The 57,671-nt window shown below is 37.4% G+C and carries 52 protein-coding genes (1 of these 52 cut by a window edge); 30 read left to right on the top strand and 22 right to left on the bottom strand.

All coding sequences use genetic code 11. The features are described from left to right. Nucleotides 1-146: 146 nt before the first annotated feature. A complete protein-coding gene (locus H7A25_19560) occupies nt 147-746 on the bottom strand; it encodes a TetR/AcrR family transcriptional regulator (protein ID MCP5502104.1) in 600 nt (199 codons plus the stop codon). A gap of 208 nt (nt 747-954) precedes the next feature. Between H7A25_19560 and H7A25_19565 the strand changes: the two genes are divergently transcribed. The 4 genes from H7A25_19565 (at nt 955) to H7A25_19580 (ending at nt 3,898) form a co-directional block, all read left to right on the top strand. Then, a complete protein-coding gene (locus tag H7A25_19565) occupies nt 955-1,353 on the top strand; it encodes an Rpn family recombination-promoting nuclease/putative transposase (protein MCP5502105.1) in 399 nt (132 codons plus the stop codon). Between the two features lie 49 nt (nt 1,354-1,402). After that, entirely contained in the window at nt 1,403-1,699 is a 297-nt protein-coding gene (locus tag H7A25_19570) for a hypothetical protein (protein ID MCP5502106.1), read from the top strand. 444 nt (nt 1,700-2,143) lie between these two features. Further along, nucleotides 2,144-2,539, top strand: coding sequence for a PilZ domain-containing protein (locus tag H7A25_19575; protein ID MCP5502107.1), 396 nt, complete (start codon nt 2,144-2,146; stop codon nt 2,537-2,539). Nucleotides 2,540-2,737: 198 nt separating this feature from the next. Continuing rightward, the gene (locus H7A25_19580; protein ID MCP5502108.1) at nt 2,738-3,898 is read left to right on the top strand and encodes an acyl-CoA dehydrogenase family protein; all 1,161 of its coding nucleotides are present in this window, start codon (nt 2,738-2,740) and stop codon (nt 3,896-3,898) included. 47 nt (nt 3,899-3,945) lie between these two features. Here H7A25_19580 and H7A25_19585 read toward each other — a convergent pair whose 3' ends face one another. The 3 genes from H7A25_19585 to H7A25_19595 are packed head-to-tail and all read right to left on the bottom strand — an operon-like array spanning nt 3,946 to nt 6,827. Further along, complete coding sequence (locus tag H7A25_19585; GenBank protein MCP5502109.1) at nt 3,946-4,593, bottom strand: NAD(P)-binding domain-containing protein; 648 nt, start codon at nt 4,591-4,593, stop codon at nt 3,946-3,948. A 26-nt stretch (nt 4,594-4,619) separates the two neighbouring features. After that, nucleotides 4,620-5,132, bottom strand: a complete 513-nt coding sequence (locus H7A25_19590; GenBank protein ID MCP5502110.1) for a hypothetical protein — start codon at nt 5,130-5,132, stop codon at nt 4,620-4,622. After that, a complete protein-coding gene (locus H7A25_19595) occupies nt 5,133-6,827 on the bottom strand; it encodes an ankyrin repeat domain-containing protein (protein MCP5502111.1) in 1,695 nt (564 codons plus the stop codon). It abuts the gene before it with no gap. A 175-nt stretch (nt 6,828-7,002) separates the two neighbouring features. Between H7A25_19595 and H7A25_19600 the strand changes: the two genes are divergently transcribed. After that, nucleotides 7,003-8,166 carry a FecR domain-containing protein gene (locus tag H7A25_19600; GenBank protein MCP5502112.1) on the top strand — a complete coding sequence of 388 codons (1,164 nt, stop codon included), beginning with the start codon at nt 7,003-7,005 and terminating at the stop codon, nt 8,164-8,166. 45 nt (nt 8,167-8,211) lie between these two features. Here the strand turns inward: H7A25_19600 and tmk are convergent, their stop codons facing one another. Genes tmk through H7A25_19625 form a run of 5 tightly spaced genes read right to left on the bottom strand, consistent with a single transcriptional unit; the run spans nt 8,212 to nt 16,962 of the window. Next, the gene (gene tmk / locus H7A25_19605) at nt 8,212-8,802 is read right to left on the bottom strand and encodes a dTMP kinase (protein ID MCP5502113.1); all 591 of its coding nucleotides are present in this window, start codon (nt 8,800-8,802) and stop codon (nt 8,212-8,214) included. Further along, nucleotides 8,799-9,911 carry a dehypoxanthine futalosine cyclase gene (gene mqnC / locus H7A25_19610; GenBank protein ID MCP5502114.1) on the bottom strand — a complete coding sequence of 371 codons (1,113 nt, stop codon included), beginning with the start codon at nt 9,909-9,911 and terminating at the stop codon, nt 8,799-8,801. Before mqnC ends, tmk begins: the two co-directional genes overlap by 4 nt. A gap of 24 nt (nt 9,912-9,935) precedes the next feature. Further along, nucleotides 9,936-10,979 carry an AAA family ATPase gene (locus H7A25_19615; protein ID MCP5502115.1) on the bottom strand — a complete coding sequence of 348 codons (1,044 nt, stop codon included), beginning with the start codon at nt 10,977-10,979 and terminating at the stop codon, nt 9,936-9,938. A gap of 4 nt (nt 10,980-10,983) precedes the next feature. Continuing rightward, entirely contained in the window at nt 10,984-16,428 is a 5,445-nt protein-coding gene (locus H7A25_19620; GenBank protein MCP5502116.1) for a carboxypeptidase regulatory-like domain-containing protein, read from the bottom strand. 30 nt (nt 16,429-16,458) lie between these two features. Beyond that, nucleotides 16,459-16,962 carry an AMMECR1 domain-containing protein gene (locus tag H7A25_19625; protein MCP5502117.1) on the bottom strand — a complete coding sequence of 168 codons (504 nt, stop codon included), beginning with the start codon at nt 16,960-16,962 and terminating at the stop codon, nt 16,459-16,461. A gap of 204 nt (nt 16,963-17,166) precedes the next feature. On the opposite strand from H7A25_19625, the gene H7A25_19630 reads away from it, so the two are divergent. Then, nucleotides 17,167-17,574 carry a nucleotidyltransferase substrate binding protein gene (locus H7A25_19630; protein MCP5502118.1) on the top strand — a complete coding sequence of 136 codons (408 nt, stop codon included), beginning with the start codon at nt 17,167-17,169 and terminating at the stop codon, nt 17,572-17,574. Further along, on the top strand, nt 17,571-17,900 hold the full coding sequence (locus H7A25_19635) for a nucleotidyltransferase domain-containing protein (protein ID MCP5502119.1): 330 nt from the start codon (nt 17,571-17,573) through the stop codon (nt 17,898-17,900). Before H7A25_19630 ends, H7A25_19635 begins: the two co-directional genes overlap by 4 nt. On the opposite strand, the gene H7A25_19640 is transcribed toward H7A25_19635, so the two are convergent. Both H7A25_19640 and H7A25_19645 read right to left on the bottom strand, forming a co-directional pair. Further along, complete coding sequence (locus H7A25_19640; GenBank protein ID MCP5502120.1) at nt 17,897-18,304, bottom strand: hypothetical protein; 408 nt, start codon at nt 18,302-18,304, stop codon at nt 17,897-17,899. The genes H7A25_19635 and H7A25_19640 overlap by 4 nt on opposite strands. A 63-nt stretch (nt 18,305-18,367) precedes the next feature. After that, nucleotides 18,368-18,619, bottom strand: a complete 252-nt coding sequence (locus tag H7A25_19645) for a hypothetical protein (GenBank protein ID MCP5502121.1) — start codon at nt 18,617-18,619, stop codon at nt 18,368-18,370. Between the two features lie 751 nt (nt 18,620-19,370). On the opposite strand from H7A25_19645, the gene H7A25_19650 reads away from it, so the two are divergent. Both H7A25_19650 and H7A25_19655 read left to right on the top strand, forming a co-directional pair. Continuing rightward, complete coding sequence (locus H7A25_19650; GenBank protein MCP5502122.1) at nt 19,371-19,763, top strand: SET domain-containing protein; 393 nt, start codon at nt 19,371-19,373, stop codon at nt 19,761-19,763. Nucleotides 19,764-19,782: 19 nt separating this feature from the next. Continuing rightward, nucleotides 19,783-20,331 carry an SET domain-containing protein-lysine N-methyltransferase gene (locus H7A25_19655; protein MCP5502123.1) on the top strand — a complete coding sequence of 183 codons (549 nt, stop codon included), beginning with the start codon at nt 19,783-19,785 and terminating at the stop codon, nt 20,329-20,331. Nucleotides 20,332-20,498: 167 nt separating this feature from the next. On the opposite strand, the gene H7A25_19660 is transcribed toward H7A25_19655, so the two are convergent. Both H7A25_19660 and H7A25_19665 read right to left on the bottom strand, forming a co-directional pair. After that, nucleotides 20,499-21,419, bottom strand: a complete 921-nt coding sequence (locus H7A25_19660) for a hypothetical protein (GenBank protein ID MCP5502124.1) — start codon at nt 21,417-21,419, stop codon at nt 20,499-20,501. Between the two features lie 142 nt (nt 21,420-21,561). Continuing rightward, nucleotides 21,562-24,372 carry a hypothetical protein gene (locus tag H7A25_19665; GenBank protein ID MCP5502125.1) on the bottom strand — a complete coding sequence of 937 codons (2,811 nt, stop codon included), beginning with the start codon at nt 24,370-24,372 and terminating at the stop codon, nt 21,562-21,564. A gap of 260 nt (nt 24,373-24,632) precedes the next feature. Between H7A25_19665 and H7A25_19670 the strand changes: the two genes are divergently transcribed. From H7A25_19670 to H7A25_19690, 5 genes are all read left to right on the top strand, one after another. Further along, nucleotides 24,633-25,241: an inorganic pyrophosphatase gene (locus H7A25_19670; protein MCP5502126.1), complete on the top strand. Its 609-nt coding sequence runs from the start codon at nt 24,633-24,635 to the stop codon at nt 25,239-25,241. Between the two features lie 33 nt (nt 25,242-25,274). Further along, nucleotides 25,275-26,615, top strand: a complete 1,341-nt coding sequence (locus tag H7A25_19675) for a TolC family protein (protein ID MCP5502127.1) — start codon at nt 25,275-25,277, stop codon at nt 26,613-26,615. Between the two features lie 45 nt (nt 26,616-26,660). Then, nucleotides 26,661-27,857, top strand: a complete 1,197-nt coding sequence (locus tag H7A25_19680) for an efflux RND transporter periplasmic adaptor subunit (protein ID MCP5502128.1) — start codon at nt 26,661-26,663, stop codon at nt 27,855-27,857. Then, on the top strand, nt 27,857-31,087 hold the full coding sequence (locus H7A25_19685) for an efflux RND transporter permease subunit (GenBank protein MCP5502129.1): 3,231 nt from the start codon (nt 27,857-27,859) through the stop codon (nt 31,085-31,087). The genes H7A25_19680 and H7A25_19685 overlap by 1 nt, the downstream gene beginning before the upstream one ends. Before the next feature lie 120 nt (nt 31,088-31,207). Continuing rightward, a complete protein-coding gene (locus tag H7A25_19690; protein MCP5502130.1) occupies nt 31,208-32,785 on the top strand; it encodes an OmpA family protein in 1,578 nt (525 codons plus the stop codon). Between the two features lie 154 nt (nt 32,786-32,939). Here H7A25_19690 and H7A25_19695 read toward each other — a convergent pair whose 3' ends face one another. Further along, nucleotides 32,940-33,974 (bottom strand): Rpn family recombination-promoting nuclease/putative transposase, encoded by a 1,035-nt coding sequence (locus tag H7A25_19695; GenBank protein ID MCP5502131.1) that lies wholly within the window; start codon nt 33,972-33,974, stop codon nt 32,940-32,942. 266 nt (nt 33,975-34,240) lie between these two features. Next, nucleotides 34,241-35,302, bottom strand: a complete 1,062-nt coding sequence (locus H7A25_19700; GenBank protein MCP5502132.1) for an alpha/beta fold hydrolase — start codon at nt 35,300-35,302, stop codon at nt 34,241-34,243. 177 nt (nt 35,303-35,479) lie between these two features. Here H7A25_19700 and H7A25_19705 point away from each other — a divergent pair, with 177 nt between their 5' ends. Genes H7A25_19705 through H7A25_19725 form a run of 5 tightly spaced genes read left to right on the top strand, consistent with a single transcriptional unit; the run spans nt 35,480 to nt 43,138 of the window. Next, nucleotides 35,480-37,204, top strand: coding sequence for a HAMP domain-containing protein (locus tag H7A25_19705; protein ID MCP5502133.1), 1,725 nt, complete (start codon nt 35,480-35,482; stop codon nt 37,202-37,204). Between the two features lie 4 nt (nt 37,205-37,208). Further along, the gene (locus H7A25_19710; GenBank protein MCP5502134.1) at nt 37,209-37,916 is read left to right on the top strand and encodes a chemotaxis protein CheW; all 708 of its coding nucleotides are present in this window, start codon (nt 37,209-37,211) and stop codon (nt 37,914-37,916) included. A gap of 1 nt (nt 37,917) precedes the next feature. Then, nucleotides 37,918-38,160 (top strand): chemotaxis protein CheW, encoded by a 243-nt coding sequence (locus H7A25_19715; protein ID MCP5502135.1) that lies wholly within the window; start codon nt 37,918-37,920, stop codon nt 38,158-38,160. 2 nt (nt 38,161-38,162) lie between these two features. Beyond that, on the top strand, nt 38,163-41,138 hold the full coding sequence (locus tag H7A25_19720; protein MCP5502136.1) for a hybrid sensor histidine kinase/response regulator: 2,976 nt from the start codon (nt 38,163-38,165) through the stop codon (nt 41,136-41,138). Then, on the top strand, nt 41,135-43,138 hold the full coding sequence (locus tag H7A25_19725; GenBank protein MCP5502137.1) for a response regulator: 2,004 nt from the start codon (nt 41,135-41,137) through the stop codon (nt 43,136-43,138). The genes H7A25_19720 and H7A25_19725 overlap by 4 nt, the downstream gene beginning before the upstream one ends. Before the next feature lie 311 nt (nt 43,139-43,449). Here the strand turns inward: H7A25_19725 and H7A25_19730 are convergent, their stop codons facing one another. Then, entirely contained in the window at nt 43,450-44,004 is a 555-nt protein-coding gene (locus tag H7A25_19730) for a hypothetical protein (GenBank protein MCP5502138.1), read from the bottom strand. A gap of 246 nt (nt 44,005-44,250) precedes the next feature. Here H7A25_19730 and bioB point away from each other — a divergent pair, with 246 nt between their 5' ends. The 10 genes from bioB (at nt 44,251) to H7A25_19780 (ending at nt 52,599) form a co-directional block, all read left to right on the top strand. Further along, entirely contained in the window at nt 44,251-45,306 is a 1,056-nt protein-coding gene (gene bioB / locus H7A25_19735) for a biotin synthase BioB (protein MCP5502139.1), read from the top strand. A gap of 55 nt (nt 45,307-45,361) precedes the next feature. Beyond that, nucleotides 45,362-46,714: an MFS transporter gene (locus H7A25_19740; protein MCP5502140.1), complete on the top strand. Its 1,353-nt coding sequence runs from the start codon at nt 45,362-45,364 to the stop codon at nt 46,712-46,714. A 61-nt stretch (nt 46,715-46,775) separates the two neighbouring features. Next, nucleotides 46,776-46,967, top strand: coding sequence for a hypothetical protein (locus H7A25_19745; protein MCP5502141.1), 192 nt, complete (start codon nt 46,776-46,778; stop codon nt 46,965-46,967). Next, nucleotides 46,954-47,709, top strand: coding sequence for a lipase (locus H7A25_19750; GenBank protein MCP5502142.1), 756 nt, complete (start codon nt 46,954-46,956; stop codon nt 47,707-47,709). The genes H7A25_19745 and H7A25_19750 overlap by 14 nt, the downstream gene beginning before the upstream one ends. A 15-nt stretch (nt 47,710-47,724) precedes the next feature. Then, nucleotides 47,725-47,943 carry a hypothetical protein gene (locus H7A25_19755; protein MCP5502143.1) on the top strand — a complete coding sequence of 73 codons (219 nt, stop codon included), beginning with the start codon at nt 47,725-47,727 and terminating at the stop codon, nt 47,941-47,943. Nucleotides 47,944-48,052: 109 nt separating this feature from the next. Beyond that, a complete protein-coding gene (gene serB, locus H7A25_19760) occupies nt 48,053-48,916 on the top strand; it encodes a phosphoserine phosphatase SerB (GenBank protein ID MCP5502144.1) in 864 nt (287 codons plus the stop codon). After that, complete coding sequence (locus tag H7A25_19765) at nt 48,913-49,500, top strand: SCO family protein (protein MCP5502145.1); 588 nt, start codon at nt 48,913-48,915, stop codon at nt 49,498-49,500. Before serB ends, H7A25_19765 begins: the two co-directional genes overlap by 4 nt. A gap of 11 nt (nt 49,501-49,511) precedes the next feature. Further along, entirely contained in the window at nt 49,512-51,017 is a 1,506-nt protein-coding gene (locus tag H7A25_19770) for a hypothetical protein (GenBank protein ID MCP5502146.1), read from the top strand. Further along, a complete protein-coding gene (gene waaF / locus H7A25_19775; GenBank protein ID MCP5502147.1) occupies nt 51,018-52,034 on the top strand; it encodes a lipopolysaccharide heptosyltransferase II in 1,017 nt (338 codons plus the stop codon). A gap of 64 nt (nt 52,035-52,098) precedes the next feature. Then, entirely contained in the window at nt 52,099-52,599 is a 501-nt protein-coding gene (locus tag H7A25_19780; protein ID MCP5502148.1) for a hypothetical protein, read from the top strand. On the opposite strand, the gene H7A25_19785 is transcribed toward H7A25_19780, so the two are convergent. The 5 genes from H7A25_19785 to H7A25_19805 form a co-directional block, all read right to left on the bottom strand. Then, complete coding sequence (locus tag H7A25_19785; protein ID MCP5502149.1) at nt 52,596-52,796, bottom strand: hypothetical protein; 201 nt, start codon at nt 52,794-52,796, stop codon at nt 52,596-52,598. The two genes, H7A25_19780 and H7A25_19785, sit on opposite strands and share 4 nt — an antisense overlap. A 1-nt stretch (nt 52,797) precedes the next feature. Beyond that, a complete protein-coding gene (locus tag H7A25_19790) occupies nt 52,798-53,220 on the bottom strand; it encodes a DUF3805 domain-containing protein (protein MCP5502150.1) in 423 nt (140 codons plus the stop codon). Between the two features lie 66 nt (nt 53,221-53,286). After that, nucleotides 53,287-54,744: an MBOAT family protein gene (locus H7A25_19795; GenBank protein ID MCP5502151.1), complete on the bottom strand. Its 1,458-nt coding sequence runs from the start codon at nt 54,742-54,744 to the stop codon at nt 53,287-53,289. Between the two features lie 13 nt (nt 54,745-54,757). Further along, nucleotides 54,758-55,066, bottom strand: a complete 309-nt coding sequence (locus H7A25_19800; protein ID MCP5502152.1) for a hypothetical protein — start codon at nt 55,064-55,066, stop codon at nt 54,758-54,760. Nucleotides 55,067-55,136: 70 nt separating this feature from the next. Then, nucleotides 55,137-55,484, bottom strand: coding sequence for a VOC family protein (locus tag H7A25_19805; protein MCP5502153.1), 348 nt, complete (start codon nt 55,482-55,484; stop codon nt 55,137-55,139). Between the two features lie 103 nt (nt 55,485-55,587). On the opposite strand from H7A25_19805, the gene H7A25_19810 reads away from it, so the two are divergent. Then, nucleotides 55,588-56,541: an NADP-dependent oxidoreductase gene (locus tag H7A25_19810; GenBank protein MCP5502154.1), complete on the top strand. Its 954-nt coding sequence runs from the start codon at nt 55,588-55,590 to the stop codon at nt 56,539-56,541. Here H7A25_19810 and H7A25_19815 read toward each other — a convergent pair. Continuing rightward, nucleotides 56,538-57,671, bottom strand: the 3' portion of a protein-coding gene (locus H7A25_19815) for a methyl-accepting chemotaxis protein (GenBank protein ID MCP5502155.1). It continues 591 nt past the right edge of the window; 1,134 of the gene's 1,725 nt are visible here — the last part of the coding sequence; its start codon lies beyond the right edge, outside the window; it ends in the stop codon at nt 56,538-56,540. The two genes, H7A25_19810 and H7A25_19815, sit on opposite strands and share 4 nt — an antisense overlap.

The raw sequence follows: 57,671 nt of genomic DNA on the forward strand, positions 1-57,671 counted from the left end.
AAAAAGTTTACGAAAGCTTTCCCTGTAAACCCAAAAATCTTAGCCTTATCTGCCTGTTACAAGCAAAGCGGGAATTGCTGATACTTGGAAATTTCTTCTGCTTTAAGAAATAAATTAAGAGAAATTTTGTTGGAATATAATCTTATTTATCTACAAATACTAATATTTTTTAAATAATACTCTGTTAATTGCCGACCTTCTTTAAGATGCGCTATTTCCCCATCAATTTTCCACATAGCGAGAGCTCCCTGATAAATTAAGAAAAAATTTCGGGCTATGCTTTCCGGCTTCTCCTCGCTACAAAACGTTCCTTCGATTTCAGAACGCTTTATGAGTCGAACCATGACGTCTAACCAATCATTCAGGGCATCCTGCTGATATTTTAACCAGCTATTCTGTTGAATGTTCCGAGAAGCAGCAAAGTTGCTTAGCGGACAACCATTAGACTCTCCTTTTCTGATTCCCAATATTAGGAATCTATACCAGAGTTTTGTAAATTGAAGAGGACTGCTACAGGAATCAGTAAGCCTGCTGAACCGCTGATTTATTTCCAGTTTCCACAAATCAAGATATTCTTTACCCAGCTCTTCTTTAGACTGAAAATTGCCGTAAAAACCGGCCCTGGATACGGATGCAGATTCGATAATATCAGAAATAGAAGTACTGTCATAACCTTTCAGGTAAAATTGTTCCTTGGTTGTTTTCAGGATACGCTCACGTACAGACAGGTTTTTGAATTCCTTCATATAAATAAGACAGAACGTTCTGGTATAAAAGTCAAGTTTTTTCGTATCCTCTCAAAAAATCAGGGAGGTCTGATATCTAAAATTCAATTTAGAGATTTCATGGAAAACTTCCAGATTTCCTATAGGAGGTTTTCTACTTTTCTTTTCTCTTTGAAGTGGTATTATTGACTATTATGCAACTTCTCAACAGTTTAGAGATTACGAATGAATCATAATTCTTTTTTTTGTAAGGTGCGGTCGCGACTGCACCCTTGCATCAGACATATCGCTGGATACTTTAGAAATTGCTAAAGATAGTTTTATCGATCCGAATTATCAAGATATACAATCAGATATGCTATTTAAAGTTTCTATAGCCGGAAAAGAGAGTTATATCTATTTGCTACTTGAGCACAAGAGCTATCCTGATAGAATGACAGCCTTCCAGCTTCTGAAATATATTGTTGGAATATGGACTCTGCATCTGAACCAGTTAGAAAAAGGCGAAGCCGATACATTACCGATTATACTACCTCTTAGCAGAATTAATGGAAAAGCATACAGGGCTGGAGTATATAGAAACGGTTTTACTTTATTTGCTCTCAGGAGTAAAGGAAATCGAACTTGACAAAATTGAAAAAATGCTCGAAACTGAGAAAAGCGGGAGAGTAAAAGAGATGATAACATCATTAGCAGAAAGGCTGGAGCAAAAAGGCTACAATAGAGCTTTAGAACTCGTCAAACGGGCTGAAGAAAGAGCTGAAGCCGAGAAACAAAGAGCTGAAGCCGAAAAACAAAGAGCCGAAGCCGAGAAACAAAGAGCTGAAGCCGAGAAACAAAGAGCTACGCATAAAGCCAGGCTAAAAACCGCTGTTTCTATGCGTAAGAAGGGCCTTGATTTGTTACTGATTGCGGACATTTCGGAAATTCAACAGGAATACTTGGAAAAGCTGTTTAGAAAAATAGGTATCTAAAAAAAACCTGAAGTCCGTAAGAAAATGGAAATAGAAGATAGTATCCTCGATGAAATGACGGACCAGCAGAGAAGTATTGGAACCTTATCTGAAAAGGTGCCTTAAACCAGAAACGACGTCATGAATTGGAAACTCTTTTGAATAGCAGATATTATAAAATTTGCTTTTTCGAAATTCCCTTCTCCTATAAGGTTTCGATTAAAAGTCGCAAAATAGTGTTTTTCCCGCTTCTTCTCATACCTGTAATAACTTTTATCAGGGCTTTGTCGGTATAGGAAATAATAAAATTTGTTCGCTATAACTTACAGAATAGACATTAATGGGTATTCTGTCGAGCATAAAGAGAAAGGCTTCGAGTAGAAATTTCTTTCTAAAGCTTTTGGAAAAAAATTTTTTCTTGTCTTTGCAGCCTTTTCTTAACGTCATATTTTTTAGGAGAATACTATGAAAGATCATTCCAATAAAGATAAAAACAGGTTCAGCGGTAGATATGTTGTTTTTGAAAAAGGAAAGCAAAGACGAAAGTATTCTCGCATCCGCCTCGAAGTAGATTGTGAAATTTATACCCAGCGCTCCTCCAAACCCACTTTCGGAACCATGGTAGATATCGGTGCCGGAGGGATTCGTTTTGAAACCGGCTCACCCTTTTATGAAGGAGACGAAATAAATGTCAGTTTTTTCTGGGGAGACAGGCATTTTGAAATTCGCGGACTTGTGATTCGTGTTTCCGGGAAGTATGTCGCCATAAAAACTGATGATACTCCTATCGAAATAAAAGAAGAAATTGAAAGAAGGATTTTTGAGTTTTTTAACCGTAGTGGAGCACTCGGTAATCTGTAGCTTCTAAATAAAAATCTTATGATTTATTTAAGGAATTTCCTGAATTAATCTGTTTGATTTTATTTCCTTTAGATAATTTCGTGTTTAAGATCCTCGCTTTTTTGGACTCTCCAAAGCAGTCCAAAGAATAAGTAAGGTAAATTTCATTTAAATAAGTGCTATAGCACATAAATCAAATTATAAGACAAGGAATCAAGTATGTATCAGGCTTTTACTGAAGAACAAGAGGAATTAAGAGAACTCATCAGGGATTTCACTGCGAATGAAATTACTCCCGTAGCACACCATTGGGACGAGAAGAACGAACATCCTACTGAATTAATTAATAGGATGAGATCAGAGCTTGGTATCAATGGCCTTACTATCCCGGAAGAATATGGTGGAATGGGCCTGGGTTCCGTAGAACAGTGTATTATTACTGAAGAAATGAGTCGCGGTTGTCTGGGTATTGCCCTTTGTTTTGGTTATACCGGTCTTGGAATGCTTCCAATTCTGAAAGGAGCAACCGATGCACAAAAGAAAAAATGGCTTCCTCCGATTGTAGCCGGAGAAACCGGAATTTCTTTCTGTCTTTCTGAGCCGGGTGCGGGTTCCGACGTACCGGGAATGTCTACCAAGGCTGAAAAGAAAGGAGACAAGTATATAATTAACGGAACCAAGCAGTGGATTACCGGAGGAGGTAGTGCAGATGCTTATACCGTTTTTGCTGTGACCGATGGAAATAGGGGAACACGCGGTGTAAGTTGTTTTTATGTTCCGAGAAATACCCCGGGTCTGACTGTAGGTAAGAAAGAAGATAAATTAGGTATTCGTGCGAGTGACACAAGACAGATTATTTTTGAAGATTGTGAAGTTCCGGCAGAATACCTTATCGGTAAAGAAAACATGGGCTTTGTGTATGCTCTTCATACTCTGAATGCTTCCCGTCCTTACGTCGCTTCTATGGGCGTGGGTGTATCTCAGGCAGCCCTCGACTATGCTTCTAAATATGCCCGCGAGCGCGAGCAATTCGGAAAGAAAATCTCCAACTTCCAGGCGGTAGCTCACATGTTGGCTGATATTTCTATCAAAGTAGAAACTTCTCGCGAAATCACTTATCGTTCCGCCAGGATGTCCGATGCCGGAGACCCAAGACTTCCGAAATATGCAGCTATCGCGAAAGCCTATACTTCAGAAATGGCAGTTCAATGTGCTCTGGATGCAATTCAGATCCATGGTGGTTACGGTTACACCAAAGAATATCCGGTAGAAAAACTTTTAAGAGATGCAAAAATCCTTTGTATTTTCGAAGGAACTACCCAGATTCAGAAAAATGAAATCGCTGCTTACGTTGTAAAAGAAGCAGCTACTTTAAAATAATTCTATTCTGGCAGGCGAGCCACCAATGGCTCGCCTTCTCTTCTGATTTAAATTTTCTGTAATAATTTAAAAGCGTGGGACCATTTATTCTCACGAAAACCCGGGAGACACCAGAGAATGCAAAGGGGTTCAATAGCCCTTGCTGAAGTAGCAAGTCCCATATCTTTCGGTTCCCAGCCAAATTTTTCCAATATAGTTTTTACTTCTTTTTTAGCAGATTCATCGTTTCCACAGTAGAACATAGTAGGTCTCAGTCCTCCAAAATCAGGATTCACCATAAATCCACTTCCTACACAACTGAAGGCTTTCACAAACCGAGAAACAGAAAAATCCTCCTGTAACTTTTCCATCAGGGAGGAATTAGAGTTAGTGAAAAATTTCAAAACTCCGTTTTCCGGTTCTTCCTCTGCAATGGGGTTCGTTGCATCAATGATGATTTTTCTGGCTATATTGGTTTTTCCGGCCTGCTCTAAAGCCAGGTGTGCTATCGTTCCTTTTACCGCCAGAACAATCATATCTCCAAACCTCGCTGTTTCAGCAAAAGAACCCAATTGAGCTTTAGGAGCTTCTGTTTCCTGCCATTCTTTTAGCTTGGAAGTATCCCGACTTCCTACCATAACCGGATAGTCATATTTAAGAAATCCTTTTGCCAGAGTCTGTCCTACGATTCCCGAACCCAAAATTCCTATTTTCATGTATTTTTAGTCTCCTCTTTTGAAACTCAAAATCTTTTCTTGTGCTTTAAAACATTATCAATAACTGCATTTACATCCAATACCTGCTTTTTTGAATTTTTCATTTTAAGTTCTTTCAAATGTAAGCCCGCTTTAATTTTTTTGCCTTTGATAGTCATCCGGTAGAGTCGTATCGAGGGACTATCCTGCCAATCGAGAGTATAATGAAAGGCATCCAGAATTTCCTTTTTTTTATTTGTTTTTAGAACTAAGAGCTCATGGATTAAAACCGGTGTTTTAGAATAAGAAACCGGACCATAATGAGTTCGTAGAAAATGGAATAAAAAATATTCTCCTTTTTTTACCGGTAGACTTCCTATTTGAAAGGAACTCTGCTGGGGATAAGGCGGGGGAAGGGAGTCAATTTCCTCGATCAATTTATAGTTAAAATCCCTCCCGGTCTGGATAGAAAATAGTTGATAAACATCGCTTTCTTCTTTTGCAATAAGAGGAAAATTTAAAATTAAAAAAGTAAGGATTAATCGCAGGGTCAATCTCATCTACTTTGCTCCAAATTTTTTCAATAGCTCTTCAATTTTACTATAGCGTAAAGCCCTGGCTATTTGAATCGGAGTTTTCCCATAGTCATCTTTCATATCGAGTCGGCTTTTTGCAGAAAGAAGAAGTTCTACAATTTCTGTCTGGTTAAAAGTAACGGCTTCATGAAGAGCACTGCGGCTTTCGAGATCAAAAAGATTTACATTGGCTTTATACTTGAGTAGAATTTTCACCGCTTCTGTGTGGCCATTTTTGCTGGCATCCATAAGGGCTGTTCTTCCATCTGCATCTTTGCTATCGATTAGCTTATTAGCCCCCTTTTGCAGGAGTAGCTCAAGTAAATCGGCCTTACCGTGCAGGGCAGCAAAATGATGGGGGTAAAGATCGGAGCTATCTTTTGCATCCACTTTAGCTCCTCTGGCCAGTAACATTTCTCCTGCCTGTTTATTCACCGCGTAATGCAGAGGAGTTATACCATCTTTATCTCTGGCATCGGCTTTTGCACCTTTATCTAAAAGTAATTTTGTAACTTCGTGACTCCTACTAAGGTGCAGAGCCGAAGACAGGTTGAGATCCAGGGCGTTCGGATTGGCCCCGCTATTTAAAAGAAGAGTAACCAGTTGGTGAAAATCACGCAGTACAGCAACCTGAAGAGCTGTATTTTTTTCTGTATTAGATAGGTCAGGCTTAGCTCCGGATTGAAGTAACAGGGTAGCTGTTTGAACAGCTGCCCCTTCCGATAGGTTTTCGGTTACAAGAAAAAGCGGGCTCCTCTTCTGCTTATCCTGCTGGTTTACACCGGATTTTCGTTTAATCAAAAGATCCATCCCCTTTAAATGAGTTCGTAAAGAAAGAGCATGCATGGCTGTTCTCCCGTTTCGATCAGCTGCGTTTATTTCAGCTCCTTTATTGATGAGGTAGTTCATTACTTGAAGGCCATCTTCTTCAGGTGCATATTCCGCGGCGAGAATCAGGGGACTTTTCTCATTTATATCTTTTGCATTTATACTGGCCTTTTTCTCTACTAAACTTTGAACAATTCCCAGAAAACCTGTATAGGAAGCTTCGTGCAGGGGAGTCCTGTCGTATACATCTTTGGAGTCCGGCTCTGCCTTACTATTTAAAAGATAACGCACCAGTTCTTCATTTCCATCTTTAGCTGCATAGTGCAGGGCTGTCCGCGAATCCAGATCTCCCAGATTTAGATTCACCCCGGCTTCCACCAGGATTTTCGTTATTTCCGGAATCTTTTCTTTTTCTCTCAGGGTGATGGATAAAAGTAAAGGAGAAAGACCTTTCCTGTCTTTCAAGTTTGTTTCTATATTTTTTGTAAGAAGATACTTGATAAATTTTGAATCCCGGTTCAGGACAGCCAGATGAAGTAAGGAGTTTCTATCCTGGTTGGTTTCATTCAGATTCATTTTATTGTCTAAGAGTAAATCGATTACTTTTTCTCTGAGAGGTGACTGTAAACTTGAGCTAAGGAATAATAATGGAGTGCCGTCCTTGTCCTTGATACCGGTTTCAGCTCCATTTTTTAAACTGTTTTCTATTTGTTTCAGATCTCCTTTCTTCACTCCTTCAATAAGTTCCAATCTGGCTTTTTTTAGGACTTCTTCATTTTTCTTTCCCTGGGCCAAACCGGGCAGGCTAATAGAAATACAGAATAATAAAAGTAAAAGGTTTTTTAGACTCATTTTCTCCCCTTTTTCTCAGGCGATTTTACAGAAATATTGGACATTCCCGGCTAATCCTTTACCATTGAAATTAGTTTATTTTTGAAAATCAAAACAGGCTTACCTGTTAATATACTGGTAAGCTTACAATTCTATAGAACTTTATGTCTATAAGAAAAAGCGGGGAGAAGTAAAAGTGCTAGCATTTCTAAAATTTAGTTTCATCAGTCTCAGTCTATTCCTATTTTGTTCCGACCTATTTGCATCGAATCAAATAGCGGTAGTTCTGTTTACCAAGGGTAAAGTATTTGCCAATAAAACTAAAACACTTCGGGTAGGAGACCGAATTTCAGAAACAGACACGATAAGTACCGGTGCGAAATCCTCCTGCGAAATACAGATTATTCAGGATAATTCCCCGGTTGTAATTCGCTTGAAAGATAATGCTGAATTTTCTCTCAATAGTGCTTCGGGTGGAAAGAATAAACAGATAACCGGCTATCTGAAATCCGGAAAGGCTCTTTTTAACGTAGGAAAAGGAGGGAATAACTTAAAAATTGTTTCTCCTACCAGTGTTGCGGGAGTAAGAGGCACCAAGTTTATGGTAGATGCCATCGGGGTTGGACTGGATAGAACCGCAACTTTTGAAGGAGAGGTAAATACAAGAGCGAGAGTTGCCGAGTTAGAAAGCCTGGAAAACGATGTATTGAAACAGAATAAAGCCCTTGATAATCTTGTAAAAACCCTGGAGAAAAGACAATACCCGGTGAAACAGGGTTCCTATGTAGACATGTCTGCTGTAGCAAATCGTGAACTGTTGGATAAAACCGGAATCTCGGAAGCCCTGACAGACGACAAAAAAGCAGCGCTTTCCAAAAAAGAATTTCAGGAGAGGATAGCAAAATTTGGTGCGAAGGGAATTGAGACCAGTTTGCAATCGGTAGATAAAGAGGCTACAGAAAAACATCTGGAGGTTTTCGAAGAGCTTATACCGGTAGATTTACAGCATCTTGAGGATGACAAAAAATTCACTAAAGTTCTGGATGACAGAAATAGTTCCCGTAGCTTTATGCTTCTCATTAACCAGCTTCGCAGAGACCTGCGGGAAGCAAAAAAGTTAAACGCTTATTATGAAGAAAAATTAAATCACATGGATACTTCCATTGTGAAAGAAAGAAAAGAACATACTACGAATATTCAAAAACTCGATACCACTATCAATGCCCTACAAAAACAGGTTCAGGAATCCAAAACCTTTTCTGAGAATGACAAACAAATTCAAAAAGAAATATTAGAACATCTAAAATCTCTGAAAGAAATCGAAGAATCTTTAAAAGAGATTACCAAAGGGACACGCTAGGTAGGCGAGCCTTGCTGGCTCGCTGTCTCCCTAAGAAAATTGAGCTTACATACGAGCTATAAACTCTTTCAATAAAGCCTCCGACAATAAGTTTTCCGAATCCAAATAGATGCTGGATTCGGGAAGAGTTTTTCTAAAGATAGAATCTATGAGTTGTAACTTGGGTAAAGACTCAAATATTTCCTTTTCCGGGTTTCGCTCGGTTATTCTTTGCAAGGCTTTTTTCGGAGAAATAGAGAGAAAGAGGATGTAGTCGGGAGCCGGAAAGAGTTTCTGATTTTTTTTAAGGATTCTTTTTGCATCTTCTATATCTTTTCCCTGGTAAGCCGCAGTAGAATAATAGTATCTATCCAGTACTACCGTTTCCCCTCTTTTTAAAGAAGGGAGAATATTTTTTTCAACAGATTCTTCTCTGTCCTTTATAAAGGCTTCTAACTGTTCTTCTCTTTCAAGTTTTATTTCTCCTTTTAAAAAGCGACGTATGTAAAGGCCGGTTTCGTAGGAACTGGGCTCATTGAATTTCCGGGCCGGAACCTGTTTGTCTTTTAGAAAGTTAAAAAGAAGTTCCGCAAAGGTAGACTTACCGCTTCCATCGATTCCTTCAATCAGGATAAACTTGTTTGTTAGATTTTTCATATACTTAAATTTATGTAGTCCCGTCCTGTCGTAGAAAATTTTCCGGTACCATAGCGTTCGTGATTATACAAAAGATCTCTTCGTCTTGGAGTAAAACCGGCAGACTGTAAAAACTTAATGGCTTCTTCTTCTGTTTTTAAACCAAAGGAGCGAAGTACATTTTCTTCAATTACAACGGAAGACACATCATCCGCTCCGCTTAAAAGAGCCAGTTGTCCGACTCCCTTTCCTAAAACCATTACTGAGGTTTCAATATGAGTAATGTTATCTAAGAAAATTCGGCATATACCTAAAACCTTGAGATACTCATGAGTGGGAACAGTTCTTATTTTGAATTTCTTTGTCTGGGGCTGGAAAGTCCAGGGAATAAAGGCTAAAAAACCAGCCGTTTTATCCTGTATATTTCGAATGACTTCTAAATGCTCTACGACTTCTTCCTGAGTTTCTTCCGAACCAAATACCACGTTTGCGCTTCCCGGAAGACCGTTTTCGTGACAGGTTTGCATGGCCCTTGACCATTCTTTTACTGAAGCTTTTTTAGGAGAAATGATATGCCGCATTCTCTCGGTTAGTATTTCTGCACCGGCTCCCGGAACTGAATTCAGCCCGGCGGATTTCAGTTCTTCGAGCACGGAAGGTAAACTCAGCCCGGTAAGTTTTTCCATGTTTAAAAGCTCTACCGGAGAAAACGCACGGATGTGCATATCCGGATATTTGGATTTTACACGAGAAATGACATCGGGGTAATAATCAAATTTAATCTCCGGATAAACTCCACCCTGTAAGAACATCTGGTCTGCCCCCATTTCCACTGCATAATCCATTTTACTCAGGATTTCTTCCGCACTTAATATATAGCCTTTGCCTTTTCCGATTTCATCCATAAAGGAACAGAAAGAACATTCTACATTGCAATAGTTGGTATAATTCACCACCCGAAACATAGTATAACTGGCAAATTCATGAGAAATTTTCCGTTCCCGAAGTTCCCTGGCTACCATCTGTATCTTGAGAAAATCGCCTGTTTTGTAAAGTTCAAGAGCTTCCTCTTTGCTGATTCGTTCCCCGTCTAAAGCCTTTTGTAGGATTATATCTGTCTTTGTTTCGATTTTAGATACACTGTAGAGTTTCACTTAAAAACCTATCCTTCTCGTTGTTTCGATTTCTATCGACTCGCTTTCGGTATTATAAACTTCTGTGAGCAGGTAAGGTCTATCCACATGGATTTTCTTTCCTAATTTATCAAAAAGTCGGTTTGAGTTTTCTACTGAAAGTGCATCGAAATGGTGTTCTACTTTTAGTCTGCCTTTTCGTAGGAGGGCCGGGTCTATATTTTCTTTTTCCGTATTAAAGGTTAAGATAATTTTCAATTTCAGAATGTCTCCCAAAATTCCATCGGAAGTATTCAGTAAGCCGATGAGATTATTATCGCTCTCATCCCGTTTACGAATTAGTTTTTCGGCATCTTCCAAAATTAAAATGGAATTCTGATAGTTTAACATGAAAGTCAAGAACCTTGGATTATCTATATTTTCCATTATATTCACAGGTGCTAAAATAAATTCTTTATTATTGAAACGAGAAATCAGGTTACGGATGTAAGTCGTTTTTCCGGTTCCCGGTTTTCCATGCAGAAGAATTAAGCTATTGGTATTGTCTTTTGCTATTTCTTCCCGAATAAGTTTATCTTTCGCAACAAAATCTTCACCGTAGTTCAGGGATAAATCTATATCTTTTATAGGATTAATATCCTGTTTTTTTAAATACAGACGACCATTCTCATTTTCTAATATAATGGAAATCCTATTTTCTAATACTTTCTTCTGAAACTTCTTCAACTGTCGGAACGTTTTAAAAACGGACTCAAAAGAATCGTATAAGACAGTAATAAACAGTTCTTTATTTGTAAGTTCAATACAAATAACAGAACGAGTTTTTAAGTTTTGAAAAACTACAAAATGAATTTTTAAGATTGACTTATTATTCGCCGAATCGATTTCCACCCGCTTTTTCTTAGCTTCAAAGCCATTACTCTTTAGAAGCTTAACCAATTTTCGAAAATTCTTTTTCTCCACAATAAGTTCTATACTATTGGGGATGGTTTTCGAGAGTTCGAGAAATAAATACATACCCACATCCTGTGAGTATGTATAATCTAAATAATTTTCTTTGTGCATAAGTTTACTTTTCTTGAATTATAAGTTGCTTGAGATCGGACCAGGCTCTGATATCAGGTGAATACATACACTCTATATGAGCCGCTTTCATTTGAATTTTACCGGGAAGTTCTGCACGGATGATATAGGCAACTTCATAAATTTCATCTTTGGTAACTTTAGAAAAGAAGTATACCATTTTATCATCCCATTTTTCCTTATGCGAATAGACACCGCTACTTTCATAAGCATCTTCTTTTACAACTTCAAAACCGGAAGGAAGAAAAGCTTCTAAGGCTAAAAACTCATAGTTTCTATCCGCTTTAAAACGTAATTTGAGCATTAATTCATCCCCTGTTTTTAAAGGCTTTTTCGTATCGAATAATTCCGGAACCAGGTATTCCTGTCGATTAATATCCAGTACCCTTTTTACGGTGTACAATTTTCTTTCCAGGCTTAGACCTTTTTCTAATTCTTTTTTCTCTTCTTCTTTTTTAAAATACAGGTTCCCTTTTATTTCTATAGAAAAAAAGGAATTTAATTGGTTTTGTGAATTAGCTCTTAAGAGTATTTGCTTATCCTTAAATTCTGAAAGTGGAATGACAGTTTTTAAACCAACTGTTTCTTTCGGATGCAGGTCAAAAGAAGCTATCTTTTTATTGTTTAAGAAAAACTCCACCTTATCTTCTTTCAGTTCCGGAATACCGTTTTTTTCAAGATAAGCCGATAATGCATATAATACCATAGACGTGGCACGTGTAGAAAGCCAGCGATTTCCTTCTTTTCTCTTTTGAAGGGAACTAAGAATCTCCGGTATGAGACTTGAATTATCACCGGCTTCTAATAGAGCGAGTAGAACCTGTGCGCTCACTTCGGCTCTTCCGCCCTGCCAGGACCAGGTACTCTCTTCGGCACTACGAAAATAAGTTCCCTTATCGTCTTTTTCTGAAAGTTTCTTCAATGAATCTAATATAAGAGGTATCTTATCTGCATAAGGTTTGAATTCCTGTTTATCATTTTCGTTTTTCATATGCTTTTGGAGGTTCAAAAGGGTTCTGAGTAAATAAGCTTTGCGGTAAGCATTCGAATTTTCATCCCGAATTAACTTATCAATAGAGTTTCTATCGGCTCCTCCATACAGACTCGAAACAAAGGAAAGATAGGCCCTTGCATCTTCTTCCATGTCCTGAGGATTGGTAAGCATTCGGGCCATGGCCGCAAGCCCTCTCTTGATATTATATTGATCCACATCATACCCGGATTGGCTTGCTGTATAGAGAGAAAACATGGCATAACCTGTCAGGAACTCATTACCTGAATCTCCATACCAGAATCCCCAGCTACCATCATAGTTTTGCATAGTTTTTAATCGTTCTATGCCGGTTTTTATTTTCTTATCCAAATCTTTATCAAAGGAAAGGGGCTTTCCTGTTTTTTGTTTGTAGATCTTATCCAGCATAAGGGCCGGTAAAAACTTACTGATAGTTTGCTCGGTACAACCATAGGGATACTCAGATAGGTACTGAAGGGAAGAAAGCATAGACTGAACAATACCTGGTTCAAGTTGAATTATCAGTTCTTCCGGTACAAATTGGGTAGTTTTTGAATCTTCCAGAGGAATTACTAAATTAGAATTATTTTTTGTATCACCTGTTTGTAATATTCTAAATTCGTTTCCTACTTTATGAATAGGGACGCTAAGTTCCAGTCCATCCTTAAATTCTCCGGCAAGGGCATTGTATTCTAAAAGTATATTTGGTTTATCTGCCTCTACTTTTAGTGGATAATAAGTCGAGGTGGAACCATTGGGAGGGAGGCTGAAAGGTTTCTCATCTTTCGCTAGTAAAGCTCCATTGGCTTTCATGCCTGTCTGGATATTCTCCAGGCCTTTTTGGGAGTTGTTATTAACGATTCCGATAATACTCAGTTCATCATTTTCTGTAAAAAAACGTGGTTTTCCTATTCGAGCAATGATTTCTTTTGTGACCAGAATATTTGAGCGATTCTCTCCCACCCGTCCCTTTTTATCATGAGCCCTGGCAGTCAAGCGCCATTCGGTTAAATTATCAGGAACAGAGAAATCAAACTTAGCTTTCCCCGATTCATCCGTTTGAATGTGGGCAGACCAGTGAGCGGTATCTTTAAAGTTTTTTCTTGTCCCTTCATCTTTTTTTCCATCTTTTCCGGCACCTGCTAATAGGTTTAATGGAAAAGAATAATTGGTGATAACATAATTAGATATTTTCGTATAGAAGAAATCTTTCATCCGGGGAGTAAAGTCTTCTTTTATCGAATAGATAGCCTCATCAACAACAGAAACCGATACATCGGCTTTGAGTCCCTTGCCTTCTTTGGACTTCACTTCTAATTCCATATTTACCGTTTCACCCGGTCGAAAATCTTCCTTTTTTGAATGAAATTTAATTTCAAGTTCCGTATCCTTCACCGGTAAATTGAAAGATTCTCTGGCTATAAAAAGAGCCCGATTCTTTTGCATGGCAGCCTGTATATAAAAGTTAGGAGCATACCCATCTTTTACCTGAAGCTTAACAGGAACTACATTGTCTTTCATGTAAATTAGCTTTGTTTCGTATATATCTTTTCCTTCCAGACTGATAAGCACCGGAAAGCCCGAATATTTACTCTTTAAAAGAACGGTGACTTCTCCGGCTTTATCGAGACTTTCTTTTTCGAGACTGAGTTCGAGGTTTTTAAAACGAGATTCAATTTTATTATGAAGGGGATCATAGAGCCAGAGAGTATAGTTCGCTTTTATCACATTGTCTTTCTTATCTACTGCACTAACGACAATATCAAATTCTCCCGGCTCTTTTAATTCCTTATCAAGACTGAGTTGAAACCTTCCCTTTTCATCCGTTTCTACTTTTGTTTCATAGACAGGGCTTTCTGAATGCACATAAACCCGTTGCCAGCTTTTCCAGATAAAGCGATAGAAACGCAAATGCAGCCTCGTTTTGACCGGCTTTTCTGAAAAATCACTCACAATAAAGTTTATCTTTTTTTCTGAAGCGGTAGAAAAGAAATTGGACTCAGGGCGAATGCGGATATAAAACTCCCCTCTTCCTACTTTTACTGCCTGTGATTCCGAGATAGCCACATTAGACTTATCGACAACGGTAACCTCAAGGCTCAATTCCCGGTCATAGGGATAATCTCCGCAATCAATTTCAATCACAGCTCTACCATTTTCATCGAGATATTTCTCTCCTTCTAATTTGAGCCGGTTATAGGACTCAGAAGAACTATAGTCTTCTTCCCACCAGTACACAGCCTGTCGGTCACGAAGTTTGCTTTCATAAAACCGATAACGGATTAAGGTATTTTTCAAAGGACTACCGAAAAAGTAGCGAGCATCGACCCGAAAGCTGGCTTTTTCTTTGTTCGTATAAAACTTTTGAGAAGGAGTAATGCTGACTTTGAATTCAGGTTTTCTATACTGTTCTACATAAAAACGACCCTCTCCTATATGATTCGTACTTTCAAGAATACTAATATAATAGGAAGATGGTTTTGCTCCTTTTTCTAATTGAATTTCTCCTGCGAAACTTCCCCACTCATCGAGAGAAAAATCTCCTTTTTGTACAATTTCAGAGCTACCCGAACGCTTTACTTCATAGCTATAGTTACCTTCGAGTATGGGTTCAAAATGATATTTACGCTCTTTACCGAGGACTTTGAAAAAAACCCTATCTCCGCTTCTGTATACAGGTCTATCGGTATAGACAAAAAACTTTTTCATTTCTGCACCATAGCTATAAGGAACACCGGTGGAGGCAATGGCAAAGCTATCATTCGGTGCAATGGCAAAGATCATCATCTGCTTCTTCGAGTTTGTTTTGCCCAGAAATAAACCATTCTCATCTGTTTTACCACGAAGACTAACGTGGCCTGGCATATTACTCAACTGGTCTATAACTATCGTTGTATCCAGCCGAATTCCTTCTGAATCTTCTTTCTTCTTCTCCAAAGGTTCGAGGTGAATATCAGAAAATTCATCGGGCTGGAAAACATCGTCATTCATTCCAACATCGAAATCCAGATCATCCTGATTCGAGGGTTTCGGAACAGAAGTTGTATTATTTACCTTTGTCGGAGCAGAAGCATTTTTCTGGAAGTCTTCAATTTCTTTTTGGCTCAAAGGTTCAAAGGAAATAATTTCTGCATTCGGAATGGGTTTATTGGTAATAAGATCGACTGCATAAACCAGAAGTGATTCGGGGGAGCGTTTGAGGATAATTCCGGTTGAAGTGACGGTAAAATATTTTCTATCAATAGCATTTTGGGGTCCGGATACTTCTATGCAATAGGTTCCGATGGCCAGACTATCGGGAAGTTCCAGGTCCTGGTAACGCCAATCAAAAGGTCGGAAATTTCGAACCGGCTCTTCCCATTCTTTTATCAGGTTAAAGCCATTTTTTTCCGGTTCCACTGAATTGGGATCCAGGGGAGGCTGGATAAACTCCTTCACCGGTACGGTATAAACTTTTATTTTAACGGTTTCAAGCCTGAGGCTACGAATATTAAAAACCGGTGGAGAAGCCGGAGGAAAGGTATAGCGTCTTGCACTTACACTGACCGAAGGCTCTCTGGGTTTCAGCTTTTTTAGAATAGAACTGATTTGTTCCCCTTCTTTAATTTCTATGCCCTCCTGAGATTCCGGGAAAAAGCCCCTGTGATTAATATGAAGGGAATACTTTCCGGGTTTTATATCCTGGATTTGAAATTCTCCATTTTGATAGGAATAGGAACTATGGGTCATCGGGCCTTTGAGGCTGACTAAAATATTGGCTGCGGGAACCTCTTCCTTTATACCATCTACAAGTAATTTTCCCGAAAGCCCTGCCGGTCTGTATAACATCATGGGAAGGCGAAAGGTCTCAGCGGCTTTTAAGCGTCGAATACTCGCTGTTTCAGTGATATAGCCCTCTTTCTGAAATTCTATAGAATAACGGTTGGATGGAAGCCTTTCAAAGCGATATTCGCCATTTGCATCGGTTTCTACAATTCGGGTGGAAAAGGGAGAGTAAGAGTCGGATTTGAGTTTTACCTTTACGGAAGAAAGAGGTTTATCTGCTGAATCAAGGATGCGACCGTATAGCACAGCCTCCCGGTGCAGAAAAATTTTTTCTTCTTCCGTACCCGGCATCAGGGTCGTTTTGTAGCTGACATAACCTTCAGCCTGAACTTCGAGGGTATAAAGAACATGTTTGGCGTAGTCCTTTACTTCGAAAAAACCATTGGAGTTGGTTTCTACCCGGTAATATCCCACCCCCAGGTTTGCATTTTTAAGCTCAACTACCGCATTACTGATAGGAGTTTTTGTTTTATAATCGAGAACAAAACCCTTCATCGTTTCCGGAAGCATCATTTTTTCTTGGGGTTCGGCCAGAACCTGTGTAAAAAAGGCAATCAGGACGAGATTTATCAGGGTAGATACCAGTCTTTTCATAATCATCTCCGGTTTTGTTAGTTTGAAGCCTCAGTTAATACGAATAGCCCGAAAAGCCTGAAACGAATAAGCTTTAAATTTTCGCTTTAAACGCTCAAAGGGATCCCGGCCTCTTAATTCTCCCGGAACAAAAACGAGAGAATTTCCATTCTTATCACTAAGTATTAAACCGTAAAGGGATGTGTCAAGCCTTGAATCATTTGAAATTGATTCCGGCATGGAAGCAAGAGTCAAAAGAATTTCGGTTTTAGGAATTTCAGAAGGAGCTAAGGGTTCATACCTCGGATCATTCCGAAGGGCTGCTCGAAGGTATTCTAAGAGGTTCGCCTCAAAAGATTCATGTCGATGGAAAAATGAACCATAGCAACCCCTGACCCTATTATTTCTCCTGAGAGTAATAAAAATTCCAAGCCTTCCGAAGAATTCGGGACTTTCTTTCAGTGGTAAGTCAGAACAGGATGTTTTATAGAATTCGCTTTCCATACGACAGCGAAGCCAGGTTTTGAGTTGGGTTTTTCTTTCTTCCGAGTTCATGTATTTCTTCCACCTGTATAAATCGAAATACTTCGACTCCGCCCGTAAAGAAAGGGGTATCAAACAGGAAAGTAAAAGAAAAAAAGTGAATTGAAAGGAAGACATGCTTTTAGTCTTTTGACAGGGCTTAAAGCTGTAAAGATAAATAGTATTTGAAGATACAGTGCTATTTTCTAAACTATCCGCAAGAAGAGGTGATGTTACTTGGATATTCGGTGGAAACAAAGATTTCAGAATTTCGAAAGAGCCTTTTTAAGGTTGAAAGAAGCGGTAGAGATTCCGGAATTAAACGAACTCGAAAGAAATGGCTTGATTCAAAGATTTGAATTTACCCTGGATCTTTCCTGGAAAGTATTAAAAGACTTTTTAGAAGATAAAGGCTTCTCTTTTAAGCCTTCACCCAAGGATACAATTCGCCTGGCCCAGCAAAGTCAATTTATTACGTATGCACAGGAACTGATAGATGGATTGGATATGAGAAATTTACTTTCTCATGATTATAAGGAGGAGTATTTTCTTAAATTTGAAAAGAAGCTCCGACACGAAACCTATCCTGCATTAGAAAAGCTATATGCCTTTTTACTGGAAGCCGCTGAGAAAAGCCTGTCGTGAAAGATAAGCCTTTATTCGGTCTAAAACCAAGAGACCATCAAACGATTATCGAGATCCTGGGTAAGTATCCGGAAATACAGGAAGTCAAATTATTCGGAAGCAGGGCAAAGGGAAATTTTAAACCGGGAAGTGATATTGATTTATCTATTACTACGGATTTTGATGACGATAATTTGGCATTAAAGCTAAGCGTAGACTTCGAGGAGTCCAGCTTGCCCTATAATGTTGACCTTGTATTTTATCGCAGCATTTCTAATCAAGCAGTAAAAGAACACATCGACCGTGTTGGTGTTCTTATTTTTTCTAAAAATTCTCCGGTTTACTAACGGGAAACTGACTCGAAATGATCACATATAAGTTCTATTTCGCTGGATGTATCAAGTAGAGCTCTTTCGTAGTGATACAAATTATTCTTGATACAATAAGGAATCCAGTAGTTCTTCATTTTTTCCTCCCAGTCTGAAGCACGGCTATGTCTTTGTAGATCTCGAGCAGAAAAACGAATCATTTGCTTCCGGAATTCCACCACATAGCAATACTGATCGGTTCCCCAGTAAACATCGGTAACTGTTCCTACAGGCAGGGGTTCGTTCCAGGAATCGATCCATTCCAGCATCGGTCTGATTACTACTTCACAACCGGGGATAAATTCAGGCAACCAGGGAGTAAATGTGATGACTCTCCGGTCTGAGTCTTTGTTTTTTTTTCTCTGCTTTCTTCGAGTGGTCATTGGAAACCCCCTATAAAAACTTTGACTGCTTACCTGGATAATTTTCCTGTAATAAATCTAATTTTAGGAATAATATAAGCTTTTTTCTATTTCTAATTGTTTTTTTACGGCATACAGGCAATTTTTTAAATCATCCCTGCAAAGCTCGCAACCGGAATGACAGCAGCGAAAGAAATGTTCCTCTTCAGGTTTATTCATTAATTCTTTTATATGCTGAGCCGCATAAGCAGGAAGTCCATATTTTTCTACCTGATTCCGGATGACTTTTTCAATATCCGACGGAAATAGTAAAAGTTGCTCAGGAATTCTCTTCATCTTCCTGGCTGTTTCCCGATTTAAATAAATTTTGTATTGAATTAATTATTCCCATATAGAACAAGTTATTTTCGGAGCTTATGTAAAGTAAATAAAAATATAACTACTCAGCTATTATTTAAAGAAAACGCTCTATATCTCATTGCAAGCTTTTTATCTACCCCCCTCTTTCCCCCTTCCCTAATTCGTTCTCTCGCTTCGCTCATTCACAGGGAAGGAGGAGACCTTATTTGGTGGGCTATATTGTTTTGATACTATGCCGGTCTATCCCTTTCCTGGTTACTGTGGTTCGGCAGGCTCACCAACCACTGTCGAAGTACGGAGAGGGATGTGGTTAGTTGGAGCTTTCTAATTCTGGAAGATAGGGAGAGGTAGCTAGCAGCCACGGACGGCTGCCCGGAGCGCACGAACACACGGACGTGTGAGTAGCGGGTTTCTTTTCTTTTTGCCCCGCCTTTTTCTTTACTTTACATAAAGAAAAGCTTTCCTTCGAAAGAGAAAAACAGATAATAAAGGAGCAGTCTAAAATAGAACAGTCACGACCCTTCCTTACGTTTGCAACCATATCTCACAGTATTAGAAGAAATCTTCTCTTAACCCCACGTTTCAACGTGGTGTACGGGGGGTTTCGCTATTTTAACTTTGATTGTATAAGTATTTTTTCGCTGAGTAGTTACATAAAAATAATATAGAAATGTTGCTTGAAGGAAAATCAAAAATTGTTTAAAAAGTCAAAAGAAGGAGTTTATTTATGATGCTGGTTGAATCCTATCTGAAAGAGAGTAAGATTCATGGTATTGGTTGCTTTGCTAAAAATAAAATTAAAGCAAATGAAATGATCTGGATATACGATGAAAAAATTGACAGACGATATTCGGTTAAAGATATTAAAAATTGGCCTGAGGTTCTGGTCGCTTATTTAATGACATACGGCTATGCGGAAAAGTTTGAAGGGGAAGATTATCTTGTACTCTGCGGAGATAATGGGAAACATATGAATCATTCTTCAAACCCTAATATATATGATGATTTTAAAATAAATGCTAATTTTGCATTACGAGATATTGAAGCAGATGAAGAAATAACCTGTAACTATCATGCTTTTGATATTTATGCAAATATGAAACTAACGCAAAAAGTATAATACAAGGAGATTTGATAAATTGGACAAGCAAAAATTGGAAGACTATCGAGGTTTTATTTCGAAATTCAACCTTTCCTATTTTTCGCCAAAACTGAAAGGTATCATAGATGCTGATACGGGATACAGAAAAATAATAGCCCTTGAACCTTTTAAAAATAATGAATTAGTATTAATGTGGGGAGGGCAGATTATAACAGAAGAACAAGTTTTTGAAATACCATTGAAATTCCGTAGATATATTACACAGATGAGTGAGAATCTTTTTCAATATACTCATGCAGATGAACCTGCCGAATGGATAAATCATTCCTGTGATCCTAATTGCGGAATATCAGGCCAGGTAGCCGTTGTTACAATGAGAAATATAGACATCGGAGAGGAACTCTGTTTTGATTATGCGATGATAGAAGATAATGATTTTCTTCATGAAGAATTTGAATGTAATTGCAAAACCGATAAATGTCGAAAAAAGTTTACTCCCAGAGATTGGAAAATTCCCGATCTTCAAAGAAGATATAAAGGGTATTTTGCAACCCATATACAAAGAAAAATTGATACTGGATTATAAAATCGTGTAGGAGGGAATATAAAACCCCTCCTCTTCAATCACTATTCGATATACGGCAGTTCAATTGTATATTTCGGTTAAAACTTTACCACAGAGAAAATAAGCAATTTAGAACTAAAGAAAACCAAGCATCTTGACTGGTGTAATTAAAGTCTTTGCTTTACTAATTATATTTCCTCATTTTCGGAAAATCGTTTTTCTGTTTTTGTAATTATATCAGGAATCAATTTCTCTGAAAATCCGGAAATAAAGCACCAGATCATTAATAAGGAACGTCCCCTATCATCTAACATACTTCCTGTATCCGTAAGACTAAACGCAGGAAAAAAATGGCCGGCTAAAAGTCCCGAAAGAAGAAAGTAAAATAAAAATAATCCACTCACCATACCGATCAAAGTTCTTGATAAAATATAGTTATATTTTATCATATTCTTTAATTCTATAATAGAACTTTTTTGAATTCTTCTTTGTAGATTAATAAGCATACTAAACGAACTTCCCATCCAACCAGATGACATGGCAATAATTATAAAATCCGATTTCTTACCTTTTTCAATTTTTAAAAAATCTGCCAGAATAGGAAGCTGGTCTAACAAAAAAAAAAGAAATAGGGAAAAAATAAAAAATAAGGTAATTCTTAACCTTGCCTTTTCCCTGCATCTATCCATAAAAGATTCTTTAATCAATATACTATTTAGTTGATTATTTAAAGCAAAGAGGAGTTCCGTTTTCGCCTGTTCTTTCTGTATTTCAGATTCGTTCTGATAAAACTCCCATAATTCTTTATCTATCAATTTCTTTGCTTCTATTAGCTTCACTTTTAAAGCAATCTCAATTTCCTCACTATCATATAACAGGATTAATAATTGCTCAATGCGGTCCACATGCCTGTAATCTCTTTCTTCACTCAATAAATTTTCAATTTTATGAATTATCTCTTCGTAATCAAGAGGTTTATTTTTCTTTAATTTAAACTTTTCAAGTTCTATAAAAATGTGATTATATTTTTGGTTGATAAGTTTGGATTCAACTTCATTTTTCCAGGTAAAAAATTTTAGATTCTCACGAATTTTTTGAAATATACGCATAACAATTCTTCTGCTACCCTTACACTATTAATATAATACCAGGTATCATTAAAATTTAGCTTCAGTATAAGTCAAGAGTATATTCCCATCCCGCATTTCAGTTGTGACAAACTTTTCAGTAAATACCGAGTTCAGGTTAAATTTATTGAAATTCAAGTACAGTCCAGTTAATCGTAGCAGTAGCTCCCTCAGAATTATTCTTGCTAAAAGTTAACTGGCTGTTTGTAGAAGTATCATCTACCCAGTAGGTTCCGGAATCCTGTGTTGTGGCAGCTGCATCTCCCTGTGTCGTATCATTTGAAATAATCACCATACTCTTAGTTAAATTCACAGAAGTAATAGCCTGATTCACAGAAGAAGTAACATTGTTGACCGCAGTTGTACCATGCTGCATACTTTGAACTCCCGCGTTTAGTGTAATGGCAAAATAGGAGATAGAAATATTGCCTGTAGTTCCGGTCCTATCAAACTGTAAGGTTGTGGAATTGCTATAACGTCCCCTTGTATATAGATTATACTCCACCCCGTTTATACTGCCTGCACCGGTATAATTAAATACTAAGAAGCTCTTTGTTAAGTCTACTGCCGATGAAAGCGAAGCTGTAGTAGAAGATGTTCCGTTACTTAGTGTTACTTGCCCGCTCTGAACGGAAGAAGAAGACATCATAATCACCTGGTATTCTACATCGACTGTGGAGCCACTTTCATCTCTATTTAAACTCAAAGTATTGGAATTTGTTAATATAGCTCTCGTGTATCTTCTTTCATCTGTGTTGGTAGCAGAATCTGAAGTTCGGCCATAGGTAATGACCATAGTTCTGGATAAATCTATAGTAGAAGATAGGTTTATAGTTTTGGAAAGATCTCCGCTGGCAAAACTGGAGACCCCTCTTTGTACAATAGTTCCGCTATCAAATTCTACAACATAGTAATTTGCCTTGACACCGGTTCCTCCACCCGTTTTAATTTCTACAGAGGTTCCTGCTGTATTCAACTGACAGGTTGCCGCATTGCTATTGGCTGAGCCTGTATACTGGAAATTACAATATACAAAGGAAGTTAAGGGATTTACCGAAGTTCCGAGAGTAATCGTTGTATTCGAACTACTTATATTCCTGCTTCCTGTTTGAAAGCTTCCTACCAGGTGAGTTCCATGGTCTTCAATAATGTTAATCGTAGTGGCAGTAATAGTTAAAGAATTATAAAAACTATCAGAACTACTGCTACTATAAGTAATAGAAGAAGTATGTGTAGCCGGTTCAATAACACCATCGGCAACAGCTTCTACTGTTACGGCTTGTGCCACATTCCAGTTGGCTGCGGCAAAAGTCAAAACAAGAGGACTGCTTGTTGAACCATTCAATTTTATTTGAGAAGTGTCAAAACTCAAACTGAGGCTAACATCCTGCATGGGTTCACTGTTTAAAACATAGTTGATACTATCCGTTCCAAAACCTTCCATTACACTGGTTTCAGATCCCGTTTGCGTTACAGTAACTCCGGGTGTATCATTGTCGGTGATAGATACGCTCACATTAGAAACGCTGATTCCATTGTATCCGCTATCTGTGCTGCTTAAGGAATGAGAAATGGTAGAGCTTATCGTACCTCTATAAACAGAATCATTAACCGGGCTTACCGTAATTGTTTGAGGACTGTTCCAGTTTGCCGTTGTAAATACTACATTAGAAATTGCTGTAATTCTTGCATCTGTTGTAAAACTAATCGTCACATCATTTGCAGGTTGTGTATTTAAAACGAGGGTATAGGTATCTGTTGTAGAACCTTCCGTAACCGAAGTAGAACCCCCCGACTCTACTATTGTAATCCCGGGTGTATCATTGTCGGTGATAGATACGCTTATATTAGCAATGCTAATATTATTATAATCTGTATCCACACTCGAAGAAGCATGAGAAATGGTAGAGCTTATCGTGCCTCGATATACAGAATCATCAACCGGAATTACTGTAATTGTCTGAGGACTATTCCAGTTTGCCGTTGTAAATACTACATTAGAAATTACTGTAATTCTTGCATCTGTTGTAAAACTAATCGTCACATCATTTGCAGGTTGTGTATTTAAAACGAGGGTATAGGTATCTGTTGTAGAACCTTCCGTAACCGAAGTAGAACCCCCCGACTCTACTATTGTAATCCCGGGTGTATCATTGTCGGTAATGTTAACCGTGACGGAGCTGACAGAGATATTATTATAATAAGGATCCGAACTACTAACAGAGTGATTTATAATAGAAGTATGTGCATATTCTCTCAAAGAATCGTCTACAGCTGAAACCGTAATGGTTTGCGGCTGGTTCCAGTTGGAAGGAGTAAAGGTCAAAGAAGATATGGAATTCAGTTGTGAGTCTACTACAAAGCTGAGATTTACATCAGAAGACGGAGCTTTATTTAAAACAATAGAATAGCTGTCTGTATTCCCGGACTCAGAAACATCGGTAGAGCCTCCGGTTTCTGTAACGGTAAGACCGTAATCATCATTATCTGTAATCGAGACTATAATTTCGCTTTTAGAAAGGTTATAAATTGTATTACCTCCCATTGAAACCGTATGAGAGATAATGCTTTCATGATTTCCTTCCAGTAAAGTATCATCTACCGCCTGAACGCTGATAATTTGGGCGTTTGACCAGTTTTCTGCCGTGAAACTAAGAGAAGCAGAAGAGTTATTATTCAATAGAAGCTGTGAGTCAGCCTGTGCATTTATAAGAATTTCTGAACTCGGAGCTTTATCAATAGAAATGGTATAAGTAACTGAATTTCCTCCCTCAGCAAGAGCTAAGGTTTCTGCACCTATAGTCACAAGGATAGAATTTGAACCGGAAGAAATAGGAAGAGAGTATAATAAACGTGCACTACTTTTCGACTTCAAACAAGAACTAAAAAAGAAGAGCAAAAGTAAAAAAAAAGATTTTCTTAAAATATGAGACATAAGCTGGGCTCCGTTTATACTCACCTTAAAATAGATTGCTTTATAAAAGTAAGAAAATAATGCTTATAATAAAAGTACTTAACAAGTATAAAAAAAGAGTTTATCACATAAATCATAAAAACTTCAAATTCCAGTAGACGCTAAGAATGGAATCTTTAACTACTTTCTACGAGTTTTATTTCATTCCCTCTAATGAAAAAATAATTTTCATTTACAAATTTAAAAATCTTTCAGATCCTGTTTTTATGCAAGAAAAGAGAATGGAGTTTCTTCCCCACCCCTGGCATGGACTGAGTCCCGGAGCTGAGGCACCGAAAAGTCTTGACGCCTTTATCGAAATTATTCCTACCGATACGGTAAAATACGAAATCGATAAAATTTCCGGTTATATTCGTGTGGACAGACCCCAGAAGTATTCCAGTCACTCTCCAACCCTGTACGGATTCATCCCCAGGACGTATTGCGGACCGAAATTAGCTGCTTTCTGTATGCAAATGACAGGCAAGAAAAATATAGTTGGAGATGGAGATCCTCTCGATATTTGCGTGATCAGTTCCAGTTCCATCAGCCATGGAAACATTATTATTCCGGCAGTTCCTATCGGTGGATTCCGAATGATTGACAAAAATGAAGCCGATGACAAAATTATCGCTGTAATGAAAGACGATCCGGTTTTCGGCCATATAACTGATGTTTCGGAATGCCCGAGAAGGCTTCTGGATACCTTGAAGCACTATTTTTTAACCTATAAAGTTATGCCGGAAGAAGATGAGGAAGTGGTTGAGATTACCGGGCTTTATGGTTCCGATGAAGCCAAAAAAGTAATTCAAATCACCATGCAGGACTATAAAGACCAGTTTCCTGTTTAAACGGTTTACTTATACGATATTTTGAAATATCGAATGATAAATCTCTTTATCCGGTTTATAATATTCTTTTGTTTTACCGGCCTTCTGTATTCAGAAGAGGATTTTGAAATCCCCCGATATGAAGAACTGGAGGCCATAGAAAGCCTGCAAAGTCAGGCTAAGGTGGAAAGTATGTCCTTAGCCGAACTGGAAGAATACGCTACCAATAACAATCCTCTGTATCTTGCAGCCAAAAAAGACCTCGGAATAGCCAGAAGCGGGGTTTTGTCAGCAGCTATTCGGCATAATCCGATTTTATATTTCGAGCAACAATTTATTCAAAGTAAAGCCGGTTATTCCGCTCCCCTTATAGGTTCTCTTGGAGGAGATGCGGGAGGAGGAGTAGAATCAGCCCCTAAAATATCCTATGAATTCGATCTTTCCGGGATACGCAATCAGAATATAAAACTAGCAAGACAGGAATACAAAACTGCCCTATCTAATTTTTCTAATTTTGATAGGCTTTTCCGTTTACGACTCAGGCAAAATTACTGGTATTATCTATATATTACAAATCTTGTAGATACTCAGGAAGAAGTTTATAATAATTATATAGATCTCCTGAAACTTTCCCGCTTTCGGGTTAGCAAAGGAGATATTTCCCAGTTGGAATATGACAGGTTGGAATTAGAGAAAGTAAGAATTGAAAGAAATTATAGAAACGTTAATATACTAAAAGCAAGGATTGCAAGAAATTTACGTGTACTAGTCGGAATAGACCCGGAAGGTAGAACTTTAAAATTTAAAGATAAACTCATATTCCGAAGAACTGAAGAATTAGGTCTGGATCTGGAAAATTATAATATCCAAAATCGTCCTGATTATCAGGCTATGCTTTCCGAAACCCACAGGAAACGATTAGAAGTTGAACTGGAAGAAAAAAAAGGAGGAGCCCTGCCCTATTTAAGCGTAGGGGCCGAGCTTCGATTTAAAACCGGGGAAACTTTTGCCGGCATTTTTGCACAAACACCTTTGAAGGTATTTGATAGAAATCAGGGTGGTATTTTAAAGTCTAAAGAAAAGCACAGAAAAAGTCTATTAAAATTACAATCCAAAAAAAATGAAATTATCGCTGAAATAGTAGCAGCTAAACGAGAACTTCTAGCTCGGGAAGAAATTCTAAGAGAATATGAAAGTATGAATCTTGTGGAAAAAAATAAACAGGTCCAGGAAAAATACCGTTTAGCCTACAACCGGGGTGCTTCCAATCTCGTAACTTTTTTAGAAGCAGAAAGAAATTATTTATCCGTACAAAACGGTTATAACGAGCAAATGTATCTATATTATAATGCTATAGAAACCTACAGGGCTGCTATAGGCAAACTTGGTAAATGAACTAAGGAGCGTCACTCCTTTATTCAAGCATAAGCTTTCGGAATTATGAAAAAAGAATTAACAATCAAACTCAAAGTCAAATGGCTGATTTCTGCTCTGGTGCTGGTCTTATCACTACTACTTGTCTGGAAAATGTTACAGCAAAAAAAAGGAAGGGATCTGAGCAAAAAAGAAGAGCCTGTTAAAATCGAAGAAAGAAAAATATTTATTCCCAAAGAGGTTTTGCAAAATCACACTCTCAGCACTACGAAACTTACAGAACGAGGTTTGAATGAAGAGCTAACTCTTCCGGGTAAGGTTTCCTATGATCTGGAAAATATGGCCGAAGTAAGCCCTCGAATCAGCGGAAAGATTAATCATGTTTATGTAAAGGAAGGTGATACTGTAAGAACAGGTTCTGCTCTTGCCAGTATTACATCCGTGCAGGTTGGAGAACAGGCAGAGAAATACTTAAAAGCCAAAGCGAGGCTGGAAACCGTTAAAACCCAGGCAGAAAGGGCCAGAGAACTCTTCCAACAGAAAATCATATCGGCAAAGGATTACGAACTGGCAGCTATGGAATATAAAACCGTAAAAGCAGAAGTAAGTACCGGGATTAATACTCTTATGATTTATGGCTTCAGTCAGGGAGAAATTCGCCTCTTAGAAGAAGGAAAAATGCAATATAAGAATTTACTTATACGTAGCCCTTTAAGCGGAACCGTTACTTTTCGCTCCGCTATCGTGGGCCAGTCGATAAACCCGGAAGACAAGTTATTTACTATCGCCAACCTATCCCGCCTTTGGATTATCCTGGATGTTTATGAGAAAGATCTTTCTTCCGTAAAAGTGGGAGCCCGGGCTTTAATATACCCGATCTCCGATACATCAGAGCCGGTAAAGGCAAAAGTCGCTCATGTGGGTGAAGTAATCGATTCAAACACGCATACAGCAAAAATTCGCTTAGAAGTAAATAACAAGAATTATAATTTGAAGCCCGGACAGTCGGTGAGTGCCAAGGTAGTTGGTTTAATTTCTTCATCCGGAAGCAAAACAATAAAAGTGCTTCCCTCAAAAGCAGTGCAAAAGAGTGAAGGAAAAAATTTAGTATTTGTAAAGACGGCAGATGGAGCCTTTATCGGTAAGGAAGTAGAAATTGGAAAAATTGTGGATGAAGACATCGAGATTTTATCCGGCATTACTTCCGAAGATGAGGTTGTTGTGGAAGGTGCATTTATGATAAAAAGTGAATATTTGAAATAATGATAGAAAAACTAATCGCTTTTTCCATAAAAAAACGTTTTGCCGTAGTTCTTTTAACCGTTATATTTTCTCTCATCGGTCTCTACAATGCCTTTCAGCTTCCTATTGATGCTGTTCCGGATGTAACAAATGTCCAGGTTTCTGTCGTTACAGCTGCGGGTGGTTTATCTCCTATCGAGATTGAACAATTCATTACCTACCCGGTTGAAACAGCGATGACGGGCATTCCCGATGTAGACGAAATTCGCTCCATTTCCCGAACCGGCGTAAGTAGCGTTACCATTGTTTTTAGAGATCATGTAGACATCTGGTTTGCGAGGCAGTTGGTAAACGAAAGATTAAAAGAAGTGAAAATACCGGAAGGATACGGAACTCCGGAGTTATCCCCGGTAGCTACAGCACTGGGGGACATCTACGAATTTGCCCTGAGTTCGGACAGGCATACAGCTATGGATTTGCGCTCTTATCTCGATTGGGAACTGGCCAAAAAATTAAAATCCTTACCCGGTGTGATTGATATTAATATTATTGGAGGAGAATATAAGCAATATCAAATTCTTATTGATCCGATAAAATTAGCGGTCTACAAAGTCACTCTTTCTCATATTTTAGATGTACTGAAAAAATCAAACATCAATGTGGGGGGAGGTTATATTATGAAAGGGACCGAACAACTTGTAATCCGCGGAGAAGGACAATTCAAGAGTATTGAAGAAATTGGTAATACAGCTATTCGTACCAATAAAGATGGTACCCCTCTTCTTTTACGAAACCTTGCAAAGCTTCAAATAGGTCCTTCGGTTCGCTACGGAACTGCGACCAAGGATGGAAAAGGGGAAGTCGTAGGCTGTACGGTAATGATGCTTATCGGAGAAAACTCGAGAGAGGTAGTGCAGCTTGTGAAAAAAAAGATGGAGGAGTATAAAAAAAATCTTCCTAAAGGAATGAAACTCGATCCATTTTATGACCGTTCTGAATTTATTAACCGTGCTTTAAAAACGGTTTTTATAAATCTATTGGAAGGGGCTATACTCGTTTTTATTTCTCTAATTATAACTCTCGGTACGGTAAAAGGAGGAGCCTTAGTAGCTATGGCAATTCCTGTATCTATGCTGGTGACTGTAATCTTCATGCGCTATCTGGGAGTTGTCGGAAATCTTATGAGTCTCGGTGCTCTGGATTTTGGTTTATTAGTAGATGGCTCCATTGTAATGCTGGAATCCATACTCGGAGGATTTTATGCCAAACGTTTTATTTATGATACAATCAAAGAAGAAGAAAAACCGGGATTTACTCAAAAGTTAATTACAGATGGCTGTACACGTGTCGCCAGGGCAGCCGCATTTTCAGTGGCTATCATTATGCTGGTATACCTGCCTCTCATGGCCTTAGAAGGTGTTGAAGGAAGAATGTTTCGACCTATGGCCATCACTGTCGCTATAGCCCTGGCTTCTGCTTTATTGTTTTCGCTAACAACTTTTCCGGCTGCTGTATCCTATTTATTTGAAAAACCTAATTTTCATCATAGCAAGGTTTGGGATTGGCTCGAAGAAAAATTCGAAGATACCCTGGAGTGGGTTTTAAATAATAGAAGTTATGTAGTGTTTTTATCTGCCGGTCTTTTTTTCTTTTCTATTATCTTGGGCTGGGGAATGGGGGCTGAATTTATTCCAAGAATTGACGAAGGAGAATTTACCATTGATATAAAAAGATTACCCTCGAGCTCCTTGAACTACTCCACTCATTTAAACGAGGAGATTGAAAAAGTTCTGATAAAGAACTTCCCGGAAGTAAAAGGAGTCGTATCCAGAACGGGCCGGGGAGAGTCAGCAGCCGAGCCCGTAGGAACCGATGAAACGGAAATTATGGTGAAGTTAAAAGACAAATCTGAATGGACTTCTGCAAAAGATAATGAAGAACTTATGCAGTTAATGAGTGAAAAAATCCTTGCCAGTGTCCCTTCCACATATCTAACCATGTCACAACCCATAGAAGACAGGGTAAATACATTATTAGCAGGATCTAAGGCAGACGTAGTCTTAAAAATCTATGGAGATGATTTAAATATATTAAAATCCATAGGAGAAGATCTTTCCGCTATATTAAAACCGATTCGCGGCAGCGGAAACGTAAGGGTACAAAGGGTACTCGGACTCCCTCTTCTTGAAATAAAAGCAAACCGAGAAAAAATGTCTCGATACGGAGTCTCTTCAGAAGAAATACTTAACGTAGTAGAAACTCTGAGAATTGGAGTTTCTACCGGAAAAGTATTTGAAGGACTCAGAAGTTACGATTTAATCCTCAGGATGAATGTAGATGTAAGTGATCTAAAAGAAGTAGAGAATTTACCCGTTATGACTTCTTTCGGAAATATCGTACCCCTGGGTCTGGTTGCAGATATTGAATTAAACGAAGGGCCGGCAGCCATATACCGGGAAACCTTGAAGCGGAGATTATTTGTAGAAGTAAATATCCGTGGAAGAGACCTGGTTTCTTATATAAACGAGGCTAAAGAAAAAACAAAGTCCTACCTTGAAACTAAAATTCCGGAAGGTTATGAAGTAAAATGGGGTGGACAGTTTGAGAATTTTACCAGGGCAAAAAATCGTCTGGGGATGGTCGTACCGGTTGCCCTGGTCATCATTTTTAGTATGCTGATTGCTGCCTTCGGAAATATTAACTACGCCTTAGGAGTATTTCTCGTAATTCCTCTGGCAATTTCAGGAGGAATTATAAGCCTTATCATTCGAGGTTTACCTTTTAGTATCCCTGCCGGTGTGGGTTTCATAGCTGTAAGCGGAATTTCAGTTTTAAATGGAGTTGTATATGCGTCTGTACTAAAAGAAAAATTGAGTCTCGGAATGCCCTTAGAAGAAGCCGTAATCAAATCAGCCTTGCAATCCTTGCGTCCTATACTAACTACCCAAATTATCGCAGGAATTGGCTTTTTACCCATGGCTATATCGAGTAACGCCGGTGCGGAAGTCCAAAGACCACTGGCGACAGTAGTGATAGGAGGAATTATTGTAGTCACCCTTCTTTCTAATTTATTTCTGCCTATTATTCTGGAATTTTTACTACAAAAAGGTTTCACTTTTGAACAAAAGAGCAGCATACAAATTGCTTCTGAACCCAAAGAAAATATAGCAGTGGTAGAAAAAGAGCGCAAGAAGAAGAAAATGGAAAGCTCTGAAGTAAAAAAGGAACCAGGAGAAGAGAATAAGGCCTAGTGCCTCCCTTTCTCCGGGGAATTCGAGCTGTTGATGGTTCGCTTAGGCTTCAAAAAACTCCCGACTTTTTTGAAGGGATTCCGGTTTTTTCCATTAATATTTCTTCAGGAAAACGGTTTTTTGAATTATAGGTTTACAGTTTCGGGGGAATTTGAATTTTATTCCTATATGAACGTACGTCTGTTAATCTTATTTATTTCCCTATTATCCTGGACTTTTCCTATTTTTTCACAGGAAAAGACGGCTCTTCCCGGTTCAGAAACCAGCGAAGCTACTACCGAGTCCGAAGTTAAAAAGACCGAACCGGCAAAAAATGAGACCGGCGACAAAAAAACGGAACCCGTCTCGGAAGAAACCACGGATAAAAAAGTAGAACCCGTCGAAGAAAAGAAGTCTCAAGACAAAGAAACTAGTGAAGGTTCTGAGGAGAAAGCAAACGAATCCGCTTCCGAGGCAGAAAGCGAAGGAAAGCCGGTATTAAACGAAAAATATGATTGGTTCTACTGGAGAAGTGAGTTTCGAGAACTGAACCAGAAAAAACATGCCGTTGATCTAGAGCTATATGAACTTAAAAAGAAGTACAGAAGCCTCGAGAAAGAAAGAAAAGAGCTGGATAATCGCCTTGTAGTGGTAAAGAGGGAAAGAAGCACCGAAAAGCTTAAGTTCGATGAAGAAAAAAAGGTTTTAGAAGAAAAAGTTTCCAAAACAGAAAACACCCTCAAGGAAACGAATGAAACCCACTCCAAGGAAAAAGATGCACTCCTCAAAGAAAAAACAGCCTTAGAAGAGAAATCCCAAAAACAGGTTGAAGACATAAAAAAACTCGAAGAAGCCAAGAAAACCTGTGATACGGAAATGACCAAACTAAAAGAGCAAATTGCTTCTTTAGAAAAAGAAAAAAAGGGAGTAGAAGAGAAGCATAAAGCAGAGCTGGCCAAAGTCCAGGAGGAGTTAAAAAAATCGGAAGATAAACTGGCAAGACTCAAGCTTGTTGAAGAAAAAGAAAATGAATTCAATAAACAGGTTACCGAACTGAAAGTGAAAGTCCAGGAAGCAGATACCAGGAATACAGATTTAGAGAAAAAGATAGAAGAAAAGAATCAAGAAAATAAAGCTCTGAATGACAAAATGGTTCTTGTAGAACAAAAATTTGCAGATTTTAAAGATAAGCAGGATAAACTCAAAGTTTTAATCGAGGAAATGTCTGCTGACAGAAAAGCCAAGCAGGAGCTTCTGGACAAGATTAATAATCGTTTCACAAAGTTAGAGGAAAAATTGAAAGAAGAACTGGCCCTGGGAGATATACGTTTGAGTAAAACATCCAACAGGCTTGTCATTAACCTGTCAGAGAAAATTTCTTTTCGTTCCGGTTCCAGCAAACTTCGTTCTACCGTAAAGCCGACCCTTGATAAAATCATGGAAATCATTACAGAATTTGATGATTATGTAGTAGCTATCGAAGGTCATACCGATAATGTTCCGGTAAGAAAAAGAAAAGAACTACGTGATAACTGGCAACTATCTACCGAAAGGGCACTTTCTGTATTGCAGTATATCCTGAAAAGTAACCCAAACAAATATAGTCCTCCTAAATTTTCAGCAGCCGGTTACGGAGAATATCATCCCGTTCAACCCAATGATTCCGAGCCAAATAAAGCTCTGAATAGAAGGGTAGATATTGTTGTTACCTACAGATAAGTATTAGAACCTACATGTCGGGTTGATGCCCTTTGAAGTCTACCCAAATGTTGTGCAACCGCTCCCTGAGAGAAGCCGAAGGGAGCGCTAATCGCTGACATTCGGTTCTCTACGTTCGCTCTGGGGTCGCTGCTGAGCTTACTTCGAATTCTCGCTACGCTTGCTCAGTAGCCGGATACAGCCTGAGTCGAAGCATAAAAAATTTCTCCAGATAGGCTTCCGGAAGTTCGGTCATTTCTGAAATGAAATCAAGAGAGGAACCTGCGTGTTTCATTTTTATCGCGGTTCGTAGGGCTTTTTTATGCTCGGCTCTTTTTTCACGAATACTTGCAAGGCGTTGTGTCTTCTCTATCTCTTCCTGAGCTATAAGGCGTTCCTGTTCTCTGCCTTTTTCTATTCCCTTCTCAATTCCCTTTTCTATTCCTGCTTCAAAACCGCTCTTCCTCCCCTCTTTATAAGCATAGTCTTTCATGGCCTCATAATCACGAGCGGCTTTCAGGCGCATTTCATAGTAATTCCGGGTCTTGTTGTCCAGAGAAATATCCTGAAGAGCTTCAACAGCCTCTCGAATTACAGGGTTTTTGATTTTTAAATCGCTCATCTCTCTTTCCTTTAGCTGTCCCGCTTCTCGTAAAAGGTATACCCAGTTTTCCAGTTCTGTCTCAAGGGTTTCAAGATTCCCTTTGAACCTGGGTAGTTCTATTATATGAATTTCAAGGTCCTTCGTCAAGTGTATTTCAGGACTGTCTTTTTCCAGTAGCCGGAAACTGGAGTGGAAATTTCTGGTTTGTTTCATTTGAAAGTTTAAAAACGAGATGGAATACACGGGCTTTAAATCACCGTATTCTTCCCCTTTATCTATCTGCGTCGTGTAAAGCCTGGCCCAGTAGTAAAGGATTCTTTTTCCATAAAAGCTCTGGGAACTGGTTTGCATTTCTACATTGAAATGTTCTTTTTTTTCATTTACCGCGTGTATATCCAGTATGGAAATTTTTTCATCATGAAAATCTCCCGGGATTTCGGGGTTCAAAATCTTTATCTCTTTAATCTTTTCTTCTTTTTCAAAGCCTAAGACTGCATTGAGTAAATTCATCAATAACTTGGGATTTTTTATGCAAAATATCTTAAATACTATGTCCACATGCAAAGGCAAAAGCCCCGCTGATTTTTCTGATTCTTCCTGTTTCATTTTACGATCTCCTACTATAAAGGGTTTGAAAATGCAAAAATGAAACAAAAATTTTCTATGGAATAGGAAGCCAAACTGGACTTCTGGGATACTTTTTAAGATTTTTTTCAAATTGAATGACATAAAGAATTCGCCCCCCTTCTATAGGGGACGAAGTTCTGGAGACTCAGAGATTTACAAAAAGATGGGGGTCAGCGTTTGGGGAAAGAGGGGCCTATATTTTTCTTTCCCGTAAATATAATCTATTTACGGGAAACATTTCACCCTCACTTTGAATGTCCCAATTCCAAACAGGATTCTAAAAAATCCATAGTAATTCTCTCCATCCAGGAACCCTGCCCGAATAGTCCTTCAGCAAAAGCAATATGAGAACCATATTTCGTTAGAACCAGGGCGTAGTTTGAATGTTTTAGATCGGGAATGTTTTCTTTTATACAGATTGGGTCGTCAAGGCTATTTAGGATAAGACAGGGGATATGGTTATTCTGAAAATGTGACATAGGATTATGCTGCTGTAGATAAGCTTCCCAGTTTTCCGAACCGGCCATAGGCGAAATAACTTGAACGAAATCATGCAGGGTTTTCGCCTCTAAGGCCTCCTGAAAGCCTTTTTCATTTTTTAATATTTCTTCATTGGATTTTAGAAAATAATTTTTGATACGTTTTAATAAAAGAGAAGCTACCAGCGGATAGCGTTTATCCAAATTTTCAAAAGCCTGCCCTATATCATACGCAGGACAAAGAGATACAGCAGCCGATATTCCTACATTTTCGGCTTCTCTTCCGATATAAGAAACAACCTGTCCGCTCCCGGCAGAGATCCCTACAGCTGATAAAAATTTACTTTCAGGAAATAACTCTTTTACCTTCTCAATCATGGCTACCGTATCATCCACATCTCCCATCAAATTGAAATTGGGACTGGTCAGGATTTCTTCATGACCTCTACGATTTAAAACAATAGCCCTCCAAGCTCTTTTGTTTGCATAGCGGACAAAGCTATTCAAGGCATTGGAACTCCCGGTAATAGTATGCAGAAAAATAACAATAGGTGCATCTTTTCTTAGATGATTAGATTCGGCAATATCAATGCAAACAGTTCCTCCATCTTCTCTGTTAAGTTTAATCCTTCTATAAGTAACTTTATTATAATAATAGGTTTCCCGCAAGATTAGCCAGAAAATTTGGGTAAATGCATTCCTGCACCAAAAAGGAGGCCGGTAAGATCTTAAAGAAGGTGTTTTTTCTATAGTACGGAGCATCCGGGAATCCTGTTCCAAAACCCGAATTTCTGATGAATAAGCACTTAACATCGATTTGAGATTCATTTTGCTATAATTAAAGTCATAGGTATTCTATCAAGAGTTTAGTAAAATAGTTTTATATACTTTTTAGAATTATTATAAAATCTGAATTACTTTTGTATTTTATTTTCTGAAAAGTTTTAAAAAATGATTGTAAAAAGGTTTTATAAGAAATATCCTACTGGCCGTAAGGAGTTATTCGTGATTAAAGAATGGAAGATTTCCAATAAACTTTATATGTTTTCCGCCAGTTTTTTTATGGTCCTCTTACTCACCGGTATGTTTAGTACCTGGGGTTCTTTTAAAATTAAGCATAGTATTGATCTTACCATAGATAGTAGCCTACTCCACACCCAACAATTAGCCCAGATCAATGCACTGATGGATGAAAACTTTCAGAATGTTCTACTCAGTACGTATCATGATCCCCGGATCAAGGAAAGCGAAAGACACAGAAAAGATCACGATATTAACTTCCATATACAAAAACAACAGAAAACTACAGAGAAACTGAATGCCTTATGGGATGAATTTTACAGCTCTAATCTATCACAGGAAGAAAAAATCTATGCAGATGAGTTTCGTAAGCATAGAGACGAAAAAGTTAAAAAATCTTACGATCAAGTTTCTCGATTAATGAAAGAAGAAAAATATGATGAGCTTCGCTTATTCTCTGTTGAAACGATGCTACCCCAGTATAAGCAGAGTAAAGAGTATTTTAACAGAATCCTGGAACTTAAAATTAAATTAGGCAAGCATGAGGGAGAAGTATCGAGGGATACCTATTATATTACAACCATATTGATTATCCTGGTTTTTATCATAAGTTGTTTTATTCTAATTTTCTTATCTAAAAAAATCATTGTATCTATTGTTCAGCCTCTCAATGATTTATCCAAAATTGCAAAAGAAATTTCAACCGGTAATCTGAATATTCGACTGGATGAATTTAAGTCAGAAAACGAAATCGGACAATTGTATAAATCCTTCGAAACCATGATAAACTCCTTCAAAGTTCAGGCAAACTCTTTAGAAGAAATATCAAATGGAAATCTTCAAATTGAGATAAAACTTGCCAGTGAAAAAGATACGATGGGCCTTTCCTTGCAACGATTGAAAGAATCTCTTGTAAGAATTATTTCTGAAGTTCAGAACTCTGTTACCTATATTTCTCAGGGTTCCCAGCAGATTAGCACCTCAGCTCAGGAGATTGCGGTTAGCTCCAGTTCTCAAGCTGCTGCCGTAGAAGAAATTTCCCAATCCATTCAGGAAATTACAGATAGCATTCAGACCAATACAAAAAATGCAATCAATACAGAAAAAATTGCGATACAGGCAGCCAGGGATACCAAGGATAGTGGTGAGTCTGTAAGCAACACGGTAAAAGCCATGAAAGAAATTGCTACAAAGATTTCTATTATCCAGGAAATAGCCGGGCAGACAAACCTACTTGCCATTAATGCAGCCATAGAAGCAGCACGTGCGGGAGAACAGGGACGTGGTTTTGCGGTGGTTGCATCCGAAGTGCAAAAATTAGCCGAGCGCAGCCAGGCTGCTTCAGTAGAAATCACCAATCTTACGGCTTCCAGTATGCAGGTTTCTGATCTGGCAGGTCAGAAGTTATTAAAATTGGCTCCGGAAATTCAAAAGACAGCAGACCTTGTTCAACAAATTTCGGAAGCTTCTACAGAACAAAGTTCGGGAGTTGAACAGGTAAATGTTGCCATTCAGAAGTTAGAATCAGATGTTCAAAAAAATGCCAGTATTTCGGAAGAATTGGCTGCTGTTTCGGAACAATCTTTTGCTCAAATGGAACAACTTCGAATGACCGTATTTTTCTTTAAAATTCGTTCAGAAGAGTTCGCATCCCAATCAAATACCTTTCAGAAGGAAAATAATAAATTCTCCAATTATACAGTAAGGTAGGAATATGCGAACAGAAAACCATTATTCCATTTTTGCAAAGTCAGATTTCTACTATTGCGTATCTATTGAATATGTAAGAGAAGTAATAAAAACGAATAGTTTAATCATAACTCCGGCTCAAACAATAGGCTTAGTAGGATTTCTTGATTTTAGGAATTCTCTATGTCCCGTTCTGGATATTAATGCAATTATTCAAAATAAAAAGTGGGAAGAAAAACCTATAGGACCTTACAGTCTGATGGTTTTGGAATATGAATCCACTCTCTTTGCCGTTTTGATAGATCGTTTTGTTGAGTCCTTAGGTACGGACGGAGAAAATGGAAGTTCTGAATTTTCCTTCAATAATAAAAATGGGCAATTGTTAATTGATAAAACTTTTCGTTATAAAGGAATGGCATTAAATCGTATAAGTTTAGAATATGTAAAATCTGTTATATTAGCGAATATAAAAAGTTCCGGTCCACAGCAAGATACCATAAATTTAAAAATTGAAACCTATGAAGATAGTGGAGATGAAATAGAGATGATCTGCTTCGGAATAGACCATCTCCGATTTGGCATTCCTATTACAGATTTAGTAGAAGTGATAGAGGGTTATAGTGTTGAGCCATTATTTCGTATCCACCCTTTTCTTCGCGGACTTATTAATTTAAGAGGACAGATAATTGCCTGTGTAGATATATCCCAGGTGATAGGTCTCCCCCCCCCGTAAGATGGAAGAAAAAAATCAATATATTCTATTGCAGGATAATAATCGTGATCTGGCGCTATGTATTGATGCTATATCCAAAAAACAAAAATTCAAACGCAATCAAATTCAAAATATTGAATCTATCTTTTCCGGTGAACTGGCTGATTATCTTTTAGGCATAATTGAAACCCAACCCGATAGAATTTTCGTTATCTCCGGTCCAAAAATATTTGCCAGTAAATATCTCTTACCATATCAGGAGTAATCATGAAATACCAGGAACAAATCTTTGATTGCAAGGATAGCGATAAAAAAACCTTCAGTTCCTTAAAATATGGAGAAGAAATTTTACATTTTATTAAACAGCTTGATAAATTGATATTAAAACAACAGGAAGCATTAAATCAATTAAATCTGGAAGTAGATAAGGATGAGATATTCGATAACTTATACAGAAGTAACCATATCCTTTATGGCATGGCTAAAATTTATGAGATTCCTAAAATAGAGCATCTTTTAGAAATTTTGGATTTTATTTTTGACCTGGCTCGACGGAGCAAGACTACCGAAATTTATTCTCTGGGATATCTAATAACTTTATTCCACCAAAAAATTCTTGATCTTGTAGCTGAATTACAGCATTCAAATACTATATCTATTGATGTATCCGACTTAATAGAGGAGAGTAAAAACTATTTATTATCTCCTTTGAACCAATGGACAGAATCACCGTTTCAGGAAGTAGTTTCGACACCGGTATCTGAGAGTCAAGCAGAAAAAGTAGAAACAGCAGAAGAGCCCATTCAGCCTCCAATTCAAGTATTAAATAATATTCTAACAAGTAGTACTATTGAAATTCCTTATGATGATGAACCGGAACCTTTAAATGTGCCTCTGGATAAACTGGGAATGATTAGCGAGTTTTATGAAGAAAATATGGAAATTTTAGGAAACTTTGCTAACTCTCTTCTTGAGATTGAAAATTCTGATGATCAGACGGAGTTAATCAATTCTTTATTTCGCATGATTCATACAGTAAAGGGAGGTGCACGACTACTGAATATTAAGAAATTAGAATGTCTTTCCCATTCAATGGAAAACTTACTTGATCTTATTCGACAAAGAAAACTATTCATTACATCAGAAGCTGTTGATTTATTACTGGACTGTAAATCTGCTCTTACGGAAATGATGGAAGAAACAGCCTCTCGGGGCCCGTTTAGTACACGTATTCGTCCTTATATAGAACGCTTGCAGGCTTTGATTAACGGAAAAAGCCAGGCTTCTTCTTCCACATCATCACAGGCACAGGTTCCGACCTCTCCTTCGACTCCTTCAATAATACAGAATAATACAGAAAAACCTACATCAGATAAAGATAAGGGAAAAAATGCAGAATCTCTCAGAGTGAGTTCCGAAAAATTAGATGAAGTATTGAATACGGCATCAGAGATTTTTATAGGAAGAATTCGATTTCAAAATGAAATTTCTGCTATTCATAATTTTACAAAATCCTTCAAATCCACTCTGGATAGAACTTCAGAACTTCAGAAATCTCGCATATTAGCAAAAATGGAAATTCATATTCCGGAATTTGCCGAGGAAATAAAACGATTCATCGACTCCGGTAAAAAGCATAGTCGAAGTGTGGAAACACTATTATCGAACCTCTTCTCAAAGGTAGTAACTCGAATCATGCCGGAAAACACGGGCATGGAAATGTCTCTACACGAAGAACTGAATCTTAACTACTTAACAATAGTCGAAATTCAAAAACAACTTCAGAAAAATTTGGAAACTCTGGAGCAATTATCAACCAGACTGCAAAATGGTGCCATGAGCTTTCGGATGGTTCCCATTTCCAATTTATTTGAACGCTTTCCACTACAATTACGTGATATGGCAAAAATGGTAGGGAAAAAGATTAAAGTAAATATCATAGGAGGGGATACAGAACTTGATAAAGTTCTTATAAATAAACTGGCAGATCCGCTTCTTCACATGTTAAGGAATTCCATTGATCATGGAATTGAGTTTCCGGAAGACAGGGCTCAGGCAGGAAAACCCGAAACCGGAACGATAACACTTGAAACCTATTATCATGGTTCCTATGCAGTAATAGAAATTCGTGATGATGGAAAGGGGATTGATGCAGATCGTATATTAGAAAAATCTATGGAAAGGGGATTGATTCAAGAAAATCAACAGGGAAAGATTACCAGGACTGAGATCCTGGAAATGATATTCTTACCCGGTTTTTCTACAAATGATAAAGTTACTGAACTATCCGGAAGAGGTGTCGGAATGGATGTGGTAAAAACAGCTATTAATCAACTCCATGGAACTGTAGAAATTGAGAGCCAGATCGGAAAAGGTACCTGCTTTAAGCTTAAGCTCCCTTTAACATTAGCTATTGTTAAAATACTTTTAGTTCAGGAATCCTCTTACCAATTCGCCCTTCCTATCTTAAATATAGTAACTCTGATTACAGTAAAACGACAGGACATTAAGCACATAGAGAATCGTTTAATTATTAATTATCAGGGACAAACAATTCCTGTAGCAAGCTTATCCAGTATACTGGACTTCCCCCAAAGTCGATTTCAAAATGAAAAAATTCATATGGTAGTTTTGAATGAAAATAATCGTTTAATTGGTATTTTAGTAGATTCTGTATTAGGAAGACAGGAGATTCTAATTAAAAGTTTGGGACGTTTTCTTACCAAAGTTCCTTTTGTGATGGGTTGTACTATTTTACGAGACAGTCGCTTGGTTTTAATTCTCGACCCGCGTCAAATTGCAGAAGCAGTAAAACAGTCAGACATGATAAATAAGAATCCGATAGGTTTACCTAAAATTGAAAGAAAAAATCGTCATACCATTTTAATCGTAGATGATTCTTTTATTCAAAGAGAAAATTTAAAAGCCATTTTTAAAAATACAGATTATGATGTGGAAACGGCAGAAAACGGATTTGATGCTCTCAAAACCTGTCGTAATAAAACATATTCTGCATTTTGTGTAGATATTATGATGCCGCTTATGGATGGATATGAATTTGTTGAGCGCCTCAGAAAAATAGATATTTATCGGAATACATTAATTTTCTTAATTACCAGTAAAGATATTGATCAGTTACGGATTTCTAACCTAAACATAACTTCCGTTTTTCAAAAACCTGTAAATGGAGAGGAATTGATATCTATTTTAAATGATCGTCTGCAAAAGAAGGTGGGTATATGAATCCTATATCTAAAAATGCAAAAATATTTTTTTGTATTGAAAACGAAATTTATTGTGACTATCTAAAAACGCATTTTAAAGATCTGCATGAGTTTTTTATTGATTATGAACAACTCGCCTATCAGGTTTCGGAAGATCCGCAGGGGATACTTATACTACAATCAGATAGTCGAGAATATGATATTATTGAAATGTGCAAAAATTTAAAACGTCTATTTGCTAATAATATAAAGATTCTATTACTTTCCTCGGATTATCAAGTTTATGAATATGCTCAAACAGCTGTAGACTCTTTTTTACAATTTCCAATATCCAAACCAGAGCTGATGCATGCCATCAGTGAACTATCCGAGAAAAAGAGAAAAATTCTATTAATAGATGATTCGAAATTAGTACATAAACATATTTGCCCTCCTTTAAAGGAAGAAGGTTATGAAGTTTACTCTGCGATGGATGGCCAGGAAGGTCTGGAAATGGCAGAGAAAATTTTTCCTGATTTGATTATATCTGATATTGAAATGCCCCGCTTAAACGGTTTCGAGGTCTGTTTGGCTATCCGGAAAAGTCCTCGTTTAAGTGATGTTCCAATTATCATGTCCAGTACCTTAGGTTCAGCATCGGATCAGAGGAAGGGGTTTGCTGCCGGGGTTGATGAGTATATTACAAAACCCGTAAATATTCCGGATCTCATCAGTCGTTTGGACAAAATTTTTAAACGGAATTTGAGTGGACGTGAAAACATTTTAGTTATAGAACCGGATGCAAATATTGCTCGAAACATTACAAAACCCTTAATTAAGCAGGGCTTTTCTCCAAGAGTATGTGCGAATATAGGAGAAGCTATTAAAATACTCAGACGTTTTACATATCAATTAGTTATAAGTGAAGCCGAATTATCAGATGGCAGTGTTATTGAATTGCTAAAAGCGATGTCAGTTTTGCCCAAAAATCAGAATAGTATTCTTCTGGTAATTACTGACCAAAACAATCAAACAGAAGTCAAGATGGTAATGCAGGCAGGAGCAAAAGGAGTCATTCTAAAACCTTTTACCCAGGATAACCTTCTTGTACATGTAGAACGAAGTATTGCAAATAAAAAAGTAGAATTAGAAAAAGCTCAAATAGAAAAATATATATCAAAAGCTTCCAGAAAAATGGCTCTGGAAAAATCGATACTTTCAGGTTCAGAAAGTACCAGTAGGGCTTATCACAAAAATGTAACTATCTTCTTCAGTGATATAAAAAATTTTACAAGCCGTTGTGAACGATATTCTCCTAAGGAGATTGTGCAACAAATTAATGCTTTATTTTCTGCGATGACCCAGGCCATTCAAAAAACCGGTGGTGATGTGGATAAATTTATTGGTGATGCCTGCATGGCTTTTTGGATGGAGGATGATTTAGATAAATCTTCTTTCGCTGCCCTTGGATTTATGGCTCAAATCCATGAAGAATTAGAAAAGCTTAATGATACAAATCCTCAACTAAAGCAAGATCCAATAAAACTCCGAATGGGACTCAATACGGGTCAGGCAATATTATGCGACATTGGGGCTGCTGAGTCCCGTATCGACCTTACTATTATAGGTGACACAGTCAATCTGGCAGCTCGTTTAGAGTCTGCTGCCAAACAATACGGCCTGGATAACCTGGTGAGTGAATTTTCCTTACATCCACATTTTGAACACTTTTCCGCAAGACCCATAGACCTGGTGAAAGTTAAAGGAAAAGAGAAACCGGTAGAAGTATATGAACTTATGGGAACTATCGATTCGATTCAGCCGGAACAGAAAACATTAATCCAAGTTTTTAGCCGGGCTATTGCTGAATACAGGAACGGAAATTTTAAAGCTGCCCTGGAGTTTTTTTGCCAGACATTACCCTTAGAGCATCATCCTGAAGAATTAAATCCATCTTCAGTAATGATAAAACGCTGTGAACAACTACTGGAAACTCCCCCGGAAAACTGGGATGGAATCTGGACTTTAACCACCAAGTAGGTCACTGTTTAGTTATTAGAGATTAGTAATAGTTCTCAGAACTGTTATTCCTTTTAGAAATCTAAGCTTTCAAATAAGATCTTTATTTCTTTAATCTTTTATTCTTTTTCAAAACCTAAAACTACATTGAGAAAGCCTCCGGTAAACCCATCTTTTCAAATTCCTGGAAATATACTATACCAGTTTCATGAATACAGCACAAAACTGGAAAGAACATATAGAAAATTCATAATCCGGATTACAAACCGGCAGGTTGGACTCCTCGTGCTCTTGTAGGCAAAAAGTGGTATCTCTTGCCCGCCTGCTTCTTCTTAATCATCCCCCATTCCATCACTATTCATTTCTTTATTCTGCTTCTCCAGTGCAAATTTGAATTTTTCTTCAGTGAATGGAGAGCACTCTTCAAAATCTAAAGGTTCTTTAGAGACTTTATCAACAAAGGCAATATAACCACCTTTTTTCGTAAGGAAATAGGTACCTGAATCTGTTTTGAATACATCATTTTCTAAATCCAGAACATATTTCGAAGGTTTATCTTTTTTATTAAAAGAAAGGGATACCCTGTCTGAACTAAACTGCAACCTGACAGGATCTGATCCACCATAATAACATAATAAATCTTTACCAAAAATAGTAGAAAGTTTTTGTTTTTCACCTTCTCCGGCTGGATTTGCTGAAACGGGCTCAGTCTGCGGATTTGTTTCAGGCTGTGTTACTTCTGACCTGCCTTTCTTTTTTAGTGATTTTTCCTTTTTGCAAAATGGAAAGACTACCAAAACCAATAAAATTATTATCAAATTAAATTTTGTCATAAAAATATTAAATTCAAAAAATAATTCGATTACAGTCAATTCTTTTATACTCACGGCATAATGGTTTTTGGTTAATATTTTAAGCTGATAATCTTCTTACGCATAAACTTCCGGAGCCTGTCTAAGAATGAAGCTACAGGCTCTTGCAGCTTGCTTTTCTGTAATAGATAAACTTATTACTGTAAGACTGTCCGGCTAACCGGCTTTGCTCTAAGCTCCTTAAGAGCGTAAAATAAAATCAATTCTTTTCCATAAAAAAAGCCTTGTAATAAATCCGAGACTAAAATCAGGTTTGGAACTATGGCAATTTTATTAGAAACAAATGGTATCCCACGAGAAAAAAGTATTATCAGCAAGGAAGAAGCCCTGTCTATTTTGGATGGCACTGTAGATCTTACCACCGCCCTGGATAGAGCCTATACTTTCCGAAAAAAATATTTCTCTAAAACTGTACAAATTCATATTCTCGATAACATAAAAAATGGTTATTGTCCGGAAGACTGCGGCTACTGTGCCCAGAGAAAAGATGCCAATTCCGGGGTACAAAATTATCCACTAAAACCAGTAGAAGAAATTTATAAAGAAGCTGTAGAAGCTAAGGAAAATGGAGCCTATCGTTTTTGCATGGTGACTTCCGGTACAGGCCCCGGTTCAGCCTATCTCGATAAAATTATTCCCGTAATTGAAAAAATCAATACAGAACTGAACATGAAAGTCTGCCTATCCGCCGGTTTCTTAGATGAAGAAAAAGCTCTAAGGTTAAAAAATGCGGGATTAGATAGATACAATCATAATATAAACACATCTGAAGGTAATTATTCTAATATTTGTAGTACCCATGGATATGGAGACAGGCTTGAGACACTTGAAATTTTGAAAACCACCGGTATAGGGATTTGTAGCGGTCTGATTGTGGGTATGGGAGAAAGTTTCGAAGAAATGATAGATCTGGCTTTTGAACTAAAGCGTCTCGGAGCACAATCTATCCCTGTGAATTTCTTTATTCCGGTTGCAGGACATGCCATTAAGAATTTGAATCAACTAAACCCGGAACTTTGCATTCGTATTCTTTGTGTATTTCGATTGGTCAACCCGGATGCAGAAATTCGCATCGGAGCCGGTAGAGAAGGACATTTACGAGGTCTTCAATCTATGGGTTTATATCCCGCAAATTCCCTTTTTGCTTCCGGATATTTGAATGTGAAGGGAAGTGAAATGCACGAAACGGTAAAAATGATCCGGGATGCAGGCTTTGAACCGGAATTAGAAAGTGGGAAACTTTCTGACTACGAGGAAGAAAATCATCTTTATTCCGAAGAGAATATAAAGAATTTGTATAAATATCGCGCTGAATAAAATAAACTAAGAGAGGTACAGAATGAGTGCAGAAAGGCTTCCGCTGGGAAAACAAATCGCGTATGCAATCGGTCAGTTTGGCTGGTCTACCCTGATAAATATTGTAGGAATACAATTATTGTATTTTTATATTCCACCTAATGATGCAGGAATTCCTTTTTTTATTACCCAGCAGACATTTCTGGTTGTTTTAAATGCAATCGTCCTCTTAGCAGCAGCCGGAAGACTCTGGGACGCTGTAACCGACCCCCTAATTGCAAGTTTAAGCGATCGCTGGAAAGGAAAAGGCGGAAGAAGGATTCCTTTTTTAAAAGCGGGCGCTGCACCGGCAGCTCTCTTTTGTGTACTTCTTTTTGTTCCGATAAATTCGGGAGTTAGTAGCTTAAATATTGTCTGGCTTTTTATTATTCAGACGTTCTTTTATCTATTCATTACGGTTTATGTAACTCCGTTTTTTGCTCTTCTTCCCGAACTCGGGCATAGTCCGGAAGAAAAGCTAAACTTATCTACCTGGATCTCCATCACCTATGCCCTCGGAATCATGCTGGCTTCTCAGGTTCCTACCATAGGAGGACTTTTACAGTCTTCTCTGGGCCTGCCTGATAAAGTTACCGGGATACAATATTCCATTTCCATTTTAAGTTTTATAGCGATGCTCTTGATGCTCGTTCCGGGGTTCATGATTGATGAGAAAAAATATTGTCACTCGGTTCCTTCTGATGTACCGCTCATGCAGGCTTTAAAAATTACCTTTAAGAATAAAAGTTTTATTTATTATGTGGTAGCAGACTTTTCTTATTTCATGTCTCTTTCTATCGTAATGACCGGACTTTTATACTACATTACTGTTCTTTTAGGTTTAAATGCTTCTATGATGGGAGCACTTTTACCCATCATGGTAGTGTTATCTTTTTTGTTTTACCCCTTAGTGAATGTTCTTGCGAAAAAGCTGGGAAAAAAAATTTTAATTAATGGTTCTTTTCTTTTTATGGCTCTCATTTTTTCCTCTATCTATTTCTTTGGAAAAATCTCCTTTTTATCCAATGAATGGCAGGCATATACTTTTACGATTCTCTATTCTATTCCAATTTCTTTCTTAGGAATATTACCGAATGCAGTATTAGCTGATATTGCCGAACACGATGCTTTAAAAAACGGAGTCCGGCAGGAAGGGATGTTTTTTGCAGCCAGAACCCTTATGCAGAAATTCGGGCAAACATTCGGTGTGCTGGTATTTGCAGCTTTGACAACTTTTGGAAAAGATAAAGGTGATGATTTAGGAGTTCGAATCAGCGGAATCATTGGTTTTCTCCTCTGCCTTTTTGCCGGTTTATACTTTTTCAAATATCAAGAAAAGGAATTATTAGAGGAAACAATCAGCCTACAATCTTCACAGGGGAAAGAATAGATTTGACCGTAAGCATTGTTTATAAAATTTGTAATAGTGAGCCGGGAGTTGGTGAATAAATATGAAATTCAGAATAGAAATTAATAAGCTTAAAAATGGTTATATTGAGGCAAAACTCATAGATACGATCACAAATCATCCTATAGAATTTAGAATTTGTGATTCTGAATACTACGTTCAGACACAAATTGCAGATTGGCAGAAAAGGTTCCGGATGAATGAGCCTATAGAAGAGGATGATGAAGAAATCTAGGCTATTAACCCTCCTTGTTCTAAGTTTATTTTTCATATCCTGCGGCACTTTTAACCGCAGAAGAGAGCTTAATTATCACAGTAACAGGTTTGAATGTGTATCTGAACCCGGCTGGCGATATGAAAAAAAGAAGTATGAGAAATATCTTATCGCCTGGACCGGATTTAAAGAAATCTACAATAAACAGAATCAGGACATAAAGAAACTGGATGCTGTAATTGTAGGAGACAGCCTGGTGCATCTTTTTCACGATGCTCTTTTAATCAAAGAATTTCCGGGTATAGCGATATACAATCGAGGAATCGGTGGAGATATGACCGATCTCCTTCTGAGTCGGATAGAAGAGAATGTTCTAAGTCTGAATCCTCCCCTAATTATCATTGAAATTGGTGGAAATGACCTCATACAGGGACGTTGCCTTTCCAACATCGAGGAAAATGTAATAAAAATTGTGAATCTAATTCATGAGAAAAATAAAAAAACGAAAATCCTTTTTCTTTCGATTCCGCCCACAGATAGTAAACATTTAAATTCTATCACCCCGGTGTACAATCTATTTTTGCGAAATCTGGCTGAAAAAGATCCTATGGTTTCCTATATAGAACTCTGGGCCTATATGAGGGATAAGGATCTTCCCACAATAAAAAAAGAATATATAAGACCTAAGGACAAGATTCATTTTAATGAGGCCGGATATGCACTCTGGGGAGAATTAATACGGCCTTATTTGAAACAGAAATAAAAGGAGAAATTCAAAATGCAGTGTAAAACGTTTTGCGGAACCGACATCACAAGGATAGAAGAAGAGATTAACGGATTTTTGTCTTCTTTGCAAGGGGAAGTTTCTTTCGTAAGTCAGAGCCAGGGAGAATCTGACTACGGTCATTTATATACCCTTTCTGTATGGTATACAGAAGAGAAAGCAAAGAAAGTTTCTAAGAAAAAAGCCAGTAAAAAGAAAACAGCAAAAAAATAAATGGAAAATTTATTTTTCTGGAAAGTAAGCGAATCATCAATGGTTCGCTTGCGATGAAAGAAAAACTCCCGACTTTTTGAGGGAATACTAAAATTCTAATATTTACATTATGCCCGCACTACTCATCATCAGCCAGCAAAAGAATGCAGAAGTCTTTCACGAAATTTTCCTTGAACTACCGGGAAAGATTTCCCTTTCATCCAGTAGGCAGGATGAGAAAGTTTTTGCTCATACCTTTCTAATAGATAAACTACCCACAAGAACGACATGCCTGGAATTTCGAGAAAAACTACAAAAAGAAAATTCAGATATACTTTACCTCCCCGCTCTATTAGAAAAAAATAAGCCTTCTCTTTTTGCCTTTGATATGGATTCTACCTTAATCGAGGAAGAAGTAATTGATGAGCTTGCCAGAGAAAAAGGGGTTTTTGAAGAAGTGGCTCGTGTTACCGAAGAAGCCATGCAGGGAAAACTCGACTTCCAGACTGCTTTACGCAAGCGTTGCAGTTTATTACAGGGTCTGGAGGTTCAGGTTTTTAATAAAATTTATGAACGTTTGCATCCTAGAGAGGGCTTGAAGAAATTATTTTCCTTTTTTAAACAAGAAAAAATTCATACAGCAGTATTTAGTGGGGGCTTCGTACCTATTTTAGAAAAGTTTTCACTTGAATACGGAATCGATTTTTTTGCAGCAAATACCCTTGAAGTCATGAATGGAAAGTTAAGCGGTTCTGTCATTGGTGACATTGTAGACCGTGAAAAAAAACGTGAACTATTCTTACAAAGAAGGGATTTTTATAAGCTGGAACCCGGACAAACCGTAGCCTGCGGAGACGGTTCCAATGACCTTCTTATGCTAAATGAAGCCGGACTGGGTATTGGTATTCATGCTAAGCAGGGCCTGAAAGAAAAAATTCACAACTGGATAGATTATTTTTCCATAGACGTTTTGAAATTTGTGTTTTCCGGATGAGTGCTTTTGTAAAACAGGCATTTCCTTACTTACTTATAGGTCTTGCGGGTTTTGGAATCTTTTTTAAAACGTATATCGTTCGTACTTTTGGAAATAATTCTCTATATGGTTTGCAAATGAACAGGGATTCCCTGAATTTTGAAGTTCGGGATATCCATTGGAAGACCTCTGAGCTTCATAAGCTTCCAACGGATATCATTTTTCTATATTTCGGATATATAAAATGTAAAAATATCTGTCCGAATACAATGGGTTTATTATATCGCTTAAAAGAGAAGTTAGGAAATCGAGCATCGTATGTTTTTGTATCCCTCGATCCCAAACGGGATACGAAAGCACTTTCTCTAAAATACCTCAGTGGTTTTGGCGATAAATTTTATATACACGTATCACCAAAAGAAAAGCTATTGAACCTGACAAGAAGTTATGGAGTAATGGCAGATATAAGGGATGGAGAAAAGGATTATGAAATTGACCATACCAGCTTTCTTTTCGTTCTGGACGCAAAAAGAAGAATCCGTCTGCTTTATATGTCCGAACAAAAAGACATTGAGAAGATTGTAAAAGATTTAAATCACCTATAAGAGGAAACACTATGAGTACAATTTTGGAACTATGGCAAGCAAATAGAAAAGATTATTCTGATAATTTTAAAGTTACGCTCTCGCTCTGGATCAATTTACTATTCGCAATAGTTTTTTATTTTACGATTGCTGTACTTCCGGTTGGAGTGCTTTTACTGATTGCTTTTCTTTTAACTCTGGGTTCTACCTTACTCTTCTTTTATTATAGTGATAAACAGATTACGAGGTATGTGAATACACTCATATTAGTATATTACTTTTCTTATTTTGTATACGGCAGTAGTGGAGCTATAGAGATGCATTTTCATTTCGCCTTTACTATGGCTATATTAGCTTTATACAATGATTGGAAACCAATTATTTTCATTTCCCTATTATACGGATTACACCATATAGCCTTTCTTGTTTATGAACCCAGTCTACTATTTAGCCATGTAAGTAAAGGTGCAAGTTTATTTTCCTACTTTGGAGAATTTGTTATCCATGTGATAGCTGTTGTTATACTGGCCATTCCTCTGGCTTTAATTGTATTCTGGGGGAAACGAGCTATTTTAAACTTAGAAAAACAAAAGAAAATAACTGAAGAACAATCCGAATTACTATCTCAGAAAAATATGAATAGTCAAAAAATTGCTTCCGACTTAAATAGCTACATTAATTCTTTGAATTCTATGCTGGAAACAACAGCTCGTTCCGGAAAAGATATAGATAAGACTTTAACTGAAGTAAAAATGAGCATAGACACCCAATCGTCCAGTGTATTCAATATAAATAATCACATGACAGATATACTCAGACAGATTCAAGATACCTCCGAAGAATCACGAGAAATAAACATAAGCACAGACAATATGGAGAAATATATAAAAGATGGAAAGAATAGACTTTCTAAATTGGTTCATCATACAGGAGAGCTCAGCCGTAGCATAGATCTAACCAGTAAAACAGTGTCCGAACTGGAAGAGCAGACACGGCTAATTCAGGGGATATTATCCTCCATCAGTCAAATCGCCAAACAAACAAATTTACTTTCACTCAATGCTGCGATTGAAGCGGAACGAGCCGGTGAACAGGGAAGAGGTTTTGGAGTGGTCGCAAATGAAATTGGAAAATTAGCGGAAGAAACAACCCGTTCTTCCAGTAAAATTTTCAATATTTTATCCAATATTTCTTCCCAGGTTTCTATCGTAGCACAGAATATATCGAAAGAGGTTTTAAATATAAAAGAGAGTCGGGAATATTCAGAACAGGTAATAGATACTTTCGATAAATTTGTAAAAATCTCCAGAGAACTTTCTACCCGTGCAGACAAAATAGATAGTCTATCCAGCCAGGTAGAAGAAAAAGCCTCAGCAATTTCTTCAGAATTAACTAATATATCAGCCCTTACAGAAGAATCTACAGCTTCTATGGAGCAAATATCTGTAAACATAAAATCGCAAATTGCAAGTAATGATACAAATACAGAGATCTCAAGAAAAATTAACAATATTAATCAAAAACTTATATTGGAATAAATGAATATATTAATTATTCAAACAGCTTTTATTGGAGATTTAATTCTCACTACACCCTTTATACGGGAGGTCAAAAAACAATATCCGGACTCTTCTATCAGCCTCATTGTAAATGCAGGCCTGGAATCTATTATCAAGAATAATCCCTATGTGGATGAGATCATCGGCCTTGATAAGAAAAAAATCAAAAAAAGCCAGCTAAATTTTTTCCGTTTTATAAAGGAAATTCGGCGAAAAAATTTTGCTATTTGTTTCTCCTCTCACTTTTCTTTTCGCTCTTCCCTTATTTCTTTTTTTTCCGGTGCAAAAGAGCGAGTGGGTTATAAACAATCCGGATTTTCATTCCTGCATACCAAAAAAGTAAATAGACCTTTAAGGGGTAAGCATGAAGTAGATAAACTATTTTCGTTGTTATATGAAAGTTCTGAGCTATACCCGGAAGAGAGAAGACCTGAAATATACTTCTCCGAAGAAGAAACAAAGCGAATCCGGAATTTAATGAAGGAAAAAGGAGTTCATGAAAAAGAGTTTATCATCATCGCACCCTCTTCTGTCTGGGAAACCAAACGGCTACCCGTTTCAAAATTTCAGGAACTGATCCACATTCTGCACAAGGAAGGACACAAGCTTTGCCTGATCGGTTCACCCTCAGATAAAGCACTTTCTGAAGAAGTGTTAAATCATGAAATAGACGGAGTATTCAATTTTACCGGTGAAACAAACCTAAAAGAGCTGGCTTATCTTATCAGTTCCTCGAAAGCTATTATTTCTAACGACTCTTCTCCTATTCATTTTGCATCTGCATTTAACATCCCTACGCTGGCTGTATTTGGAGCCACGATTCCGGACTTTGGTTATACTCCTCTTTCGGAAAAGTATTATATTTCAGAAGTCTCGAATCTAGATTGTCGTCCCTGTGGAATTCATGGTGGTAATAAGTGCCCTCAAAATCACTTTAATTGCATGAACCGTCAAAATCCTGATGAGATGTGGAAGAATTTTAAGACTTTTTTATAGCTGGTTTTTTAAGTACTTGAATTAATTAGAAGGATTTTAAAAAGTATAAATATCGAGGGTACTTATGAAAAACATAATATTTATACTAATTTTTTTATTCAGCATTTTTAGCTTTCAAGTGTTTCCTCAAGATTTTGAGGATGATACATTCCCTGAGGATCTGGAGAATGTTGTTCCTGAACTTGATACCCTTGTAGAAGAAGGTGAGAAGAAAGAAAAACAAAAGGGTCAAAACGAGATTCAGGATCCGTTTAAGCAAGAAAACTCCACAAATCTGGATGAAAAACAGGTTCCAAAAGAAGACGTTGAACAACGAATTGCCGGTATCATGAAAGATATGGATAAGATACTGGGTGAAATTCAGGATACTTTAAAACCACAGGAAAATATAGATAATAATCAAAAACCTGATAAGAAAAATGAAAACAAGAAAGATGAGAATCCCAAAGTAGAAAAAAAGGAAAAGAAAGAAGAAGCCCTTCCTTCAAATAGTTCCCACCGGTTCCATTATGATCCGGAGCCTGAGTGGGAAGGTGAATACATAACCGAAGTAGAAGGTCTTTAATTCATTTTCTCCGGTTTTTTCTCTTTTTTTTCGTCTTCATTTCCCGGTAATTTCTTTTTAGGAGCTTTTTTCTTTGGTGCTTCTTTACCGGGAAGTTTCTTTTTGGGAGTTTCTTTCTTAATTTCCGGTCCGGCGATAAGCGGTGTCAGGAGTATGATTATCACACAAACGAAAATTTGAATTACTTTATTTTTCATGCTATTCCTCCTCTACTTGAATGGATCGTAGAATACCCTGGATGATTCTGGACTGAACCTTATCAGGTCTTTCGTCTCCATTATATGTACATAATACCAGGAGAGAACCTCTTGCAAGCATATAAACCATCCAGAATCTTCCTTCTGAAATAAATTCACAGGCCTGAACCTCACAACCATTTGCATCTACAAAATTAGCTATTGAAGAGGGATTATAGGAAATCTTATGTCTCGAAAGATAATTTTTCATGACGTTCGTGAGCTCATATTCTCCATCTTTATTCTGAAACGCAGAAACTTGAAGTGCTCCGTCACCTGTGGGATCATAGAAAGCAGGGATTTCTTCAATGATTTCCATTTCCCAGTGTTCCGGATATATAAGACGATACCAACCGGAAGCTGATCGAAAGGTATTATAATTCATAAATCCTAAAAGTCCGAGTCTGAGTTTCCTGTAAAGAAATTTAATCGATAAAGAAGAAGCCAAAAATTAAAATTGGAAATAAACAAAGGGCAGTTCTTTATCGTTTGTGAGAGCTGCAAAGACAAATACAAAAATGATGTACCCAAAAAACTCTAAGGCAGCAGGTATCTTCCATTCTTTTTTTTGTTCGAATATCTTGTAACCAAGAATATGTCCCAATCCGACTGTCAGTAAAACCAGGAGAGCGGTATTCACCATATAAGGCCTGAGTCCCGCCTCTCTCCAGACGAGCATATTTTTAAGCATGATAAATTCTTTTTGTATATTTTCAGCCCTAAACCAGGTGTTTATAATTGCCATGAAGAAAAAGCTAACAATAATGTGGGGAATAAAAAAGAAACGATAGGAAGGAAATGTTCTATTTCCAAATTTTTTCTTCTTAAATTCATTAAAAAGAGATTCAATGACAACCAGAAAACCCTGCACACTCCCCCAGATCACAAAAGTCCAATTAGCCCCGTGCCAGATTCCCGAAAGAAACATAGTAAGCCAGAGGTTAAATTTGTGACGAAAATAACTAACACGGCTTCCTCCAAGAGGAATATACACATAGTCTCTGATCCAGATAGATAAAGACAAATGCCACCTGAGTCCCCAAAACTCCGTAATGCTTCTCGAAATAAATGGAAGCCGGAAGTTTTCAGGTAAACGATATCCCAGTAATAAAGCAGAACCATAGGCCATATCACTATAGCCACTGAAGTCACAGTAAATCTGAATAGAGAAAAGAATAGCTGCAATCCAGGAAGCTGTAGTTCCGTAATTTTCGGGTGACCTGAAAATCAGATCTACAATGGGTGCTGCATTGTCCGAAAGAATTACTTTTTTAAAATAACCCAGGAAAAAATACCGGATAGCTACTCGAAACTGTATATCTTGAAATTCAACTTTCTCAAAAAGCTGTGGTAAAAATGATTTGGCAGTTACTATAGGTCCTGCTACAAGTTGCGGGAAAAAAGAAACAAATAAAGAAAAGCGAATAAAGCTCCTTTCACAGGGAATTATTTCCCGATAAACATCTATGGTATAACTTAAAGATTGAAAGGTAAAGAAAGAAATCCCTACCGGTAGAACTATATGCAACAAAGGAAAAGGGCTTTTAAAACCAAATAATGAAAGAAAAAGATTTATGTTTTCTGAAAAAAAATTATAATATTTAAAAAAACCTAATATACAAACCAAATTTAGGAAAACACTTATATATAAAAATGTCTTTTTCTGTTTTTTTGAATCCGTTTCCGTAATACGAATAGCCAGATAATAGTCAATTACTGTTGAAATAAATATAAGAGCGCCGAACCTATAGTTCCAACTCATATAAAACATGTAGCTCACAATGAGCAAAAAGATATGAGAATAATTTCTTTCTTTCTCAGTATTACCAAAAAGGAAAGGCCCTAAATACCACTTATAAAGAAATACCAGGGCAAAAAAAATGAAATATTCAAAATTTGAAAAGAGCAATGTAGTTTATACTTTATTCAGAATCAGGTTTAATCCACTGAATGCTTCCTTCTAATTTCCAGGGTTTATCCGTATATTCTATAGAACGAATGATTCCATCGGTAGACTCATAGGTCACATCCTTTACTGTATCATTGCCAACTTTATGAAAGCTTACACTGAGCATTTTCTTAAAATCTTTTGGTAGTTTAAGTTTTTGATCACCAAGGCCGAACCTTGAAAGAGTTCTACCGCAGCCGGCGGTGTTGATAAGTAAAATAAGACAAACGCAACTTAAAAATCCGAGTAAAAAATCTTTTTTATTAACCCTGTTATAATCCATGTAAATACCTCCCTTATTAATTTTTTAGAAAAGCAAAAAGAGTCAACCAATTTATAGAATACATTTTCACCTAAAAGGGAAGCTTTTCCGGGTAGGAAGAGTAGCCAATCATATTTTTATCCGGATCTGAAAAGTAGAACGTGTAATCAGTTTTATGCTCAATCCATTGAATGAGTTCTTTAAAATTATACCAGTTTCCATTCCCATCTTTAGCTGAAAAGATAAGGGCTCCCGCAGCCTTAGAAGATGGTTTTCGTTCCAACATCAGGATAGGTTTTTCGCCTTCCTGCTGTAGCCAAACAGAACGAAGTCTCCCATCTGATTCATAAAATTGCTTTAACTTATATAAGCCGGGTAACTTGAGATAAAATTCCTGCATATTTTCAAGGTTAGGTGTAAAAATAGCTATATGGTGCATAAAATATGTATGAATATAGTATCATTCTAGTGACAATACTTTCTCGTTTACAGTTTTAAATTATATAAAAAGTTTGTACTATTCTTTTATTAACAGAGGACTCATGAGAGCAATCATACTGGAGCAATTTGGTGATATTAATGTTTTACAAGAAAAAGAGATGGAAAAACCTGTACCTAAAGAAGGAGAAGTCCTGGTCAACATTCATGCAGCCGGAATAAACCCGGTAGACTGGAAAATTCGAAAAGGACTTTTACAATCCCGGGTACCTCATATTTTTCCTATTATTCCGGGCTGGGATATGGCCGGAACTGTTGTTGATAGAGGTCATGCAGCCCGACGTTTCGAAATCGGAGAAGCTGTTTTTGCCTATGCAAGAAGACCTGTGATTCAAGAGGGTTGCTATGCCGAATTTATTTCTTTACCGGAAGCCTATCTGGCCAAAAAACCTGAAAGAATGAGTTTTGAGGAAGCTGCTTCCATACCTCTTGCCTGCCTGACTGCTTATCAATCCCTATTTTCTGCCTGTAAACTAAAAGAATCTGAAAGTCTCCTGGTTATCGGAGCGTCAGGCGGAGTCGGTTCTTTTGCGATTCAGCTCGCAAAATATAAGGGAGCGAAGGTGATAGCCGTTTGTAGTAAGAAGAACCATTCATATGTAAAACAACTTGGTGCTGATATCTGTATTGATTATATAGAAGAAGATTTCCTGGAAGGCTTTAAGAGAGAATGTCCGAATGGTGTAGATGTGATTTTTGATTGCGTGGGAGGAGAAACCCAGCTAAAAAGTTTTTCCTGTGTTAGACCCAAAACACGCTACGTTTCGATTCTGGCTTTTCAAAAACCTATAGAGGATTTAAATAAAGGTGATTCTAAATACCATTACGTTTTTGTTGAACCGAATGCCAAACAGTTAGAAGAAATTGCAAACATTATTGATGAAGGTGCATTAAAAACAGAAGTCTCTGCCAGATTTAATTTCTCTGAAGTAGATAAAGCCCACAGGCAAGCAGAAACTTTACATACAAGGGGAAAAATTATATTAGTAAACACTTAAATTTTGAAAAAGCTGGATTTAGATTTTAGTTTACTGGCAATCTCATGCAAGCGATTTAGGGAACTAACAATTTGTTCCGAATCTTTTGTATTTTTTAGCATCCAATCTTTTATTTGTTCGATAGAACTGCTAACCTGCTCAAGTGCAGCTTGCTCATTCAAAGTAATGAATTGGATGTCATTTGCTCCCCTGGCAACAAGAACAATTTCATTTTCCAGATTTTTATTAAGTTGAAGAAGAGAGTCCGTACTGTTTTCCACATCTTTAACAGTCAGGGCTACCTGGTTTATATTTGCATGAATATCCTGTAAAGATGCAATATTATCCAGAATTCCAATCTGAGTATTTAAGATGGAACTCACATTTTCATCTATAAGCTTCCGTATGGAAGCGATGCTCTGTGAAGTCTGGGCTGCGAGCTTCGAAATTTCGTCCGCTACCACCATAAACCCCCTACCGCTTTCTCCGGCACGAGCTGCTTCAATAGAAGCATTCAAAGCTAAAAGGTTTATTTGCTTTGATATAGAAATGATAATATCAATTACTTTTTGAGTTTCTGTTGAACTTTTAAAAGCCTTATCCACATGAAGAGCGGTTTCTTTAATTCCTTTCAAACCATTGTCAGCTGTCTCGACCATGCTATTCGTAACTTTTGTTGTTTCTATCATTCTCCTATCAATATCATCCGTCAGCTTACTAATTTCTTCAGATTGCTGATTTAGACTTTCCATATACTTCGCCTGGTCTTTAATATTCTGCATTACATTAGAAAAACTTTTATTAGCATTATGTATTGCCCCGGCAACTTCTACCGTATTGTTACTCTGAGTTAAAGCACCTTCTGCAGTGCCGGTATTTAAAGAACGAATTGTATTTGAAAAATCTATTAATTCATCTGATGATGATTGAATTTCAGAAACAATATCTTTCATTTTTTCAAGAAGAGCCTGAAGAGATAGAAGAAATTCGGCAATTTTACCTCCGGTTTTCATTTTAATCTGAGTGTTCAGATTTCCATGACTGAGAGAGAGAATAAAATGATAAACTTCAATAAAAACTTGAACCAACTTATTTGAAAGAAAATAAAGTCCAATAAGAAGAATAGCAGCAGAAATTACTCCGGTAAAAAT

This window comes from Leptospiraceae bacterium (assembly GCA_024233835.1).
In the GTDB taxonomy this organism is placed as follows: Bacteria; Spirochaetota; Leptospiria; order Leptospirales; family Leptospiraceae; genus JACKPC01.

Coding starts and splice junctions, on each gene's coding strand:
- H7A25_19560 (MCP5502104.1), bottom strand. CDS start 746: ATGAAGGAATTCAAAAACCTGTCTGTACGTGAGCGTATCCTGAAAACA.
- H7A25_19570 (MCP5502106.1), top strand. CDS start 1,403: ATGATAACATCATTAGCAGAAAGGCTGGAGCAAAAAGGCTACAATAGA.
- H7A25_19575 (MCP5502107.1), top strand. CDS start 2,144: ATGAAAGATCATTCCAATAAAGATAAAAACAGGTTCAGCGGTAGATAT.
- H7A25_19580 (MCP5502108.1), top strand. CDS start 2,738: ATGTATCAGGCTTTTACTGAAGAACAAGAGGAATTAAGAGAACTCATC.
- H7A25_19585 (MCP5502109.1), bottom strand. CDS start 4,593: ATGAAAATAGGAATTTTGGGTTCGGGAATCGTAGGACAGACTCTGGCA.
- H7A25_19590 (MCP5502110.1), bottom strand. CDS start 5,132: ATGAGATTGACCCTGCGATTAATCCTTACTTTTTTAATTTTAAATTTT.
- H7A25_19595 (MCP5502111.1), bottom strand. CDS start 6,827: ATGAGTCTAAAAAACCTTTTACTTTTATTATTCTGTATTTCTATTAGC.
- tmk (MCP5502113.1), bottom strand. CDS start 8,802: ATGAAAAATCTAACAAACAAGTTTATCCTGATTGAAGGAATCGATGGA.
- H7A25_19615 (MCP5502115.1), bottom strand. CDS start 10,979: ATGCACAAAGAAAATTATTTAGATTATACATACTCACAGGATGTGGGT.
- H7A25_19620 (MCP5502116.1), bottom strand. CDS start 16,428: ATGAAAAGACTGGTATCTACCCTGATAAATCTCGTCCTGATTGCCTTT.
- H7A25_19625 (MCP5502117.1), bottom strand. CDS start 16,962: ATGAACTCGGAAGAAAGAAAAACCCAACTCAAAACCTGGCTTCGCTGT.
- H7A25_19640 (MCP5502120.1), bottom strand. CDS start 18,304: ATGACCACTCGAAGAAAGCAGAGAAAAAAAAACAAAGACTCAGACCGG.
- H7A25_19645 (MCP5502121.1), bottom strand. CDS start 18,619: ATGAAGAGAATTCCTGAGCAACTTTTACTATTTCCGTCGGATATTGAA.
- H7A25_19650 (MCP5502122.1), top strand. CDS start 19,371: ATGATGCTGGTTGAATCCTATCTGAAAGAGAGTAAGATTCATGGTATT.
- H7A25_19660 (MCP5502124.1), bottom strand. CDS start 21,419: ATGCGTATATTTCAAAAAATTCGTGAGAATCTAAAATTTTTTACCTGG.
- H7A25_19665 (MCP5502125.1), bottom strand. CDS start 24,372: ATGTCTCATATTTTAAGAAAATCTTTTTTTTTACTTTTGCTCTTCTTT.
- H7A25_19670 (MCP5502126.1), top strand. CDS start 24,633: ATGGAGTTTCTTCCCCACCCCTGGCATGGACTGAGTCCCGGAGCTGAG.
- H7A25_19675 (MCP5502127.1), top strand. CDS start 25,275: ATGATAAATCTCTTTATCCGGTTTATAATATTCTTTTGTTTTACCGGC.
- H7A25_19680 (MCP5502128.1), top strand. CDS start 26,661: ATGAAAAAAGAATTAACAATCAAACTCAAAGTCAAATGGCTGATTTCT.
- H7A25_19685 (MCP5502129.1), top strand. CDS start 27,857: ATGATAGAAAAACTAATCGCTTTTTCCATAAAAAAACGTTTTGCCGTA.
- H7A25_19695 (MCP5502131.1), bottom strand. CDS start 33,974: ATGAAACAGGAAGAATCAGAAAAATCAGCGGGGCTTTTGCCTTTGCAT.
- H7A25_19700 (MCP5502132.1), bottom strand. CDS start 35,302: ATGAATCTCAAATCGATGTTAAGTGCTTATTCATCAGAAATTCGGGTT.
- H7A25_19710 (MCP5502134.1), top strand. CDS start 37,209: ATGCGAACAGAAAACCATTATTCCATTTTTGCAAAGTCAGATTTCTAC.
- H7A25_19715 (MCP5502135.1), top strand. CDS start 37,918: ATGGAAGAAAAAAATCAATATATTCTATTGCAGGATAATAATCGTGAT.
- H7A25_19720 (MCP5502136.1), top strand. CDS start 38,163: ATGAAATACCAGGAACAAATCTTTGATTGCAAGGATAGCGATAAAAAA.
- H7A25_19725 (MCP5502137.1), top strand. CDS start 41,135: ATGAATCCTATATCTAAAAATGCAAAAATATTTTTTTGTATTGAAAAC.
- bioB (MCP5502139.1), top strand. CDS start 44,251: ATGGCAATTTTATTAGAAACAAATGGTATCCCACGAGAAAAAAGTATT.
- H7A25_19745 (MCP5502141.1), top strand. CDS start 46,776: ATGAAATTCAGAATAGAAATTAATAAGCTTAAAAATGGTTATATTGAG.
- H7A25_19750 (MCP5502142.1), top strand. CDS start 46,954: ATGAAGAAATCTAGGCTATTAACCCTCCTTGTTCTAAGTTTATTTTTC.
- H7A25_19755 (MCP5502143.1), top strand. CDS start 47,725: ATGCAGTGTAAAACGTTTTGCGGAACCGACATCACAAGGATAGAAGAA.
- serB (MCP5502144.1), top strand. CDS start 48,053: ATGCCCGCACTACTCATCATCAGCCAGCAAAAGAATGCAGAAGTCTTT.
- H7A25_19765 (MCP5502145.1), top strand. CDS start 48,913: ATGAGTGCTTTTGTAAAACAGGCATTTCCTTACTTACTTATAGGTCTT.
- H7A25_19770 (MCP5502146.1), top strand. CDS start 49,512: ATGAGTACAATTTTGGAACTATGGCAAGCAAATAGAAAAGATTATTCT.
- waaF (MCP5502147.1), top strand. CDS start 51,018: ATGAATATATTAATTATTCAAACAGCTTTTATTGGAGATTTAATTCTC.
- H7A25_19780 (MCP5502148.1), top strand. CDS start 52,099: ATGAAAAACATAATATTTATACTAATTTTTTTATTCAGCATTTTTAGC.
- H7A25_19785 (MCP5502149.1), bottom strand. CDS start 52,796: ATGAAAAATAAAGTAATTCAAATTTTCGTTTGTGTGATAATCATACTC.
- H7A25_19790 (MCP5502150.1), bottom strand. CDS start 53,220: ATGAATTATAATACCTTTCGATCAGCTTCCGGTTGGTATCGTCTTATA.
- H7A25_19800 (MCP5502152.1), bottom strand. CDS start 55,066: ATGGATTATAACAGGGTTAATAAAAAAGATTTTTTACTCGGATTTTTA.
- H7A25_19805 (MCP5502153.1), bottom strand. CDS start 55,484: ATGCACCATATAGCTATTTTTACACCTAACCTTGAAAATATGCAGGAA.
- H7A25_19810 (MCP5502154.1), top strand. CDS start 55,588: ATGAGAGCAATCATACTGGAGCAATTTGGTGATATTAATGTTTTACAA.